This window comes from Pseudomonas sp. B7, assembly GCF_016735645.1.
Lineage (GTDB): Bacteria > Pseudomonadota > Gammaproteobacteria > Pseudomonadales > Pseudomonadaceae > Aquipseudomonas > Aquipseudomonas glycinae.
This window is the reverse complement of the sequence record NZ_JAERRE010000003.1, coordinates 1-57,671: the sequence shown is the minus strand read 5'-3', so window position 1 is coordinate 57,671 and position 57,671 is coordinate 1. Positions and strand designations below refer to the sequence as shown.

Sequence of the window (57,671 nt, the reverse complement as noted above, 5' to 3'; positions counted from 1 at the left end):
GCGGCTCGGGGATGCCGACCATCTCCAGCAACTCCAGCGTGCGCTTGGTCGCGACTTTGCCGGTCAGGCCCTTGTGGATACCCAGCACCTCGTTGATCTGCTTCTCGATCGAGTGCAGCGGGTTGAGCGAGGTCATCGGCTCCTGAAAGATCATCGCGATCCGGTTGCCGCGAATGTGACGGATGGTCTTTTCGCCCAGTTCCAGCAGGTTCTGCCCGGAATAATTGATGCTGCCGGCCGGATGCCGCGCCAGCGGGTAGGGCAGCAAGCGCAGGATCGAGTGCGCGGTCACCGATTTGCCCGAGCCGGATTCGCCGACCAACGCGAGGGTTTCACCGCGCTTGATGTCGAAACTCACGCCTTCCACGACCCGGTGCACACGCTCGCCGAAACCGAATTCGACGGCCAGGTCGCGGATTTCGATCAGATTGTCCTGATTCATGTCACTTCCTCGGGTCGAAGGCATCGCGAGCGGACTCGCCGATGAACACCAGCAGACTCAACATCAGCGCCAGCACCGCAAACGCACTCATGCCCAGCCACGGCGCCTGCAGGTTGGATTTGCCCTGGGCCACCAGTTCACCCAGCGACGGACTGCCGGCCGGCAAGCCGAAACCGAGGAAGTCCAGGGCGGTGAGGGTGCCGATGGCGCCGGTCAGGATGAACGGCATGAAGGTCATGGTCGAAACCATGGCGTTGGGCAGGATGTGGCGGAACATGATTGCGCCGTTCTGCATGCCCAGCGCCCGGGCCGCGCGCACGTATTCGAGGTTGCGCCCGCGCAGGAACTCGGCACGCACCACGTCCACCAGACTCATCCAGGAAAACAGCAGCATGATTCCCAGCAGCCACCAGAAGTTCGGCTGGACGAAACTGGCGAGGATGATCAGCAGGTACAGCACCGGCAAGCCCGACCAGATCTCCAGAAAACGCTGGCCGGCCAGATCGACCCAGCCGCCGTAGAAGCCCTGCAAGGCACCGGCGATCACGCCGATGATCGAGCTGAGCACGGTCAGGGTCAGGGCGAACAGCACCGACACCCGGAAGCCGTAGATGACCCGCGCCAGCACATCGCGGCCCTGATCGTCGGTGCCCAACAGGTTGTCCGCCGACGGCGGGGCGGGAGCCGGGACTTTCAGGTCGTAGTTGATGCTCTGGTAGCTGAACGGAATCGGCGCCCACAGTACCCATGCGTCCTTGGCCTTGAGCAGTTCGCGGATGTACGGGCTCTTGTAATTGGCTTCCAGCGGGAATTCGCCGCCGAAGGTGGTTTCCGGGTAGCGCTTGATCGCCGGGAAATACCAGTTGTTGTCGTAATGCACCACCAGCGGCTTGTCGTTGGCGATCAGCTCGGCACCGAGGCTCAGGCCGAACAGGATCAAAAACAGCCACAACGACCACCAGCCACGCTTGTTGGCCTTGAACAGTTCGAAGCGCCGGCGGTTGAGAGGGGACAGGTTCATCTCAATGCTCCCGGCTGGCAAAGTCGATGCGCGGATCGACCAGGGTATAGGTGAGGTCGCCGATCAGTTTCACCACCAGCCCCAGCAGGGTGAAGATGAACAGGGTGCCGAACACCACCGGGTAATCGCGGTTGATCGCCGCTTCGAAACTCATCAGGCCGAGGCCGTCGAGGGAGAAGATCACTTCCACCAGCAACGATCCGGTGAAGAAAATGCCGATAAACGCCGACGGGAAACCGGCGATCACCAGCAGCATCGCATTGCGGAACACATGGCCGTAGAGCACGCGGTGGCGGGTCAGGCCCTTGGCCTTGGCGGTGACCACGTACTGCTTGTTGATTTCGTCGAGGAAGCTGTTTTTGGTCAGCAGGGTCATGGTCGCGAAGTTGCCGATCACTAGAGCGGTTACCGGCAGCGCCAGGTGCCAGAAGTAATCGAGAACCTTGCCGCCCAGGCTCAGCTCATCGAAATTGTTCGACGTCAGTCCGCGTAAAGGAAACCAGTCCAGGTAACTGCCGCCGGCAAACACCACGATCAGCAGAATCGCAAACAGGAACGCCGGAATCGCATAACCGACGATGATCGCCGAACTGGTCCAGACGTCGAAATGACTGCCGTGCCGCGTGGCCTTGGCGATCCCCAGCGGGATCGACACCAGGTACATGATCAGCGTGCTCCACAGCCCGAGGGAAATCGACACCGGCATTTTCTCCTTGATCAGGTCGATGACCTTGGCGTCGCGGAAGAAACTGTCGCCGAAATCCAGCCGTGCATAGTTCTTGACCATGATCCACAGACGCTCCGGGGCCGACTTGTCGAACCCGTACATCTTCTCGATTTCCTTGATCAGCGCCGGGTCCAGGCCCTGCGCGCCGCGATAGGAGGAGCCGGCCACCGACACCTCGGCACCGCCGCCGGCGATGCGGCTGGTGGCGCCTTCGAAGCCTTCGAGCTTGGCGATCATCTGCTCCACCGGCCCGCCGGGCGCGGCCTGGATGATCACGAAGTTGATCAGCAGAATGCCGAACAGGGTCGGGATGATCAGTAGCAGTCGCCGAAAAATGTACGCCAGCATCTGATTACTCCGTGCCCACAGGGTCGGCTTGCAGTTGGGTTTCGACTTCTACCGCAGGTTTCGCATCGGGTTTGACCCACCAGGTGTTAATGCCGATGTCGTACTTGGGGGAGACTTTAGGGTGGCCGATGTGGTTCCAGTACGCCACGCGCCAGGTCTTGATGTGCCAGTTGGGGATCACGTAGTAGCCCCATTGCAACACACGGTCCAGAGCGCGGGCGTGGGCCACCAGGCTTTTGCGCGAATCGGCGTTGATCAGGTTTTCCACCAGATGGTCGACCACCGGGTCCTTGAGGCCCATTGAATTGCGGCTGCTGGACTTGTCGGCGGCGGCGCTCATCCAGAACTCACGCTGTTCGTTACCCGGCGAGTTGGACTGCGGGAAGCTGCCGACGATCATGTCGAAATCCCGCGAACGCACGCGATTGACGTATTGCGAGACGTCGACACGGCGGATCACCAGGTCGATGCCGAGGTCGCTGAGGTTGCGCTTGAACGGCAACAGCACGCGTTCGAATTCGGTCTGCGCCAGGAGGAATTCGATGACCACCGGTTTGCCGGTGGCGTCGACCATTTTGTCGTCGACGATTTTCCAGCCGGCCTCTTGCAGCAACTGATACGCCTCACGCTGTTGTGCGCGGATCATGCCACTGGCGTCGGTTTTCGGATTCTCGAAGGCTTCGCTGAACACCTGCGCCGGCAGCTGGCTGCGGAATGGATCGAGGATTGCTACCTGCTCTGCATCAGGCAGGCCGGTGGCGGCCATTTCCGAGTTTTCGAAGTAACTGCGGGTGCGCGCATAAGCGCCGTTGAACAATTGCTTGTTGGTCCATTCGAAGTCGAACAGCAGGCCGAGGGCCTGGCGTACCCGCACGTCCTGAAACACCGGCCGGCGCAAATTGAAGACGAAGCCCTGCATGCCGGTCGGGTTGCTGTTGGCAATCTGTTCCTTGATCAGCCGCCCTTCAGTCACTGCCGGCACGTTGTAGGCGTTGGCCCAGTTTTTCGCGGCCATTTCCAGCCAGTAATCGAATTGCCCGGCTTTCAACGCTTCCAGCGCGACGGTGTTGTCACGGTAATAGTCGGTGGTCATCACGTCGAAGTTGTAGAAGCCGCGATTGACCGGCAGGTCCTTGCCCCAGTAATCCTTGACCCGCTCATAACGTACCGAGCGTCCGGCCTTCACTTGGGTGACCTTGTACGGCCCGCTGCCCAAGGGGATTTCCAGGTTGCCCTTGTTGAAATCACGCTCGGCCCACCAGTGCTTCGGCAGCACCGGCAACTGACCGAGGATCAGCGGCAACTCGCGGTTGTTGGTGTGCTTGAACTTGAACAGCACCTTGAGCGGGTCTTCGGCGATCACTTCTTCAACGTCGGCGTAGTAGCCGCGATACATCGGTGAGCCTTCCTTGGTCAGCGTCTGGAAGCTGAATACCACATCGTCAGCGCGTACCGGGTGGCCGTCGTGAAACTTCGCTTCGGGACGCAGGTAAAAGCGTACCCAGCTGTTGTCCGGGGCTTTTTCGATCTTGCTGGCGATCAGGCCGTATTCGGTGAACGGCTCGTCCAGACCCTGTTTGGCCAGGGTGTCGTAGATCAGGCCGATATCGTCCGCCGGCACGCCTTTGCTGATGAACGGGTTGAGGCTGTCGAAACCGCCGAAGCCGGCCTGGCGGAAGATCCCGCCCTTGGGCGCGTCGGGGTTCACGTAATCGAAGTGCTTGAAGTCGGCGGGGTATTTCGGCGGCTCGTTGTACAGGGTCACGGCGTGTTGCGGGGCGGCACAGGCCAGCCCGGCGAACAGCAGACCGCTGGCCTGCACAAGCAGGGCGCGGATAGGCTTCATCGATCTTTCTCCGAAGATTTCAGCCACCACGCGCTCAGGCCCAGGGTGTAGGGCGGCGTAGTGACGAAGGCGAACCGGTTGCGGTACGCCAGACGGTGATAATTGAGGTACCAGTTGGGAATGCTGTAGTGCTGCCAGAGCAGCACGCGGTCGAGCGCCTTGCCGGCGGCGACCTGTTCATCGCGGGTGCGGGCGGCGAGCAGTTGCTCGAGCAGATGATCGACCACCGGGTTGGCGATGCCCGCGTAATTCTTGCTGCCCTTGACCCCGACCTGGCTGGAGTGGAAGTACTGCCACTGTTCCAGCCCCGGGCTGAGCGTCTGGTTGAGGGTCATCAGGATCATGTCGAAATCGAACTGGTCCAGACGCTGTTTGTATTGGGCGCGATCCACCGTGCGCAGGCGCGCGTCGATGCCGATGCTGTTGAGGTTTTCGATATACGGCTGGAGGATTCGCTCCAGGTTCGGATTGACCAGCAGCAATTCGAACCGCAGCGGCTGGCCGGCGGCGTTCTGCAGACGCTGGCCGTTGAGCTTCCAGCCAGCCTCGGCCAGCAGCGCCAGGGCCTTGCGCATGGCTTCCCGAGGAATGCCGCGACCGTCGGTCTGCGGCAGCGTGAACGGTTCGGTGAACAGGCGCGCCGGCAGTTGATCCTTGTACGGTTTGAGCATCAGCCATTCATGGCCGACCGGCAGGCCGACGGCGCTGAACTCGCTGTTGGGGTAGTAGCTGGTGGTGCGCTTGTAGGCGTCGCTGAACAGCGCGCGGTTAGTCCATTCGAAGTCGAACATCAGGCCCATGGCTTCGCGCACCTTGATGTCGGCGAAGGCCGGGCGTCGGGTGTTCATGAACAGCCCCTGGCTCTGGGTCGGGATCTGGTGCGGGATCTGCGCCTTGATCACGTCGCCGCGACGGATCGCCGGGAAGTTGTAGCCGTTGGCCCAGTTCTTGGCCTGATGCTCGATATAGATGTCGAACTCGCCGGCCTTGAACGCTTCGAAGGCCACATCGCTGTCGCGGTAGAACTCGACTTCCATGCGGTCGACGTTGTACTTGCCGCGATTGACCGGCAGGTCCTTGCCCCAGTAGTCCTTGACCCGCTCGAAAATCAACTGGCGGCCCGGTGTGACCGAGGTGATGCGGTACGGCCCGCTGCCCAGCGGCGGCTCGAAGGTGGTGGCCTTGAAGTCGCGGCCCTTCCAGTAATGCTGGGGCAGCACCGGCAATTCGCCGAGGCGCAGGATCAGCAACGGATTGCCGCTGCGCTTGAGTACGAAACGGATGCGCTGCGGATTGAGGATATCGACGCGGAGCACTTCCTGAAGGGCGGTGCGATACAGCGGGTGACCTTCCTTGAGCAGCAGGCGATAGGAAAACGCCACGTCGTACGCGGTGATCGGTGTGCCGTCGTGGAAATGCGCTTGCGGGCGCAGATTGAACACCACCCAACTGCGATCTTCGCTGTACTCCACCGATTGGGCGATCAAGCCGTAACTGGAGGCCGGTTCGTCCCCGGACGGCGCGTATTGCCCGGTGCCGACCATCAGTGGCTCGTTGAGCTCGTTGATGCCGTACTGCAGGAAATTGGGGGTGGTAACCGGGCTGGTGCCCTTGAAGGTGTAGGGGTTGAGCGTATCGAAGGTGCCAAACGCCATCACCCGCAAGGTGCCGCCCTTGGGCGCTTGCGGGTTGACCCAGTCGAAGTGGGTAAATCTGGCCGGGTACTTGAGCGTGCCGAACTGCGCATAACCGTGGCTTTCGGTGATCGTCGCGCTGACGGGGGAGCTCAAGGCCAGGCTGATCAGGAGCAGGAGGAGGGGACGCTTCAAGTCAGATCCGATCCAGGCGGCTTGGGCTTTGTGGGCCGTACAGTAACAGCTTGTATGGACAGGAAAAAGACAGGGGCTTAATGCGCGGTTAATTGTGGGAGCTGTCTGCGCCGATCTACGGAAATATCAAAAAATGACAGGCGAAAAAAAGCCCCTGAAATTCAGGGGCTCCTTGTCAGTGCGGCTGGTAGACCGTGAGCATCTGCCCAGGCTTGAGCGCCTTGCCGGCGCCCGGATTCCAGCGCTTGAGATGTTGCATCTCGACGTTGAAGCGCTTGGCCACCACGTACAGCGTGTCGCCACGTTTGACCTTGTACTGGGTCTGTTGCTTGCCGTCGTCATTGGCTTTGGTCTTGCTGCTGGTCTTGCTGTTGGCCGCGACAACCGTATTGATGCGTCCGCCACTGTTACGCGCCGGGGTGCGTCTGGTGGTGTCCTGCATGACCAGGGTCTGGCCGACCTTGAGGTTCTTGCCGGTCAGCTTGTTCCAGCGTTGCAGGTCTTTGACCTCGACCTTGTTGGCCTTGGCGATGGAACCAAGGTTGTCGCCACGCTTGACCCTATAGGCGCGCTTGGCCTGTGCAATTTCGCTTGGATCGGCGCCTTCGAACACCGGTTTCAGCGAACGCGGGCTGATCAGCTCTTCAGGGCGCATGGTCTGCAGGCTGGCGGTCAGCAGTTGCGCCTTCGAGGTCGGCACCAGCAGGTGCTGCGGGCCGTCGATGGTGGTGCGCTGCTTGAACGCCGGGTTGAGCTGGAACAACTCGTCTTCGTCGATGTTGGCCACCGCTGCGACCTTGGACAGGTCCATGCGCTGGTTGATTTCGACGACCTGGAAATACGGTTCGTTGGCGATCGGGTTGAGGTTCACGCCATAGGCTTCGGGCGTCAGCACCACTTGCGAGAGCGCCAGCAGTTTCGGCACGTAAGCCTGGGTTTCCGCCGGCAGTGGCAGGTTCCAGTAGTCGGTCGGCAGGCCGAGCTTTTCGTTGCGCTCGATGGCGCGGCTGACCGTGCCTTCACCGGCGTTGTACGCGGCCAGGGCCAGCAGCCAGTCGCCGTTGAACATGTCATGCAGGCGGGTCAGGTAGTCCATCGCTGCCGTGGTCGACGCGGTAATGTCGCGACGGCCATCGTAGAAACGGGTCTGGCGCAGGTTGAAGTAGCGCCCGGTGGACGGGATGAACTGCCAGAGGCCCACCGCGTCGGCCCGGGAATAGGCCATCGGGTTGTAGGCGCTTTCGATGACCGGCAGCAGTGCCAGTTCCAGCGGCATGTTGCGTTCTTCGAGGCGCTCGACGATGTAATGAATGTAGAGGCTGCCGCGTTCGCCGGCGTTCTCGAGAAAGGAAGGGTTACTGGCGAACCACAGGCGCTGTTGCTCGATGCGCGGGTTCACGCCCAGACCTTCCTGCAGCTGGAAACCACTGCGCATGCGCTCCCAGATGTCCTGAGGCACCTGCGGGCTGGGCTTTTCCGACAGCCAGATGGGCTTCTGCTTGGCTCGCGCAGCAATGTTCGGCGTATGCGTCGCTTCAGTCTGCGGAGCATGGCTGGAACAGCCCGCCAGCGTGGCGGACACAGCCACCGCGATGGCTTGCGCCAGGCGGGTCAATGCATCTGAATTGACGGACTTACGTATGGATGACGACATTGGCTGGAAGTAAGTTCCGGGCAAAAATGTCGGGCGATTCTAGAAAGCGCACCCCCTGCGGTCAACCATTCAGAATTTTTGTACCAGGCGGCGAGCCACTCAGAACGTATCTTTCCATGCCCGCAGAGCCGCAAAAACCTCACTCGGCGCCCGGTTCTGAGGGCCGTTCCGTTCGTCCACTTTTTGTGTAACTAATATTTCACCGGTGCGCAAAAACGGGTTTGTGAGTTTTTCCAGCGCAAGGGTCGAGGGCAGGGTCATGACACCGTTCTCACGTTGCCGGGTGACTTTTTCCAGACGGGCGGCGATGTCCCGGTTGTCCGGCTCCACGGCAGCAGCGAATTTCAGGTTGCTCAGGGTGTACTCGTGGGTGCAGTAGACCAGCGTGTCTTCCGGCAGCGCCGCCAGACGGCTCAACGACTGGTGCATTTGTTGCGGCGTGCCTTCGAACAGACGGCCGCAGCCGGCAGCGAACAGGGTGTCACCGCAAAACAGCAGGCCGTGATGGTAGTAGGCGATGTGTCCGAGGGTGTGGCCGGGAACGGCATAGACATCGAAGTCCCAGCCGAGCACGCGCACCGTGTCGTTGTCCTTGAGGGCCACGTCCCGCCCCGGAATGTTTTCGCTGGCCGGTCCATAGACCGTGGCACCGGTGGCCTTTTTCAGCGTCTCGACGCCGCCGACATGGTCGTGGTGATGGTGAGTGATGAGGATGTCGCCGAGCACCCAGCCCGGATGCGCGTCGAGCCACGCCTGCACCGGGGCGGCATCCCCCGGATCGACCACTGCACAACGCTGGGTGGCATGATCCTGTAACAACCAGATGTAGTTGTCGGTGAAGGCGGGCAGGGCACTGATCTGTATCATCGTCGAATTCGCCAAGCGGGTAACATTGGCGCATCTTAGAGGTTCCTGGCGTGTTGGAGAATGCAATGATCGATAAAGCGTTCGCTCAGGCCGATCCTGACTGGCTCGCGCTGATCGGTGCAGCCCGTGAATGGCTGTCCGGCCCCCTCGGGCAATTTCTGCTGGACGAAGAACGGCGCATGCTCGAAGACGAGCTGGGCCGGTTCTTCGGCGGCTATCTGGTGCACTACGGCCCGTCCGCCGAAACACCGCCGTCGGCGCCGCAGGTGCAGCGCAACGTGCGGCTCGGTGCGCCGTTGCCGGGCGTGGAAATCGTCTGCGAAGAACAAGCCTGGCCGTTGAGCGAGCACGCCGCCGATGTGGTGGTGTTGCAGCACGGCCTGGATTTCTGCCTGTCGCCCCACGGCTTGCTGCGCGAAGCGGCCAGCAGCGTGCGCCCCGGCGGGCATCTGCTGATCGTTGGCATCAACCCCTGGAGCACCTGGGGGCTGCGCCACGTGTTCGCCCATGACGCCTTGCATCAGGCGCGCTGCATCTCGCCATCGCGGGTGGCGGACTGGCTCAATCTGCTGGGCTTCGCGCTGGAGAAACGCCGCTTCGGGTGCTATCGTCCGCCGCTCGCTTCACCCAAGTGGCAGGCCCGTCTGGCCGGTTGGGAGCGCAAGGCCGGTGACTGGCAATTGTCCGGCGGCGGTTTCTATTTACTGGTCGCACGCAAGATTGTGGTCGGCCTGCGTCCGGTGCGTCAGGAACGCCGCGAGCCGATGGGCAAGCTGATTCCGCTGCCGATGGCCAAGGTCAACCGCCGACGCATCGAACCGTAAACCTTCTTTTATTCATGGCCGGGTATATCCCGGCCTTGGCCATCGTCGATCCGTGATCGGCGAGGCCACGCATTTTTTCTGGATAGACTGGCATGAGCGAAAGCGTCGATAGCGTAGAACTGTTCACTGACGGCGCCTGTAAAGGCAACCCCGGCCCCGGCGGCTGGGGCGCCTTGCTGGTGTGCAAGGGTGTTGAAAAGGAACTGTGGGGCGGCGAAGCCAACACCACCAACAACCGCATGGAACTGCTCGGCGCGATTCGCGGCCTGGAAGCCCTCAAGCGTCCGTGCGAAGTGCTGCTGGTGACTGACTCGCAATACGTGATGAAGGGCATCAACGAATGGATGGCCAACTGGAAGAAACGCGGCTGGAAAACCGCTGCCAAGGAGCCGGTGAAAAACGCCGATCTGTGGAAAGCGCTCGACGAGCAGGTCAACCGCCACAAAGTCACCTGGAAATGGGTCCGCGGCCACATCGGCCACCACGGCAACGAACGCGCCGACCAGTTGGCCAACCGTGGGGTGGATGAAGTTCGCGGTTACAAGCAGAGCTGAATCCTTCTCGCTGAAACACTCCCGGCGAGCGTGTTAACATCGCCGCTTTTGCACGATTGACCCCGTTGAGAGCTGAACACTGATGGCCACCAGATCCGTTGTACTCGATACCGAAACCACCGGCATGCCGGTGACCGACGGCCACCGGATTATCGAAATCGGTTGTGTCGAGTTGATCGGTCGACGTCTGACGGGCCGGCACTTTCACGTTTATCTGCAACCGGATCGCGAGAGTGACGAAGGCGCGATTGCCGTTCATGGCATCACCAACGAATTCCTGGTCGGCAAGCCGCGCTTCGCCGAAGTGGCCGACGAGTTCTTCGAGTTCATCAACGGCGCGCAACTGATCATCCATAACGCGGCGTTCGACGTTGGCTTCATCAACAACGAATTCGCCCTGATGGGCCAGCATGATCGCGCGGACATCACGCAGCACTGCACGATCCTCGACACCCTGATGATGGCCCGGGAACGTCACCCGGGTCAGCGCAACAGCCTCGATGCCCTGTGTAAACGCTACGGCGTCGACAACTCCGGTCGTGAGCTGCACGGCGCCTTGCTCGACTCGGAGATTCTCGCCGACGTCTACCTGACCATGACCGGTGGCCAGACCAGCCTGTCGCTGGCCGGCAACGCTTCCGACGGCAATGGCACGGGCGAGGGCGCGGACAACTCCGCCACCGAAATCCGCCGTCTGCCGGCAGATCGTCAGCCGGGGCGAATCATTCGCGCCACTGAAGCCGAGCTGGCCGAGCACCAGGTGCGCCTGGAAATCATCGCCAAGTCAGCTGGCGCCCCCGCGCTGTGGACTCAGTTGCTGGAAGCCGAAGCTCAGGCGTAAGGCAAAAAAGGATCGCCCGAACATCCAGGCCGTGTTCAGGCGATCCTTTGTTTTTGGCAGTACTGACAACTGGCCACCCTCGCCACATCGGCTCCGACCCTCTAACCTGAGGACATTGGCAGATCACTCTCCGCCGCCTCAGGACACTGAGCCTCATGTACAAAGATTTGAAGTTCCCGGTGTTGATCGTCCACCGCGACATCAAGGCCGACACGGTTGCCGGTGACCGCATCCGCGGCATTGCCCGAGAGCTGGAGCTGGAAGGTTTCAGTATCGTTTCGGCCACCGACTACACCGAAGGCCGGCTCGTGGCGTCGACCCACCATGGTCTGGCGTGCATGCTGATCGCCGCGGAAGACGCCAGCACCAACTCCCATCTGTTGCAGAACATGGCCGAACTGATCGGTCTGGCCCGGGTGCGGGCGCCGGATCTGCCGATCTTTGCACTCGGCGAGCAAGTAACCCTGGAAAACGCCCCGGCCGATGCGATGGCCGAACTCAACCAGTTACGCGGCATTCTCTACCTGTTCGAAGACACCGTGCCGTTTCTCGCCCGACAAGTGGCGCGGGCAGCGCGCAAATACCTGGACGGCCTGTTGCCGCCATTCTTCAAGGCGCTGGTCCAGCACACCGCCGATTCCAACTATTCCTGGCACACCCCCGGTCACGGCGGCGGGGTGGCCTATCACAAGAGTCCGGTGGGGCAGGCGTTTCATCAGTTCTTCGGGGAAAACACCCTGCGCTCCGATTTATCGGTCTCGGTGCCGGAGCTGGGTTCCTTGCTCGATCACACCGGGCCGCTGGCCGAGGCGGAAGCGCGGGCCGCGCGCAATTTCGGCGCGGATCACACCTTTTTCGTGATCAATGGCACCTCGACCGCCAACAAGATCGTCTGGCACTCGATGGTCGGGCGCGATGATCTGGTGCTGGTGGATCGCAACTGCCACAAGTCGGTGCTGCACGCGATCATCATGACCGGCGCGATTCCGCTGTACCTGTGCCCGGAGCGCAACGAGCTGGGGATCATCGGGCCGATCCCGCTCAGTGAATTCAGCCGCGAATCGATCCAGGCCAAGATCGACGCCAGCCCTTTGACCGAGGGCCGCGAGCCGAAAGTCAAACTGGCGGTGATCACCAACTCCACCTACGACGGCCTCTGCTACAACGCCGAACTGATCAAGCAGAGTCTGGGCAACAGCGTCGAAGTCCTGCATTTCGACGAAGCCTGGTACGCCTATGCGGCGTTTCACGAATTTTTTGCCGGCCGTTACGGCATGGCCACCTCGCGCAGCGAGGACAGTCCGCTGGTGTTCACCACCCATTCCACCCACAAACTGCTGGCGGCGTTCAGCCAGGCCTCGATGATTCATGTGCAGGACGGCGGCGCGCGGCAGCTGGATCGCGACCGGTTCAACGAAGCGTTCATGATGCACATCTCGACGTCGCCGCAGTACAGCATCATTGCTTCGCTGGACGTCGCCTCGGCGATGATGGAAGGCCCGGCCGGACGCTCGCTGCTGCAGGAAACCTTCGACGAAGCCCTGAGCTTTCGCCGGGCCTTGGCCAATCTGCGCCAGCACATTGCCGCCGACGACTGGTGGTTTTCGATCTGGCAGCCGCCGGGCGTCGAAGGCATCGACCGGGTGCAGACCGAGGACTGGCTGCTGCAACCCGATGCGGACTGGCACGGTTTCGGCGAGGTCAGCGACGACTACGTACTGCTCGACCCGATCAAGGTCACCCTGGTCATGCCGGGCCTGACCGCCGGCGGCGCTTTGAGCGACAAGGGCATCCCGGCGGCCGTGGTCAGCCGTTTCCTCTGGGAGCGCGGGCTGGTGGTGGAGAAAACCGGTCTGTATTCATTTCTGGTGCTGTTCTCCATGGGCATCACCAAGGGCAAGTGGAGCACGCTGCTGACCGAACTGCTGGAGTTCAAGCGCAGCTACGACGCCAACGTCAGTCTCGACACCTGCCTGAAGTGTGTGGCCCAGGAAGATCCTGTGCGCTATCGCGGCATGGGCCTGCGCGATTTGTGCGATCAGCTTCACGCCTGCTATCGCAGCAACGCCACCGCCAGACACCTCAAGCGCATGTACACGGTGCTGCCGGACATCGCGATGAAACCGGCCCACGCTTACGATCAATTGGTGCGCGGCGAAGTCGAGGCGGTGCCGATCGATGAGCTGGAAGGCCGGGTGGCGGCGGTGATGCTGGTGCCGTACCCGCCAGGCATTCCGCTGATCATGCCCGGCGAACGGTTTACCGAATCCACGCGCTCGATCATCGAATACCTCAGGTTTGCCCGCACGTTCGACACAACGTTTCCGGGGTTCGTGGTCGATGTGCACGGTCTGCAACACGAAGATGAGGGCAATGGGCGGCACTACACCGTCGATTGCGTCAAGGAATGAGGGCTTTTCCGAGTATGCAACCGGTCATGAATCCGAAATACCCAGGGCTGTCGGTGCGGGTCGCCGACGACGGTTTTGCCGCGTATATCTGGGGCAGCGATTTCAGCTTCGAGGTGGCCGCCTACGGCACGGCCGAAATCGGCAAACCCGTGGCGCAATGGGCCATGACGCCCATCGTGCCGTATCGCAAGTGCTACGGCATCGATCCGGAGGAATTCAGCAGCTTTCGCGATGCCGCCGACAGTGCGATTTTCATGGCGTATCTGGAAGATCAGCCGGTCGGGCATCTGGTGATCAGCACCAATTGGAACGGATTCGCTCATATCGATGAGCTGGCGGTGCACGCCCCGGCGCGGCGCCATGGTGTGGCCAAGGCCTTGCTCGACGTGGCGCAGTTCTGGAGCCGCAAGAAAAAACTGCCGGGGATCATGCTGGAAACCCAGAACAACAACCTCGGCGCCTGCCGCCTGTATGAGCGTTGCGGCTATGTGATCGGCGGCATCGACCATCTGCGTTATCGCGGCATCGATCCGAACACCGCCGAAGTGGCGTTGTTCTGGTATCGATTGTTCGATAACCCGCTGGAGCATCCGATCAGTTCGCCAGCATCGCCTCGGCTTGTTCCGTGACGATCCCGAGCAGTGTCTGAATCGCCGCTGACGGCGTGGCATGTCTGAAGGTCAGAGCATAGAGGCTGATCGGCACCGCCGGCGACAGTGGGCAGACATCGAGACCGCCCGCCCGTGCACCGAGGGCGGTGAACGGATCGACGATCGCCAGGCCTTCGCCGGCCTCGACCATGCTGCGCATCATCTGGTGGGTTTGCACGCGGGTCTGGATGGTCGGCACCGGGCGCAGGGCCTGGAGCTTGTTTTCCAGGGCCGGACTCAGCGGGTCCTGGCCTTCGAGGCCGACCATCGCCTGGCCGGCCAGATCCTGCAGAGAAATGTATTTCTGCTTCGGTTGCAGCCAGCCGTGGGGCGCAAGCAATTGCAGCTTGCCCTGGGCCAGTGGCTGGCAATGAATGTCGGGGTGTTGCGGATCATGCAGACTCAGGCCCAGATCACTGTCGCGCAGCAGCAAGTGGCGGACGATGTCGCGGGTCGGTTCGCTGAGCAGGGTGCAGGGCACGTCGGGCAAGCGACGGCGCAGGGCCGCGAGGCTTTGCGGCAGCAGTTGCTGGGCCAGCGGCGGGGTGCCGATGATTCGCAGGGGCGGGGCGAGGTATTGCTTGAGGCTGCTGGCCAGCCGTTGCACCGGTTCCAGCGCTTCATAGATGTGGCCGATCTCGACTTGCAGCGCCCGGGCCTCCGGGGTTGGCTGAAGTCGTCCGCGTACGCTGGCGAACAGCATGAAACCGAGCTGACTCTCGGCTTCGCGCAAACGCTCTTCGACCTCGGGCGCCGATAGTTGCAGCCATTCGGCGGCGGTGCCCACGTGACCGGTCTGCAAAAGCGCCTGAATCACTTCGATATGACGTAAACGCATGCGTGAAGTCCATGTCCGGCCGTTGGGGTCAGTGGCTGAATCCTACCCCAACTCGGCGCGGATGACTTCTGCTCATAACGATCGGTTATGAAGCGACCGATGGCTCGGGTTCGCGGATCAGGGTGATGCCCGACTGAACCAGCAGAAACTCGTTGTCGTCGATCTTGTTGACGCGGTCGCCAATCGCCAGTTTGTAGGTGGTAACGGGCTCCGTGCCGGTGAAACCGTCTGCCGACGGGTTGGATTCCTGGAACTCATGCACGGAATAAACGCGGCCTTCCGCATCTCTTGCATGGAACTGACCGACGAGTACTGCTGCCATCTGCTTAGAACCTCTGGAGATAAAACGCTTGATTTGCGGCTTGGTAGACCTTCATCGAGCTTGGTAAGTTTTCCTACAGGAAAAAAATATTCCAGACGCGGGAAATAACCTTCGACGTCTGGTGGAATCGTCATCGGATCATCTATAACTACTGGCTCCTCCCACGGACAGTCGAGAGTCTCCCAATGAGCAATGTCTATAACGTCGCAGTAGTGGTCGGCAGCCTGCGCAAGGCGTCCATCAACCGCAAAGTCGCCCTGGCGCTGGCGGAACTGGCACCGGCCAATCTCAAACTGAACATTGTCGAAATTGGCGATCTGCCACTCTACAACGAAGACATCGACGGCGATTCACCGCCGGCAGCCTACAGCACTTTCCGTCAGAAAGTGGCTTCATCCGACGCTCTGCTGTTTGTCACTCCGGAGTACAACCGCTCGGTGCCGGCGCCTTTGAAGAACGCGATCGACGTCGGTTCGCGGCCGTATGGCAAGAGCGCCTGGAGCGGCAAGCCGGGGGCGGTAATCAGCGTTTCGCCGGGTGCCATCGGCGGTTTTGGCGCCAACCAGCATCTGCGCCAGTCCTTTGTTTTCCTCAACGTGCCGTGCATGCAGCAGCCGGAAGCCTACCTGGGCGGCGCGGGCACGGCATTCGATGAGGCGGGCAAGCTGAACGAGTCGGTGAAACCGTTCCTGCAAAGTTTCATCAATGCGTTTGGTGAGTGGGTGGCGCAGCACAAGAAGTGATCTGGCAATATTTCTGACACGATAACGAACCTGTGGGGGCTGGCTTCCACAGGTTTTTTTTGTGTGGTCTGATTCTTTCCCTTTTATTGAAGGCTGTCGCGAATGCTCGCTGCGTCACTGATTTTCCTGCTGACCATTACCCTGGTGATCTGGCAACCCAAAGGCCTCGGGGTCGGCTGGAGTGCAACGTTCGGCGCCATCGTTGCGCTGATTTTCGGCGTGGTGCACCTGAGCGACATCCCGCTGGTGTGGCAAATCATCTGGAACGCCACCGGTACGTTTGTGGCGCTGATCATCATCAGTCTGTTGCTCGACGAGGCCGGGTTTTTCGCCTGGGCCGCCCTGCACGTAGCGCGTTGGGGGCGTGGCAGCGGGCGCAAGCTGTTTGCTTTCATGGTGCTGCTCGGTGCACTGGTGTCGGCGCTGTTCGCCAATGACGGCGCGGCGCTGATCCTCACGCCGATCGTGATTTCCATGCTGCTGGCCCTGCGTTTTTCCCCGGCGGCGACCCTGGCGTTCGTCATGGGCGCGGGCTTCATTGCCGACACCGCGAGCCTGCCGCTGGTGGTGTCGAACCTGGTGAATATCGTCTCGGCCGACTTCTTTCACATCGGATTCAACCGGTATGCGGCGGTGATGGTGCCGGTCAACTTTGTCAGCGTCGCGGCCACGCTGGGCATGTTGCTGTGGTTCTTCCGCCGCGACATTCCCAAGGCCTACGACCCGGAGCAACTTGAACACCCGGAAACCGCCATCCACGACAAAGCCACGTTCTACGCCGGTTGGGCGGTGCTGGTCATTCTGCTGATCGGCTGTTTCGCGCTGGAGCCGCTGGGAATCCCGATCAGTGCAATCTCGGCGGTGTGCGCGGCGCTGTTGCTGGCGATTGCCGCGCGCGGGCACAAGATCTCCACGCGCAAGGTGATGAAAGAGGCGCCGTGGCAGATCGTGATTTTCTCGCTGGGCATGTATTTGGTGGTCTACGGGCTACGCAATGCCGGGCTCACTGATTATCTGGCCGGGTGGCTCAATGTGTTCGCCGGTCACGGTGTGTGGGGCGCGGCGATGGGCACCGGGGTGCTGACGGCCTTGTTGTCGTCGATCATGAACAACCTGCCGACGGTGCTGGTCGGCCTGCTGTCGATCGATGCCAGCCAGGCTACGGGTGTGGTGAAGGAAGCGATGATCTACGCCAACGTGATCGGCAGCGACCTGGGCCCGAAAATCACCCCGATCGGCAGTCTGGCGACTCTGCTCTGGCTGCATGTGCTGGAGCGCAAGAACATCAAGATCGGCTGGGGGTATTACTTCAGGGTCGGGATCGTGCTGACCGTGCCGGTGTTGCTGGTGACGCTGGCCGCACTGGCTGTGCGGTTGAGCGTCTAACTCTGCCCGGGCACGTTCGGCCACAGGTCCGACACCAGAAACAGCCGCTCGGCTTCTTCCCACTCGCCCCGGGCGTTTTCGGTCAGGCGCACCATCAGTTGCGCCGGGGCCAACGGTTCAAGTTCATCGAGCCAGGCCTGCAAATGCCCGTTGCTCCAGGTCTGCTCCGCCGGGTAGTGCGCCGGCGCCAGCCAGGCGTGGCGGGGCAGGGGTTGCCAGCGTCCGGCCGGGCGCTGGGCGACGAACGCCGGCCAGTCTTTCTGATGCAGCCAGCTGCCACGCAAATGCTGAGAATGGGCGCCGCTGGGCGGCACGGACTGGCCGGGCCACGGATACAGCAGATACCCACCCAGCCACAGTTGCGCACTGAACGACCCGACATCCAGCGCCGCCAGCACTTCGCGGCTTTCCGGGCGCGCGGAGATCGGCAGCTGATGCTCGCTCAAATGCGCCAGTTTGCGATCCAGTCGATCATGACAGCCCGGCCCCAGCCACGACGCCGGATCATGACCGTCGCCGTTCTGCGGGCCGAGGTAGAGCTTGATGGCCAGTTCCAGGTGGTGCACGCCGTCGCGATCGCGCAGCAGCATGTCCAGCTCGCCGAGGGTGTGGCCTTCGCGGCGGATCGGCAGGTTGGCGGCAATCAGTTCGATGCCCGGCGCGTGTTTCACCGCAAATTGCCACAACCGTTCGTAATACAGGCCCAGGCGCCGGGTACGGGCCTGGGACAGCCAGTGCAGCAGGCCGTAACTGTCGCGGTCGAGCTGGCGCAGCCAGTGTTCCAGACGCTCGGGATCGCTGACCCAGTCGCTGCCCGCCAGCGGATGGCGCTGCGGCCACGGGGTGGCGGCGAGCATCGGCGGGGCGAGGATCACCCACGCCAGATCGCGCACCTCGGGGTGGCGTAACTGGTGGGGTAACTGAAGCAAATCGGGAAATAGGATCATCTTGCGAGCATAGCCTCAAACACCGGTGCATCCTCGGGGCTGAAAGGATTTTGTCTATCCGGCGCTTTCGCCCATAATCGTGCTTTTCGCCGTCTCAGTCCCCCGCAGGAGTCCCATGGAGCAATTTCGTAATATCGGCATCATCGGTCGCCTGGGCAGCTCCCAGGTGCTGGATACCGTCCGCCGACTGAAACGCTTCCTGCTCGATCGTCACCTGCATGTGATTCTCGAAGACACTATCGCCGAAGTCCTGCCGGGCCATGGCCTGCAAACTTCGTCACGCAAGATGCTCGGCGAAGTCTGCGACATGGTCATCGTGGTCGGCGGTGACGGCAGCCTGCTCGGCGCAGCGCGGGCACTGGCCAAACACAATATTCCGGTGCTCGGGATCAACCGTGGCAGCCTCGGTTTTCTCACCGACATCCGCCCCGACGAGCTGGAAATCAAGGTCGCCGAGGTACTCGACGGCCATTATCTGGTGGAAAACCGCTTCCTGCTGCAGGCCGAAGTTCGTCGCCACGCCGAGGCCATCGGCCAGGGCGATGCGCTGAACGACGTGGTGCTGCACCCCGGCAAATCGACGCGGATGATCGAGTTCGAGCTGTACATCGACGGCCAGTTCGTCTGCAGCCAGAAGGCCGACGGCCTGATCGTCGCCACCCCGACCGGTTCCACCGCTTACGCACTGTCCGCCGGTGGCCCGATCATGCATCCCAAGCTTGACGCTATTGTGATTGTGCCGATGTACCCCCATACCTTGTCGGGCAGACCGATCGTGGTCGATGGCAATAGTGAGCTGAAAATCGTCGTGTCCAAAGATATGCAGATCTACCCGCAGGTCTCCTGCGACGGGCAGAACCACTTCACCTGCGCGCCGGGCGACACCATCACCGTCAGCAAGAAAGCGCAGAAGCTGCGGCTGATTCATCCGCTCGACCACAACTACTACGAAGTCTGCCGGACCAAGCTCGGCTGGGGCAGCAAGTTGGGTGGTGGAGGCGACTGATGCTCGATCCCGCGCGCAGTTATGACCTGATTGGTGACGTGCACGGATGCGCCCTGACCCTGGAACACCTGCTGGACCGTCTCGGTTATCACAAGCAGGGCGGAGTCTGGCGGCATCCGTCGCGCATGGCCGTGTTTGTCGGCGACATCATCGACCGTGGCCCACGGATTCGCGAGGCGCTGCACATCGTTCACGACATGGTCGAAGCCGGTCAGGCGTTGTGCATCATGGGCAACCACGAATTCAACGCGCTCGGTTGGAGCACACCGGCGCCTCCGGGCAGCGGCAAGCAATTCGTCCGTGAACACACCCCGCGCCATGCCCGATTGCTGCACGAAACCCTGACCCAATTCGAAAACCATCCGCGCGACTGGCACGATTTCCAGCAGTGGTTCTATCAACTGCCGTTGTTCGTCGACGCCGGACGCTTCCGCGTGGTGCATGCCTGCTGGGATGCCGGCCTGATCGAGCCGTTGCGCGGGTTGTTCCCGGATGGCTGCATTGATGAACACTTCCTCCAGGCCTCGGCCGTGCCGGGCAGTTTCGCCTGCACCGTGTTCGATCGCCTGCTGCGCGGCACTGACATGCGCCTGCCGGATGGCCTGACCATGACCAGCGGCGACGGCCTGGTGCGTTCGTTCTTCCGCACCAAGTTCTGGGAAGACGATCCGCAAACCTACGGCGACATCGTGTTCCAGCCCGATGCACTGCCGGAACCAGTGGCGCAAAAGCCGCTGACCTCCAGCGAAAAGAATTCCCTGCTGCGCTACGGTATCGATGAGCCGTTGCTGTTCGTCGGCCACTACTGGCGCAGCGGCAAACCGGCGCCGATCCGCCCGAACCTCGCGTGCCTGGATTACAGCGCGGTGCTGTACGGCAAACTGGTTGCCTATCGTCTGGATCAGGAAACCCGCCTCGATCCGCATAAATTTGTCTGGGTCGACGTCGAGCGGCCGGAGGTGCTGCGATGAGTGCCATAGCCGTCTTGCGTGTGCCGTTGGCGGCGGACCTGAGTGGTTTCGTCAAACTGCTGCAACGCATGCAAGTGCCCCATCGTGTCAGCGAAGAGGCGGGCGAGCAGGTGTTGTGGGTGCCGTCGGAAATCAGCGATGACGTACGCTCGCTGTACGAGCGTTTCCCGGCGGGTGACCCGGATCAGCAGCTGGAAATTCCGGCGGCGCCGACGTTCAAGCGCCCGAGCTTCGCCGAGCAACTGAAACATGCCAAAGCCACCGGATTCATTCTGCTGCTGAGCCTGATCGTCGGCGGGTTGACCTTCCTTGGCGATAACCTCGACACCCTGCGTTGGCTGACCTTCCTCGATTTCCGCGTGGTCGGCGACTACATCCACTTCACACCACTGGCCGACAGCCTGGCAGCGGGGCAGTGGTGGCGCCTGTTTACGCCGATGCTGATCCACTTCGGCATCCTGCACCTGGCCATGAACGGCATGTGGTACTGGGAACTGGGGCGGCGCATCGAGTCGCGCCAGGGCAGCGTCAACCTGATCGGCCTGACGCTGCTGTTCGGCCTGGTTTCCAACTATGCGCAGTTCGCCTGGAGCGGCCCGAGCCTGTTCGGCGGCCTGTCCGGCGTACTTTACGGGCTGCTCGGTCACTGCTGGATCTTCCAGCTGCTGGCGCCGAACCCGGCCTATCGCCTGCCGCGCGGCGTGCTGGCGATGATGCTGGTGTGGTTGCTGGTGTGCATGTCGGGGCTGGTCTCGATGATCGGTTTCGGCGAAATCGCCAACGCCGCCCACGTCGGCGGGTTACTCATCGGATGCTTCACCGGTTTGTTGGGCGGTTTGTACAACCGCCGTAAACTGGCCGCCTGAATTTTTTGAATAAAGAGCACGGAGACCCTGATGTCCTCTTTTAACGATTTGATCAAGAACATCACCCCCGACATCTACCAGAGCCTGAAACTGGCCGTAGAGATCGGCAAATGGTCGGACGGTGGCAAGCTCACCGCCGAACAGCGTGAACTGTCGTTGCAGGCGATGATCGCTTGGGAAATGCAGAACCTGCCCGAAGAAGAGCGCACCGGTTACATGGGCCCGCAGGAATGTGCGTCGAAGTCGATCGAAGTGCCGAACATCCTGTTCAAGTCGGACGCCCTCCATTGATCGAGATCGGCCGCGGTGCAATCAGCAAAATGTCGGCGCGCCTGGACGGGCCGAACGTGCAGTACGCGTTTCGTCTGGATGACGTCGAGGTGCCGGCCAACCCGTTGATCGGCAGCACGGTGCGTCTGGAATACCTGGGGGCGATCCACTGCACCCATTGCGGGCGCAAGACCAAGACCAGTTTCAGTCAGGGTTACTGCTATCCGTGCATGACCAAACTCGCCCAGTGCGACATTTGCATCATGAGCCCGGAGCGCTGCCACTTCGAGGCCGGCACCTGCCGTGAGCCGGAGTGGGGCGAGAAGTTCTGCATGACCGACCACGTCGTCTACCTGGCCAATTCGTCGGGGATCAAGGTCGGCATCACCCGCGCCACCCAGTTGCCGACCCGCTGGCTCGATCAGGGCGCCAGTCAGGCGCTGCCGATCATGCGCGTTTCGACGCGGCAGCAGTCGGGCTTCGTCGAAGACCTGTTCCGCAGCCAGGTGGCGGACAAGACCAACTGGCGCGCCTTGCTCAAGGGCGATGCGGCGGCGGTGGATCTGGCGCAGGTGCGTGATCAGTTGTTCGAAAGCTGCGCCGAAGGCCTGCAAGGCTTGCAGGAGCGTTTCGGGCTCCAGGCCATTCAGACCATCGCCGATGTCGAGCCGCTGGAAATCCGTTACCCGGTCGAGCAGTACCCGGCCAAGATCGTCAGTTTCAACCTGGACAAGAACCCGATTGCCGAAGGCACGCTGCTGGGGATCAAGGGCCAGTACCTGATCTTCGACACCGGCGTGATCAACATTCGCAAGTACACGGCCTATCAGCTCGCCGTGCATCAATAAGGACTTCAGCATGCGCACCGAACAACCGAAGATGATTTACCTGAAGGACTATCAGGCGCCCGAGTACCTGATCGATGAAACACACCTGACCTTCGAGTTGTTCGAGGACCACAGTCTGGTCCACGCGCAACTGGTGATGCGCCGCAACCCGGCCCGTGGCCCGGGCCTGCCGCCGCTGGTGCTCGATGGCCAGCAGCTGGAATTGCTCTCGGTGACCCTGGCAGACCAGGAACTGAGCGCGAGCGATTACCAACTGACTGAAAACCACCTGACCCTGCAACCGGCCAGCGAAACCTTCACGGTCGACACCAGCGTCAGGATCCACCCGGAAACCAACACCGCACTGGAAGGCCTGTACAAGTCCGGCACGATGTTCTGCACCCAGTGCGAGGCTGAAGGCTTCCGCAAGATCACCTATTACCTCGACCGCCCGGACGTGATGAGCAAGTTCACCACCACCGTGGTCGCCGAGCAGCACAGCTATCCGGTGTTGCTGTCCAACGGCAACCCGATCGCCAGCGGCCCTGGCGAAGATGGCCGGCACTGGGCGACCTGGGAAGACCCGTTCATGAAACCGGCGTACCTGTTCGCGCTGGTGGCCGGGGACTTGTGGTGCGTTGAAGACAGCTTCACCACCATGACCAACCGCAACGTGGCGCTGCGCATCTATGTCGAGCCGGAAAACATCGACAAGTGTCAGCACGCCATGAACAGCCTGAAGAAGTCGATGCGCTGGGACGAAGAGGTCTACGGTCGCGAGTACGATCTGGACATCTTCATGATCGTCGCCGTGAACGACTTCAACATGGGCGCCATGGAGAACAAGGGCCTCAACATCTTCAACTCCAGCGCCGTGCTGGCCCGCGCCGAAACCGCCACCGACGCCGCACACCAGCGGGTCGAGGCGATCGTCGCCCACGAATACTTCCACAACTGGTCGGGCAACCGCGTAACCTGCCGCGACTGGTTCCAGCTGTCGCTCAAGGAAGGCTTCACGGTGTTCCGCGATGCCGGTTTTTCCTCTGACATGAACTCGGCCACGGTCAAGCGCATTCAGGACGTGGCGTACCTGCGTACCCACCAGTTCGCCGAAGACGCAGGTCCCATGGCCCACGCCGTGCGCCCGGACAGCTTTATCGAGATTTCCAACTTCTACACCCTGACCGTGTACGAAAAGGGCTCGGAAGTGGTCGGCATGATCCACACCCTGCTGGGCGCCGAAGGCTTCCGCAAGGGCAGCGATCTGTACTTTGAACGCCACGACGGCCAGGCCGTGACCTGCGATGACTTCATCAAGGCCATGGAAGATGCCAACGGCGTCGACCTGACCCAGTTCAAGCGCTGGTACAGCCAGGCCGGTACACCGCGTCTGGCGGTGAGCGAGTCTTACGACGCCGCCGCGAAAACCTACAGCCTGACCTTCCGCCAGAGCTGCCCGGAAACCCCGGACAAGGTTGAAAAGCTGCCGTTCGTGATTCCGGTGGAACTGGGCCTGCTCGACAGCCAGGGCAACGAGATCGCCCTGCGTCTGGCCGGCGAAGCCTCGGCTCAAGGCACCTCCCGGGTGATTTCGGTGACCGAAGCCGAGCAGACCTTCACCTTCGTCGACATCGCCGAACAACCGCTGCCGTCCTTGCTGCGTGGCTTCTCGGCGCCGGTGAAACTGAGCTTTCCGTACAACCGCGATCAGTTGATGTTCCTGATGCAGCACGACACCGACGGTTTCAACCGTTGGGATGCCGGCCAGCAACTGTCGGTGCAGGTGCTGCAAGAGTTGATCGGCCAGCAGCAAAAGGGCGAAAGCCTGGTGCTCGACCCGCGTCTGGTTTCCGCTTTGCGCACGGTGCTGTCGGACGAGACGCTGGATCAGGCGATGGTCGCGGAAATGCTCTCGCTGCCAAGCGAAGCGTACCTGACCGAAATCAGTGAAATCGCCGACGTGGACGCGATCCACACCGCCCGCGAATTTGCCCGTCAGCAACTGGCGGACAACCTGTTCGAACCACTGTGGCTGCGTTATCAGGCCAACCGCGACCTGTCGAAGCAAACCCCGTACGTGGCCGAGGCCGAGCACTTCGCCCGTCGCGCGCTGCAAAACATCGCGCTGTCGTACCTGATGCTCAGCGGCAAGCCGGAAGTCCTGGCGGCGACACTGGAACAGTTCGACAGCTGCGACAACATGACCGAACGCCTGACCGCGCTGGCGGTGCTGGTCAACTCGCCGTTCGACGAGCAGAAAGCCAAAGCCCTGGCCAGTTTCGCCGAGCACTTCAAGGACAATCCGCTGGTCATGGATCAGTGGTTCAGCGTGCAGGCCGGCAGCACCTTGCCGGGCGGTCTGGAGCGCGTGAAAGCGCTGATGCAGCACCCGGCGTTCAACATCAAGAACCCGAACAAGGTGCGTGCGCTGGTCGGTGCGTTTGCCGGGCAGAACCTGATCAACTTCCACGCGGCGGATGGCTCGGGCTATCGCTTCCTCGCGGATCTGGTGATCGAACTGAACGGCTTCAACCCGCAGATCGCCTCTCGCCAATTGGCGCCGCTGACGCGCTGGCGTAAATATGACAGCGCTCGTCAGGCGCTGATGAAGGCGGAGCTGGAGCGGATTCTGGCTTCGGGGCAGCTGTCCAGCGATGTGTATGAAGTGGTCAGCAAAAGCCTTGCCTGAAGTCTTTTCGGGGCAATAAAAAACGCCGCTCAATGAGCGGCGTTTTTGTGGGGCGATGAAAAGCCCTTATTGGCGCAGATCAAACCGATCCAGATCCATCACCTTCGCCCAGGCTGCAACGAAGTCCGTGACGAACTGTTCCTTCGCATCGGAACTGGCATACACCTCGGCCAGGGCCCGCAGCACCGAGTTGGAACCGAACACCAGATCGACCCGGGTCGCCGTCCACTTCACGCTGCCGGTTTTACGGTCGCGGCCTTCGAACTCGGTTTTGGACGTTGGTTTCCATTCCACACCCATGTCCAGCAGGTTGCGAAAGAAGTCGTTGGTCAAGGTGCCAGGTCTGTCGGTGAACACGCCGTGCTGGGTCTTGCCGACGTTGGTGTCCAGCACGCGCAGGCCGCCGATCAACACGGTCATTTCCGGCGCCGAAAGCGTCAGCAGTTGCGCCTTGTCGATCAGCAACGCTTCGGCCGGCACGCGATAAGTGCTGGCCGCGTAGTTGCGGAAGCCATCGGTGTGCGGTTCAAGGAAGCCGAACGACTCGACATCGGTCTGCTCCTGAGTCGCATCGGTGCGCCCCGGATTGAACGGCACGGTCACCGTGTGCCCGGCGTTTTGCGCCGCTTGTTCGACCCCGGCATTACCGGCCAGCACGATCAGGTCCGCCAGCGAGACTTGCTTGCCTGCCGCCCCGGCGTTGAACTCGTTCTGAATGCCTTCGAGGACTTTCAGCACCTTGTCCAGTTGCTCCGGCTGGTTGGCCTGCCAGAACTTTTGCGGTGCCAGACGCAGACGACCGCCATTGGCGCCGCCGCGTTTGTCCGAACCCCGGAAGGTCGATGCGGCCGCCCAGGCAGTGGAAACCAGTTCCGAAACGGACAGCCCCGACGCCAGTATTTTGCCTTTCAGCGACCTGATATCGCTGTCGTCCACCAGTGGATGCGTGGCCTCGGGAATCGGGTCTTGCCACAGCAGTTCTTCCTGGGGCAATTCCGGGCCGAGATAGCGTGACAGCGGGCCCATGTCGCGGTGGATCAACTTGTACCAGGCGCGGGCGAAGGCATCGGCCAGTTGATCGGGATTGGCCAGGAAGCGCCGCGAAATCTTCTCGTAGGCCGGGTCGAAACGCAGGGCCAGGTCGGAGGTGAGCATGGTCGGGTCGATGCGTTTGTTCGGGTCGTGGGCGTGCGGAATGGTACCGGCCCCGGCGCCGTTTTTCGGCTTCCACTGATGGGCGCCGGCGGGGCTCTTGGTCAATTCCCACTCGAAGCCGAACAGGTTTTCCAGATAGTTGTTGCTCCACTTGGTCGGGGTGGTGGTCCAGGTCACTTCCAGGCCGCTGGTGATGGTATCGGCGCCCTTGCCGGTGCCGAAGCTGTTTTTCCAGCCCAGGCCTTGTTCTTCGAGGCCGGCGGCTTCCGGTTCCGGGCCGACATTATCGGCGGGGCCTGCGCCGTGAGTCTTGCCGAAGGCGTGACCACCGGCGATCAGGGCGACGGTTTCCTCGTCGTTCATGGCCATGCGGCCGAAGGTTTCGCGGATGTCCTTGGCCGAAGCCACCGGGTCGGGATTGCCTTCCGGACCTTCCGGGTTCACGTAGATCAGGCCCATCTGCACCGCGGCGAGCGGGTTCTCGAGGTTGCGTTCGCCCTGGTTGGTGCGGCTCTCTTCATTGCCGTGCTCGGCTGGTTCGGCCACCAGCGTGCCTTCGCCCGGCGGCTGCATGGATTCCGGATCCTTGCCGTAACGGTTGTCGCCGCCCAGCCATTTGTTTTCCGAGCCCCAGTACACGTCTTCGTCCGGTTCCCACACATCCGCGCGACCACCGGAGAAACCGAAGGTCTTGAAGCCCATGGATTCCAGCGCGACGTTGCCGGTGAGAACGATCAGGTCGGCCCAGGAAATGTTGCGGCCGTATTTCTGTTTGATCGGCCACAGCAGGCGGCGGGCCTTGTCGAGGCTGACGTTGTCCGGCCAGCTGTTGAGCGGGGCGAAACGTTGCTGGCCGGAACCGGCACCGCCACGACCGTCAGCCGTGCGATAGGTGCCGGCGCTGTGCCAGGCCATGCGGATGAAGAGCGGGCCGTAGTGGCCGAAGTCCGCTGGCCACCACTCCTGGGAGTCGGTCATCAGCGCCGTCAGATCGCGTTTGAGGGCCTGGAAATCCAGGCTTTTGAAAGCCTTGGCGTAGTCGAAGTCCTTGCCCATCGGATCGGATGCGGGCGAGTGCTGACTCAGGATTTTCAGGTTCAGTTGATTCGGCCACCAATCGCGGTTCGTCGTGCCACCGCCGGCGGCGTGATTGAACGGGCATTTCGATTCATTTGCCATGTTCGGGTCCTTATCAGGTCTTCTGCGGCCGGCTCGTGCCGACTTCGGAGTAGTAAGGCTAGACCCGACTCGGCGAGTCAGCTAATAGGCGAAGTATTGGTATCTGATAGAGCTGCTCTCTCACAAACAACGATGAGTAATGATGATCGTGGTGCTTACTTCGAATAGTGATAAAAAACTGTCGTAAATGACAGTTGGGGCGTGCAGTCGTCAAGTGTAGGTTTGAGTTGTGAAAGATATAAAAGCCCCTCCATCCTTAAAGAAGGAAGTTTGTATGAGCCAAAATGTAAATAGACCCAGCAAAGGTACTTTCGAGGCCTCTCTCAATGGCGAGAAGTTTCTTACCAGCACCTTGGTTAAATTTCACGAGACAAACAATGGGGACATCATTCAAGGTTATGACAATAAAAATAGTTTCATAGTTTTTTTTATTGGTCTATTAGTGGGTGGGCCGCATGAAGTGATGTATGACCCGAACTCACCGGTCGCATGGACCGTCCAAATCGACAATGAAATTTATGCTATCGATTCCGGGCATGTGATCGTAACTATTGACCAAGATCACGAAAGCGTAAAGGGTACAGTCTATCTCGTTTTGCAGGATGATAAAGGGACGGTGGCCGGGGATTTTGATATCACTAACCTGGTTTAACCCAATAAGAAGCCGATTCAGGCAGACAATGCGGCGGCCGGTGCGCTTTACCATCCAGGAGCAGCCTTCGGGCCGCTCCTGCATTGTCCACGGCGATCAACTGGATTGCGCCGTCTCGTCAGCCGGCGTTTCATCCAGCATATCTTCCTGCCCCGGCAGTTCGGTGATCACGCTGAAGTCACTGACTTCCACCGCGCCCAGCCCATATCCCAACAAGTGAAACGAAAACGCCTTGCGTGGTTGCGGGTTGTCGAAGCTGAAATCCATCTCCAGCGGCTGATCCGCTGTGGCGACCATCTCGGTCGGCAGGCCCAGTTGCACGTCCTGTTCGAACTCCTTGGCTTTGAGCTGAATGTACGCCGCCTGCTGCGGATCGACCGAGCGCACGGTCAGGCGCACGCGGGTGTGGGAGCCCTTGGGCATTTCCAGGTATTGCGCGCCGATCAGGTTGTCGGCCCAGTCGTCCTTGATCTGCGCTTGCAGCGGGATGACGTTGGCGCTGCCGAACTGATAGCGCTGGTTGAGCGGGGTGCGCAGCAGCGACAGGTCCAGGGCCGAGGCGCGGGCGGCGATGTCCCGGGCATTCTGGCCGCTGGCGTTGCCCTTGAACGTGGCGCTTTCGGCGATGAATCCTTCACTGGCGTAATTGCGGCAACGACGCGGCATGTCGCATTCGGTCAGCAGGCCGCGACCGTCGTGATAACGCAGCTTGCCGTTGGTGAACGACATGATTTCGCGGCCCGAATCGTAATCGCGAAACAGTGAGCGACCGCTGAGGGCGGAAGGCACCGGAAAGTCGAAGTAATCCAGAATCGACGCACTCAGGTCGACGTGACCGTAGACCCCGGCGTTCAGGCGCGGCAGTTGCGCCTGTTCCGGCGCGAGGGTCAGGTTGAAGCCCCAGGACGACGCGAGACGGACGCCGTCGATGCCGTGGGACTCGTCCGAGGTGATGACCACCAGCGTGTCTTTCAGCACGCCCTGGCGTTCGAGGCCACTGAGAAACTGTTCCAGTGCATCGTCCAGATAACCGACGGCGGCTTGCTTGGGTGTGTCGTAGCGTTGCAGGTATTCCTCCGGCGCGGAGTAGGGCTGGTGGGTGCCGACGGTCAGCAGCGTGAGCATCCACGGTTGTTTCTGCTTTTTCAGGTCGCCGACGTATTTCAGCGCGCCTTCGAAGAACGCCTTGTCATCCTTGCCCCACGGGAATTCCAGGTAGTTGGCGTTGGTGAACCACTCCAGGCCATGGGTCGCGTCGAACCCGATGTGCGGCATGATCTTGTCTTTGGCCATGAACCGCAGCCCTGCGCCTTGCAGGTAGTGAGTGGCAAAACCGTGCTGACGCAACTGAGCCGGCAGACAGGCTTGATTGCGCTCGTGCTGGGTCAGCATTTCCACGCCTTTGGGCGTGCCGTTGTCGAGTTTGTCGTAATCGCCGCAGAGCATGGCGTACAGACCGCGAATGGTCTGGTGGGTGTGCAGCACGTAATCCGGGGTGTTCATGCCGCGCTCGGCCCAGCGGCTGAGGTTGGGCATCAGGTCTTCCTGATAATGGCTGCCGATGGCCTGGCGATTGGCGCCGATGTAGGCGCCGGGAATGCCTTCGAGCGCGACGATCAGCACATTGCGCGCTTGGCCCTTGGCCGCCAGCAGCGGATGACCGTTCAGATCGACATCGGTGAGGCCGGCCATCGGTGGGGGAGCAACCTGAGTGTCGCCGTCCAGCCATTCTTCGGCCTGCATCTGCACGTCGGCGACCTGCGCGGCGAGCAGTTGGTGCGGCAGGTTGTACAGACGCCATGGGTCGGCATCGCTCGGGTTCAGGTGCTGCGCGCCCCAGTACGCGCAGAACAGCAGCACCGGCGTCGCCCAGGCTGTGCGGGGCAGAGCGCGAACCGGTGTTGCACGTCGAGTCCAATGACTGAGCAGCCACAGGGCCAAGGCCACCAGCAGCGCAACCGCCACGCCGGGATGGGCGAAGCCGCCGCCGGTGGAGTTTTCCACGAACTGCGGGTCGATCAGGTAATGCAGATCCGCCACGGTCGGCAGGCGACCGACTGCGCTGACCAGTTCAGCGGTCGCCACCGCCAGCAATCCCCAGAACAGCAGCACCGGCAGCGCCAGCCACCAGGGACGGCGATGCAACAAAACCAACAGCAGACTGCCGATGGCCAGATCCGAGAGGTAACCGAACAAGCTCGACCAGCCGAGCGCCGCGCGCAGGCACACCGGCACGATCAGTACCAGGAAAACCAGAGAAAGAAGGCGGGCATCCAGGCGCCGCAGCCGTTGAAAAAGAGCGCTCACAAAAAAAGACCTTCCAGCCATTAAACCGTCATAAAAGTGTGGGCGATGATACCAAGGGTGGGCTGTCTGATCGCCTTTTTAAACGGCTGGGTGATCTGGTTCCGGAGGGCGCTGTTAGCCACCCGGATGAGCTGGGGCCTTGATTGGCGACCGTCATGGCGGTTTTCCGGCCTGATTGCGGCGGCGGTTTTATTGTTTCAGGCTGTTTAAGCGGCATTCACCTGCGTGTGACATTGTTCCCTCAAAGCGGTCAGCGTAGAGGCGTCGGCGAGCAACGGGTTGCAGCGGTGTTCGATGGCCAGGACGCGGACTTGCAAGCGTTTCTGCAAGGCAGACGTTCAGGTGATATCAATATGCGATAACGGTATTTAAATTTCGTTTTTTATAGCGATAGAGTCCCGCCTCACAGATTTCCCTGTATATCACTGCGAGGTTGTCATGACCCTACCGTTCAAACGTTCTGCACTGACGCTGCTGGCGGCCTCGCTGGCTGGCGCACTGCTCGGCAACACTGCGCAAGCCGAAGGCAAGATCAGCATCGCCCAGCAATTCGGCATCGGTTATCTGATTCTGGATGTGGTGCGCGATCAGCAATTGATCGAGAAACACGGCAAGGCTCAGGGTCTGGACATCAAGGTCGACTGGAACAGCATTTCCGGCGCCACCGCGATGAACGAAGCATTGCTCACCGGATCGCTGGACGTGGTCTCGGCGGGCGTGCCGCCGATGCTCACAGTATGGGATCGCACCAAGGGCAAGCAGAACGTCAAGGCCATCGCTTCGCTGGGTTCGATGCCCAACTACCTGCTGACCAATAACCCGAACGTGAAAACCCTCAAGGACTTCAGCGACAAGGATCGCATCGCCGTGCCGGCGGCGGGCGTGGGCTTCCAGTCACGCACGCTGCAGATCGAAACGGCCAAGGAATTCGGCAATGACCACTACAAGAAATTCGACGACATCTCCGTCAGCCTGCCGCACCCGGATGCCACGGCTGCACTGATCGCCGGCGGCTCGGAAATCAACGCGCATTTCTCCAGCCCGCCGTTCCAGTATCAGGCGTTGCAGAATCCCAACGTGCACAAAGTGCTGAGTTCCTACGACGTGCTCGGCGGCCAGGCCACGTTCAACGTGCTCTACACCACGGAAAAATTCCACGACGAAAACCCGAAAACCTACAAGGCTTTCTATGACGCCTTGGCCGAGGCCGAGAAGATCATCAAGGCCGACAAACCTGCGGCGGCTCAGGCCTACATTCGGGTTGAACAGTCAAAGCTGCCGCTGGCGCTGGTTGAGAAAATCGTCACCGACCCGGAAATCGATTTCACCGTGGTGCCGCAACGCACCTTTATCTATGCAGAGAAATTGCAGGAGCTGGGCGTGCTGAAGAACAAGGCGGACAGCTGGAAGGATTATTTCTTTGAAGAGGCGCATGGCGGGGCGGGAAGTTGAGCAGTCGTGATTGCTGAACCATCCGCCCATCCTCTTGCCGGGTGAGCGGTAAACCCGCGTCTATAGTGAGAGGGCTGTGTGAAACGGGTGGCGCACCTCAAGCTGCGACGGGAGGCGCCGAGTGAACAATCTTCTGTTTTTCATTCAGGAGATCGCCATGAGTCAGATCGAAAAAGTCCTCTACACCGCGAAAACCCACACCACCGGCGGACGTGACGGCGTATCGCGCAGTTCCGACGGGATCCTCGATGTAAAACTGTCGTCGCCCGGTTCCAGTGGCGGCGGGACCAATCCGGAGCAACTGTTCGCCGCAGGCTGGTCGGCGTGTTTCATCGGCGCGATGAAAGCGGTGGCGGGGCAGCAGAAAATCAGCCTGCCGGCGGACCTGGCGGTGGATGCCGAAGTGGACCTGGGCACTAATTCGGGAGGGTATCTGCTGCAGGCTCGACTGAATGTAAGCCTGCCGGGCATGGAGCGCGGCGCGGCGCAGCAGCTGGTGGATGCGGCGCATCAGGTGTGCCCGTACTCCAAGGCCACGCGCAACAATATCGAGGTCGAATTGAAACTGGTCTGACATTCAGATGCAAAAGGGGCGGCATGATCATCGATCATGCCGCCCCTTGTGTGTTTTGAAGCCGTGGATCTGTCAGTCAGCGATCAATGCATCTTGCTGTGATCGTGGCCTTCCATGGTCAGCGCCTTGACCGGCGCTTTCACTTCCACGGTTTCCTTTTCGCCCTTGGCGTTTTCGATAGTCAGGGTCAGCGGCACGCTGTCGCCTTCCTTCAACTGAGCGCTCAGGCCCATCAGCATCACATGGTAGCCATTCGGATCGAAGTTGATGGCTTTGCCCGCCGGCAGGTCGACCGATTTCACCGGGCCCATGCTCATCACGTCGTTCTTCATGGTCATCTCATGAATCTGCACGTCCTTGGCCGCCGGCGAAGCAACGCTGAGCAGCTTGCTGTCGCTGTCGGCGGTGACGGTCATGAATGCGCCGCTGGCCGACTGGTTCGGCACGGTCGCACGCACCCAGGCGTCGTCGACTTTGGTCTGCGCCGATACCTGGAAAGCCAGGCCCAGCAGGGACAGGCCCAGTGCGGCGCGTTTGATGTGGTTCAGAAAAGGGTTCATCAGCAGACCTCCATGACGGTAAGCAAATCTTCCGTGCACTCTTGTGCAGAAAGCGATTGAGACAGGCCCACACGCAATGTGCCCCGGGTGTCGTAGACATAACTGGTGGCGGTGTGGGAAAGGGTATAGGTGTCGCCGGCCGGGATTTTTTCGTAGAACACGTCGAATTCCTTGGCGGTGGCCTTGGTTTCTTCGAGGGTGCCGTACAGCGCGACGAAGCTTGGATCGAAGGTCTTGACGTAGGCGTCGAGGATTTCCGGGGTGTCGCGTTCCGGGTCGAGGGTGATGAACACCACCTGCAGGATGTCACCGTCCTTGCCCATCAGCTTCTTGATTTTCGCGGCGCGGGCCAGCGTCGTCGGGCAGATCGCCGGGCACTGGGTGAAACCGAAGAAGATCATCGGCATCAGGCCGCGAAAGCTCGACAGCGTCACGGTGTTGCCTTCGGTGTCCTTGAGCTTGAAGGTGCGTCCGAGGATCTTGTCGCTCAGATCCTTGCCGTACTTGTACGACAGTTCGCCGCGGGTGTCGCAGCCGGCGAGCAGGCCGAGACCGAGTACGCCCATTCCCGCAAGCACCTTGCGGCGAGTCAACAAAGCCGTCATTTCATACCGCCCTTTGGAGCCCGCCGGTCGGCAGGACAGGCGGGCGGGTTAACCGTAAAAGCGGCGCATGATACCAAAATGATCCGCTGCGCCGGTTTTCGATCGCTGGGCAATGTGGGATCTGGCGACAAAAGGTGTAAGAAAAAATGACTCAAGGTGCTGGCGGAAGCGGCTCGACCGGGCTCCAGCCACCGCCCAGCGCGGTGTACAGATTCACTTGCGCCACCAGCTGCGCCAACCTATCGGTAATCAGTCCTTGCTGGGAACTGAACAGCGAACGCTGGGCATCAAGGAACGTCAGGCTGCTGTCGACGCCGCTTCGATAGCGATGCTGCGCCATGTCGTAGTAATCCTGGGTCGCCTGCACCAGATCGCGTTGGGCCTGGAGTTGCTGTTCGTAGGTCTGGCGTGCCGCAAGGCCGTCGGACACTTCCTGGAATGCCGTCTGAATGGTCTTTTCGTACTCGGCGACGGTGATGTCTTTTTGCAGCTTCGCGTAATCCAGGCTGGCGCGCAGACTGCCGGCGTTGAAAATCGGCAAGTTGATCTGCGGCTGGAACGTCCAGGTCCCGGAGCCGCCCTTGAACAGCCTGGACAGATCGCGGCTGGATGTCCCGGCATTGGCGGTCAGGCTGACACTCGGGAAAAACGCCGCCCGCGCCGCGCCGATGTTGGCATTGGCGGCGCGCAGCTTGTATTCGGCCTGGAGAATGTCCGGTCGGCGTTGCAGCAGATCCGAGGGCAATCCGGCCGGCACGGTTGCCACAAGATCACTGTCCAGCGGACGCGCCGGCAGGTGCTCGGGCACCGGCGCGCCCACCAGCAGCGTCAGGCTGTTCAAGTCCTGGGCGACCTGGCGCTGATAACGGGCCAGGCTCGCGCGGGTGCTGTCGACACTGGTCTGCGCCTGAATCTGATCCAGCGCCGAGGACTTGCCGGCCTCGCGGTTGCGGGTGGTCAGGTGCAGGCTGCGCTCGTCGGCGGCCAGCGTCTCCTGAGCCAGTGCCAGCAACTCCTGATCGGCACGCCAGGTCAGGTAGGCATTGGCGACATTGGCCACCAGACTCAATTGCGCACTGCGCCGCGCCTCTTCGGTGGACAGCCAGGTCAGCAGCGCCTGCTCGCTGAGACTGCGCACCCGGCCGAAGAAGTCCAGTTCATAGGCGCTGATGCCCAGATTCACCGAGTAGGTCGAGGTGATCGCCGCCTTGGTGCGGGTCACGCTGGACGGCACCCGCTGGCGCAGTTCGTTGGCGTTGGCCGACACCGCCGGCAGCAGATCGGCGCGCTGGATCCGGTACTGCGCCTGAAACGCCTCGACATTCAGCGCAGCGACCCGCAGGTCACGGTTGTTGACCAGCGCGCTTTCAATCAATTGCTGCAACGCCGGGTCATTGAACAGCGCGCGCCAGTCTTCGACCCGGGGCGTGACAGGGGATTGCGCGGCATACGCCGGACCTTGCGGATACTGCGCCGCGCTCGGCGATGCCGGTCGCTGGTAATCGGGAATCAACGAGCAACCGCCCAGCAGCAGCGCGGCGGTCAGCAGGGAAATCGGCAACCTGGGCATCAAACAGCCTCGTTCACGAATGAGAGCGGACGCCGGGCGCCCGTGATGAGAAAAACGCCGGATCAGGCTCCGGCCATCCATTTCGCCAGACCGTGACGGCCGCTGACCCCAAGCTTGGCGGCCGCGCGCTTGAGGTAGGTCTCGATCGAGCTGTTCTTGACCCGCAACCGTTCGGCCATCTGCGGCACGGTGCCGCCGGTCAGCAGGCCCAGGCAGACCTCTTTCTCACGCACTGACAAGGTGATGTCGCCCAACGCCAGGCGTTCGTCGAACACCTGTTGCAGCGGCGTCTGTGGTTGATCGGCTTGTGGCGCGCGGGGTTGGCGGGCGATGGCTTGTCGACTGATGTGCGCGTGGCGCTCGATCAAGGGCAGCAGGGTGTCGGACAGGCGCTTGAGGAACGACAGCTCCGGCAGAGAGAACACCCGATGCGTGTGGGGACGGTAGAACGAGATAACGCAACGGCGGTTGGACGTGCGGGACACCAGATTGCATTGGTGGACACTGTGGTGCGGATGCCGATGCTGGAGCGAGGCTTTCAGTTGAATCAGTAGCGAGTCGTTCATCTCGATCATCTGTTGCAGCAGCGGATGGTCGTCCGGGTGCTGCAGCGGATCCGGGGGCGGGAAGGTGTCCGGCAACCCCGCGCTGCCCAACGCCTTGATCTCGACCACGCTGGACTCCCGTTCATCCAGGGTCCACTCACTGAGATGGACGCGATTGACCGGCACAAGGTTGTCGACCAGCTGGAACATGTTCGTGGCAAAACGCTCGTTGCCGGTGCTGGCGATCAACTCCCCCAACTGCCAATAAAAGTGCGGATTTTCCATGTTGCGAAGACTGCCGGTCAGATTCATATCCTTGTCATCCCTGATTTAGAGCCATTGCCGAATCGTCTGCCGTGCATGCACCCGTGAAACGCCCACCCAGCCTTTTCTCCTTGAAATCGTCTGGAGCGGGATTTAAGCCTATGCATTTGTCCTACGTCTGTAGGGGAAAACAGGGACACAAAGTGCCACCCTTTCCGAAAAAATGGCGTCACGTTTCTGTCAGATCAATGTGTCAGATCACGTAGGTCGTGACTGTACGGTCTAGTGCGAACCCCGTAATCCGGGGCTCGCGCCGACACGTCCTGCAATGACGGGGCACTAGTCGGTAGCAGCGTGTGGCGATTGTCCTACAGGATTTTCAGCCATTTCTTTCCGAACTATTAGGGGGATCGCTGACTTGTCCGACGCTGTTGGTTCACAGGGTTGTACGAAGAGAGGGAAGTTGTCCGGGTTTCACGTGTCATGCGGGTTTCAGGGCCGATGCTTGAATACGCGCCAAATCACGTGAGATGGATCTTATGAACCAATTTGCTGCCGACGCGGCGGACGGTCTGTCCGCGATTTCCGAGGCTTTCCCGCTGACCGCTGCCCAGCGCGATATCTGGCTCGATCAATTGCGTCAGGGAAATTCGCCGATGTACAACATCGGTGGCTATGTCGAACTGACCGGGCCGCTGGATCCGGCGCTGATGCAGACAGCTCTCGAGGGTCTCGTGGCCCGGCATGACGCCATGCGCACCAGCCTGCTGCCGGGGGCCGGCGAGCATGGGCTGCCATTGCAGCGTTTCGCGCGATCGATGCCGGTGCCGATGCCGGTGCACGATTTACGCAGCCATCCCGATCCATACGCCGCAGCGCGCCAACTGACGCAGGAAAACATCGAGCGGCTGTTTACGCTGGATGGCGGGCCGTTGTTTCGGTTTAGTCTGCTCTGGCTCGATGACGACCGTCATTGGCTCTCACTCCAGGCCCATCACTTGATCGTTGATGGCTGGGGGTTCGGCGAGATGCTCAAGTCCCTCGACGAGATCTACAACGCGCTCGCGCTCGGGCAACTGCCGCCCGATTCGGCGCCGTCCTATGTCGATTTCATCCGCGACGATGCGCGGTATTTTCAGTCCGCCCGTTATGCCCGCGACCGTGCGTATTGGCTGGACAAATACCAGCACCGTCCCGAGCCGCTGTTGTTGCCGCGTTACCAGGAGCGCTTTGCCGGCGCTGCGGCACCCACCCGGATTTTCTCGCAGGTGTTTCCGGCTCGCTTGCACGAGCGCATGAAGCAGGTGGCCCGAGAGTACGGTGCGTCGGCGTTTCACGTGTTGCTGGCAGCGATCCATGTGTACTTCAGCCGCAGCGCCCAGCGTGACGAATGGGTGGTGGGCGTGCCGCTGCTCAACCGTTCCGGCGCCCGGTTCAAATCGACCCTGGGGCTGTTCACCCAGGTCAGCGCGGTGCGCATGGGGTTTGGTCGCGAGTTGTCATTCAAGACGCTGGTCAAGGCGATTCACGACGAATTGAAAAAAGACTTCCGCCACCAGCGTTTTCCCTTGAGCGAGATGAACCGCGCCCTCGGTTTGCTGCGCGAGGATCGCTCGCAGCTGTTCGAAGTGACCGTGTCCTATGAGCGCGACGCCCATGAATATCGCTATGGCGAAGCACAGGGGCGGGTGGTCAAAGTGTCGAACCACGAAGAGGGTACGCCGCTGTCCGTGCACTTGCGCAGCAGCCGGGGCGACGACGAGGACAGTCTCTACATGGTGTACAACGAGGCCTACTTTGACGCCAACGAAGTCGCGGCGCTGAGCGGGCGCTTGCTGTGGGTGCTGGAGCAGGGGCTTGAAGAACCGGCGCTGGCAGTGGGCGACTTCAGCCTGAGCCTGCCGGCCGAATCGGCGTTGCTGCAGCAATGGAATGACACGCGCGTTGAATTCCCCCAAGACCTGACCATTCACCAGCGCATCGAAGCGCAATCGGCGGCGCGGCCGGACGCGGTAGCGGCTGAATCCCTGGGACAGCAGCTGACCTATGCCGAGCTGAACCGACAGGCCAACGCCCTGGCCCATCATTTGATCGGGCTCGGCGTGCGACCCGACGACCGTGTGGCGCTGGTCGCCCGACGAGGGCTGGACACGCTGGTCGCGCTGCTGGCGATTCTCAAATCCGGCGCCGGTTACGTGCCGGTCGATCCGGCCCATCCTGCGGAACGCCTGAGCTATTTATTGCGCGACAGTGCTCCGGCCGTGGTCCTGACCCAGCGCGATTTGCGCGAACGCTTGCCGGTGCTGGACGTGTCGCTGATCGAAATCGATTCGCGCGGCTGGCCGATCAACGATCTCAACCCCGACGTCTCGGGGCTGACCTCCGCGCACCTGGCCTACGTGATCTACACCTCCGGCTCCACCGGCCAGCCCAAGGGCGTGATGGTCGAACATCACACGTTATCGAATCTGGTCGACTGGCATTGCACAGCCTTCGATCTGTGGGCCGGTCGCCACGCTTCAAGCCTTGCCGGCTTCGGCTTCGACGCCATGGCCTGGGAAGTCTGGCCCGCCCTGTGTGTCGGCGCGACCCTGCACCTGGCGCCGTCTCGTGACGGTGGCGAAGACATCGACGCGCTGCTCGACTGGTGGCGCGCGCAACCGCTGGACGTGAGTTTCCTGCCGACCCCGATTGCCGAATACGCCTTCAGTCGCCACGTCGAACACCCGACCCTGCGCACGCTGCTGATCGGCGGTGATCGCCTGCGTCAGTTCAATCGCGAGCAGACGTTCGCGGTGATCAACAACTACGGCCCGACCGAAGCGACGGTGGTCGCTACCTCGGGCCGAATCGGGCCAGGCCGGACGCTGCACATCGGCAAACCCGTGAGCAATGCCACGGCCTATCTGCTGGATGACCGACAACGCCCGGTGCCGATTGGCGTGGCCGGTGAGCTGTACGTCGGCGGCGCCGGGGTGGCACGGGGTTACTTCAACCGGCCGGAGCTGACCGCCGAACGTTTCCTCGACGATCCATTCAGCCGCCAGCCCAACGCGCGGATGTACCGCACCGGCGACCTCGCACGCTGGCGCCCGGACGGCACTATCGAATACCTGGGCCGCAACGACGATCAGGTGAAAATCCGTGGGGTGCGCATCGAACCCGGCGAGATTGAAGCGGCGTTGAGCCGCCATGAATCCGTGCGCGATGCGGTGGTGCAGGTACGCGACGGGCAATTGCTGGCCTGGTTCACCGAACGCCAGCCGCTGGATATCACGCAGCTGCATGCTCACCTCAAGACCCGTCTGCCCAGCGCGATGCTGCCATCGGCTTACGTACGCTTGACGGCGTTGCCCCTGACGGCCAACGGCAAACTGGATCGCCAGGCGTTGCCGGCACCGGGGCCGGAGGCATTGATCCGCCGCGAGTACGAGGCCCCGCAAGGCGACGTCGAAATCCTCCTGGCGCAGATTTGGGCCGAGGTGCTGCAAGTCGAAAAGGTCGGGCGTCACGATCACTTCTTTGAACTCGGCGGGCACTCGTTGCTGGCGGTCAACCTGATCGAACGCATGCGCCAGCTCGGCATGAGCAGCGATGTGCGCGTGCTGTTCGGCCAGCCGACCCTGGCGGCACTGGCCGCGTCGGTGGGCACTGGCCGCGAGGTCGAAGTGCCGGCCAACCGCATTCCGCAAGGTTGCACGCGGATCACGCCGGACCTGTTGCCGTTGGTTGAACTGGATCAGGCCACCCTCGACCGGATCATCGCCACGGTGCCGGGCGGGGCGGCCAACGTGCAGGATATTTATCCGTTGGCGCCGTTGCAGGAAGGCATTCTTTATCACCACATCACTGCCGCGCAGGGCGATCCATACCTGCTGCAATCGCAACTGGCGTTCGCCAGCGTCGAGCGGGTCGAGGCCTATGCGGGCGCGTTGCGTCAGGTCATGGCGCGCCACGACATCCTGCGCACCGCCGTGGTCTGGGAAGGTTTGACCACTCCGGTGCAGGTGGTCTGGCGCGAAGCCGAACTGCCGGTGCAGGAAATTACCTTCGATCCGGCCGAGGGCGATGTCCTCGCGCAACTGCACGCGCGTTTCGATGCTCGTCGCTATCGCATCGACGTCAGTCAGGCGCCGCTGATCCGGTTGATGTATGCGCGCGATCCGGCCCACGGGCGGATCGTGGCGATTCTATTGTTCCATCACCTGGCGCTGGATCACATTGCGCTGGAAGTCCTGCGCCACGAAATGCGCGCCAACCTGTTGGGGCAGGGCGAACTGCTGTCGCCAGCGGTGCCGTATCGCAATTATGTAGCGCAGACCCGACTCGGTGTCAGCGAGCAGGAACATGAAGCGTTCTTCCGCGAGATGCTTGCCGATATCGACGAACCGACCCTGCCGTTCGGTTTGCAGGACGTGCAGGGCGACGGGCGTGGTATCGATGAAGCCGTACGCACGCTTGCGCCTGAACTGGACCGGCGATTGCGCCTTCAGGCGCGGCAGGCCGGCGTCAGCGTGGCCAGCCTGATTCACCTGGCCTGGGCGCAGGTGCTGGCGGCGACCTCGGGGCAGGAGCACGTGGTGTTCGGCAGTGTTTTTATGGGCCGTATGCAGGGCGGCGAGGGCGCGGACCGGGCGCTCGGGGTGTTCATCAATACTTTGCCATTGCGGGTGGACATGGACCGGAGCGCGCAGGAGGCGGTTCAGCTCACCCACGCCCGACTGACCGATCTGCTCGGGCACGAACATGCATCACTGGCGCTGGCCCAGCGTTGCAGCGGCGTTGCGTCACCGGCACCGCTGTTCAGTGCGTTGCTCAACTATCGGCACACCGACCTTGAGGCCCAGGAATCGGCGTCGGACCAAGCCTGGCAAGGCATCCAGACCCTGGACAACGAAGAGCGCACCAACTACCCGATGACCCTGAGCGTCGATGATCTGGGCAACGCCTTGCAGATCACCACGCGGACCCTGATCAGCATCGGTGCCCGGCGCATCGGCGACTACGTGCAGACCGCGTTGCAGGCACTGGTCGATACCCTTGAGCAGGCACCGCAACAGCCGCTGAATCGCTTGCCGATACTGCCGGCAGCAGAGCTTGAGCAATTGCTGGTCGAGTTCAATGCCAGCGAAGTCGATTGCCCGCTCGATCCGCCGCTTCAGGTGTTGTTCGAGCAACAAGTCCAGCGCAGGCCGGACGCCATCGCATTGCAGGCTGGCGAGCAACAACTGACCTATCGCCAATTGAACGAACAGGCCAACCGTCTGGCGCATCATCTACGCGAGCACGGCGTGCAACCCGATTCGCGGGTGGCGATCTGTGTCGAACGCAGCCTGGACCTGGTGGTCGGCCTGCTCGGCATTCTCAAGGCGGGCGGCGCGTACGTGCCGCTGGATCCCGACTATCCGCTGGAACGCCTGCATTACATGCTGCAGGACAGCGCCCCGGTGGCGGTGCTGGTCCATGACGTTACCCGCAATTTGTTGGGCGATCCGGGTGTGTCGGTCATCGATTTCGACCGTTGCACCTGGCAGCACGCGTCGACTGAAAACCTGCAAATACCGGGTCTGAGCGCTTCAAACCTGGCCTACATGATCTACACCTCGGGCTCCACCGGCACGCCGAAGGGCGTGATGATCGAACACCGAAGCGCCTGCAACATGGTGCACTGGGGCTCGCAGATCAGCCCGCCGACCGAGCACGGCGCGCTGTTGCAGAAGGCGCCGTTCAGCTTCGACAGTTCGGTGTGGGAGATTTTCTGGCCGCTGTGTTCCGGCCTGCGGCTGGTGCTGGCGCGTCCCGACGGCAACCGCGATTCGGCCTATGTGACCCAGGTGATTCGCGAACGGCAGATCACTGTGGTCAAGTTCGTGCCGGCGCTGCTGCAACAGTTCATCGAACAGGACGATGTCAGCCAGTGCACCAGCCTGACCGACGTGCTCAACGGTGGCGGCGAACTGACCGCCGCACTGGCCCGGCGTGTCCGCGAGCGCCTGCCATGGGTGCGCCTGCATAACGTCTACGGCCCGACCGAAACCACCGTCGACAGCACTGGCTGGACACTGGAACCGGACCAACCGGTGCCGGAGGCCGTGGTGCCAATCGGCAAGGCCCTGAGCAATACCCGGCTCTACGTGCTGGACGCCCACGATCAACCGGTGCCATTCGGCGTCAGCGGCCACCTGCACATCGGCGGGGTCGGGGTCGCGCGGGGGTATCTGGGCTTGTCGCAGATGCAGGCCGAGCGCTTCATCGACAGCCCGTTCGTGGCCGGTGATCGCCTGTACCGTACCGGCGATCTGGTGCGCTACCGGGCGGACGGCAACCTCGAATTCCTCGGCCGCAACGACTTCCAGATCAAGCTGCGCGGTCTGCGTCTGGAACCGGGGGAAATCGAGGCGCGACTGATCGAGCATCCCGCCGTGCGTGAAGCGGTGGTGCTGGTGCGGGACGAGCGGCTGGTGGCGTATTTCACCGGGCGCGAAGGCTTCGACGCGCCCCCCATCGAAACCTTGCGCGCCCATGTGCTGGAGCGTTTGCCGGAGTACATGGCACCGGGCGCTTACGTAAAACTCGACGCGTTGCCCCTGACTCCCAACGACAAGGTCGACCGCAAAGCCTTGCCGGCACCGGGAGCGGAGGCGGTACTCAGTCGCCGCTACGAGGCGCCCGAGGGCGAAGTCGAAATCCGGCTGGCACAGATCTGGGCCGAAGTGCTGCAACTGGAGCAGGTCGGGCGCAATGACCACTTCTTTGAGCTGGGCGGGCATTCGTTGCTGGCGGTCAGCCTGGTGGCCCGCATGCGTCAGGCCGGGCTGCACGTCGATGCGCGGACGCTGTTCAGCCAGCCGACTCTGGCCGCGCTGGCGGCGCAAACCTCGGACCAGGCAAAACAGCTGGAAGTGCCGCCAACCACCATACCGACGCTCAACCGCAAACGCCGGCTCTGAGCCGACACCGGCGCCGACTCGCGGTTCCCGCGGATCGGCGCCATGACTGATCGGTCACGGGGCTTGTCCCCGCTTCCCATGTCAGACACCCAAGCCCCGATGTTTTAGTTTTTCCAGGCTGCGCGCGGCCGCACGGACTCGCCGCTGCGCGCTCCTTTTTCCCGAATTTACAGCAGGTTACCCCCATGCAATTTCGCGAGCTGATGGCTGTTATTTCCACCCATGCGATCCGCCTTCAACAGGACGATGAAGACCTGGTCATTCTGGGCAACGACGACGCGCTCGACGATGCGTTGTGGGACAGCCTCGCCAAACACAAGGCGCAGTTGCTGGAGCTGGTGGCGAGCCACGGCGGCGACTGGTCGAGTCCGGCGCTGCGCATCACCCCGGACATGCTGCCGCTGGTGCAACTGGATCAGCCGGCCATCGACCGCATCGTCGCCACCGTGCCGGGCGGCGTGGCGAATGTGCAGGACATCTATCCGCTGGCGCCATTGCAGGAAGGCATGTTGTATCTGCACCTGGCGGCTGGCGAAGGCGATCTGTATGTGCAACAGGCGCAGTTCACCTTCGACAATCACCAGCGCCTCGATGCATTTGCCCAGGCACTGCAATGGGTGATCGACCGTCACGACATTCTGCGTACCTCGTTTGTCTGGGAGCGCCTGGACGAGCCGGTGCAAGTGGTCTGGCGCCAGGCGCCGCTGGTCTGCGAAGAGGTGGAAGCCGACACGTCCACCGATGTGTTCAGTCAGTTGCAGGCGCGCTACGACGCCCGTCATTTGCGCCTTGATCTGCAACAGGCACCGCTGCTGCGTCTGGTGTTCGCCCGGGATCCGGCGCAGGGCCGGATCGTGGCGCTGCTGCTGTTCCATCACATGATCATCGACCACGTTGCGCTGGACGTGGTACGCCGGGAAATCCAGGCCTGGCTGCAAGGGCAGACCGAACAGGTCGCGTCGGCGGTGCCGTTTCGCAATCACCTGGCGCGGGCGCGCATGGCGCTCGATGAGCAGGCCCACGAAGCGTTCTTCCGCGAGATGCTCGGCGATATCGACGAGCCGACGTTGCCGTGGGGCTTGCAGGATGTTCACGGCGGCGGACAGGACTTCGAAGACGCGCAACTGATGCTCGGCGACGCACTGAACCTGCGACTGCGCACGCAGGCGCGGCAACTCGGCGTGAGCGTGGCGAGCCTGATGCACCTGGCGCTGGCGCGGGTGTTGGGCCAGTTGTCCGGGCGCACCTCGGTGGTGTTCGGCACCGTGTTGCTCGGACGAATGGAGGCGGGCGACGGCGGTGAGCAGGCGTTGGGCATGTTCATCAACACCTTGCCGTTGCGGGTCGATGTCGGGGCGCAAAGCGTCCACGACGGCGTGCTCGCCACGCACCGTCGGCTGAGCGCCTTGCTCGCTCATGAACAGGCCTCGCTGGCATTGGCCCAGCGTTGCAGCGCGTTGAGTGCGCAGACGCCGTTGTTCAGCGCCATGCTCAATTACCGTCACAGTGCTGTCGGTGACGTTGCCGAGGTGATCGACCTGGCCCCCGGTGTCCAGGTGTTGAGTGGCAAGGAGCCGACCAACTATCCGCTGACCCTGAGCGTCGATGATCTGGGCAGTGGTTTCCGGTTGTCCGCCATCGCTCCGAGCGGCATTGGCGCCGAACGCGTTTGCGGATACGTGCAAACCGTTCTAGACGCCTTGCTCGATGCCCTGGAGCAATCGCCCGAGACGCCGATCAACCAGTTGCCCGTTTTGCCGGCACACGAGCGGCAGCAATTGCTGGTGGGCTTCAACGACAGTCACGTCGATCTCGATCTGGAACAGACCGTTCACCGTCTGTTCGAGGCGCAGGTCGAGCGTACGCCGCAGGCCGTCGCGTTGCAGTCCGGCGCGCAGTCACTGACGTACGTTGAACTCAATATGCGGGCCAATCGCCTGGCTCATCGGTTGCGCGAGTTGGGTGTCGGGCCGGATACGCCGGTGGCGATCTGTGTCGAGCGCGGACCTGAACTGGTGATCGGTCTGCTGGGCATTCTCAAGGCTGGCGGTGCTTACGTGCCGCTGGATCCGGCCTACCCGGCGGAACGCCTGAACTACATGCTCAAGGACAGCGCGCCAGTGGCGCTGCTGGCGCACGGCGCGACCCGAGCGCTGTTCGAGGCGGGCGGCGTGCCGTTGCTCGATTTCGATCAGGATCACTGGCAGGACTATCCCGAGCACAATCCTCAGGTGCCGGGCCTGAACGCTTCGAACCTGGCCTACGTGATCTACACCTCCGGCTCCACCGGCACGCCGAAAGGCGTGATGGTCGAGCACCGTGGCCTGGGCAATCTGCTTCATTGGAGCTCGCAGGTTTGCCCGCCGGTGGCGGACGGCGCCCTTTTGCAGAAAACCCCTTACAGTTTCGACGCCTCGGTCTGGGAGCTGTTCTGGCCGCTGACGGCCGGCCTGCGTCTGGTGCTGGCGCGTCCCGATGCGCACTTCGAACCGGCGTACCTGACGCAAGTGGTGCAGGAGCAGCGCATCAGCGTGATCCAGTTCGTCCCGGCGTTGTTGCAACAGTTCCTCGACGTGGAAAACGTCAGCCAATGCACCAGCCTTACGGATGTTTTCTGTGGCGGCGGCGAGCTGACGCCAGAGCTGGGCCGCCAGGTGCGCGAGCGTCTGCCGCAGGTTCGCTTGCATAACGTCTACGGCCCGACCGAAACCACTGTCGACAGCAGCGTGTGGACGCTGGAGCCATCGATGCCGGTGCCAGAGGCGCTGTTGCCTATCGGTCGGCCAGTCAGCAATACCCGTTTGTACATTCTCGATGAACAACTGCAACCGCTGCCGTTGGGCGTGGCCGGTGAGTTGTACATCGGCGGCGTGCAAGTGGCGCGGGGTTACTTGAACCTTGCGTCGCTCACCGCCGAGCGCTTCCTCGACGATCCGTTCAGCGATCAGCCGAACGCGCGGCTGTACCGCACGGGTGACCTGTGCCGCTACCGGGCCGACGGTAACCTTGAATACCTCGGTCGCAATGACGATCAGGTAAAGGTTCGCGGCCTGCGTATCGAACTCGGGGAAATTCAGACGCGCCTGACTCAACTCGCTACCGTGCTTGCGGCCGAAGTGCTGGTGCGCGAAGACGTGGCTGGCGATCCTCGGCTGGTGGCGTACTACACCGGCGGGCCGCTGGAGATCGGCGAACTGCGCAGCCATCTGCTGGAGCAGTTGCCGGATTACATGGTGCCGACGGCGTTCGTTCATCTCGCCGCCATGCCCCTGAGCCCCAACGGCAAACTCGACCGCAAAGCCTTGCCGGCACCGGATCAAAGCAGTCAGATATTGCGCGGATATGAGGCGCCGGTCGGTGATGTGGAATGCCGCATCGCCGAAATCTGGCAAGCCTTGCTGAACGTCGAGCGGGTCGGTCGTCATGACAATTTCTTCGAGCTGGGCGGCCATTCCTTGCTGGCCGTGAAGCTGGTCGAGCGCATGCGCCAGCAGGAATTGAGCTGCGACGTGCGCGTCCTGTTCGGTCGGCCAACCGTGGCGGGGCTGGCGGCCACCCTGGGCGCGTCGTCCAGCGTTCAAGTGCCGGTCAATCGCATCACCCCTGACTGCCAACACATCACGCCAGACATGTTGCCCCTGGCCTCACTGGATCAGGCCGGCATCGACCGGGTAGTGGAAAGCGTCCCTGGCGGGGTCGCCAATGTGCAGGACATCTATGCGCTGGCGCCGTTGCAGGCGGGGATTCTGTATCACCACATGGCGGCGACTGCGGGCGATCCATACGTTTTGCAGGCGCAGTTCGTGTTTGACGGGATCAAGTCGATCAAGGCATTCGTGCGAGCCGTCAATGTGGTGATCGCGCGCCACGACATCCTGCGTTCCAGCGTGGTCTGGGAAGGCCTCGAAGAACCGGTGCAAGTGGTCTGGCGTGCGGCGCCACTGGCGCTTGAACGAGCAGATCACGAGGCACTGGAAGGCGACGTGCTGCAACAGATGCAGGCACGTTTCGACCCGCGGCACTATCGTCTGAATCTGGGCCGCGCACCGATGATGCGCTTCGCCTACACCGAGGATCCGCAGCAACAACGTTGGGTCGGCATCCTGCTGATGCACCACTTGATGCTCGATCACACCGCGCTGGAAGTGCTGGTGAGCGAGATGAACAGCGTGCTGCACGGTCACGCCGCCGAACTGGCGACCCCGGTGCAATACCGCAACTACGTCGCGCAGGCTCGGCTTGGCGCGAATGCCGAGGCGCACGAAGAGTTTTTCCGCCACATGCTCGGCGACATCGACGAGCCGACCCTGGCGTTCGGCGTGCAGGACGTGCACGGCGACGGCAGCGCCGTGGTCGACAGCCAGCTCACGCTGGACACCGCACTGGCCTTGCGTCTGCGCGAGCAGGCGCGGCGGCTCGGCATCAGTGTGGCGAGTCTGGCGCACCAGGCCTGGGCACAGGTCCTGGCGCAGATCAGCGGTCGGGACGAGGTGGTGTTCGGTACGGTGCTGCTGGGCCGGATGCAGGGTGGCGAGGGTGCCGACCGGGCGTTGGGCCTGTTCATCAACACCTTGCCGCTGCGAGTCAGCGTGACCGCCACAGCGGTGCGCGAAAGTGTGCTTGCCACCCATGAACGGCTGGCGCAATTGCTCGCGCATGAGCAAGCGTCACTGGCGCTGGCCCAGCGTTGCAGCGGGGTTTCCGGCTCGCTGCCGCTGTTCGGCACGTTGCTCAACTATCGCCATAGCGCGCCGCAGGCTGCGGGGCTGACGCTGGGTGGCATTGAATTGCTCAGCTCCCGCGAGCGCAGCAACTATCCGCTGGTGGTCAGCGTCGATGACCTTGGCGAAGGTTTGCGTCTGAGCGTGCAAGCGGTGCCGGGCATCGACGGTGCGCGGGTCTGCGAGTACATCAATGTTGCCTTCGACAGTCTGGTGCAGGCGCTGGAGCAGACGCCGCAACGGGGCGTCGATCAGTTGTCGATTTTGCCGCCGGATGAGCGTCGGGAGTTGTTGGTCGGGTTCAATGCTACCCAGCGGGAATATCCGTCGGGGTCGACGGTTCATGGTCTGTTCGAACTGCAAGTGAAACTGCATCCGCAAGCCGTGGCGGCGGTGCATGGCAACGCGGCGTTGACCTATGACGAGCTGAATCAACGGGCCAACCGACTGGCCCACTTTCTGATCGGGCAGGGCGTGCAACCGGGCGACCCTGTGGCGATTCTGCTGCCGCGTTCGCTGGATCTGCTGGCTGCGCAACTGGCCATCGGCAAGTGCGCGGCGGCTTATGTGCCGCTGGATATCAACGCTCCGGGCGAGCGTCAGGCGTTCATGGTTGAGGACAGCTCGGCGAAAGTGCTGTTGACCTTGAGCACTGAAACGGTTGATTACGCGGTGCGCCGTATCGATCTGGATTCGCTGCCGCTGGACGCGCAACCGGTCCACAACCCGGGCTTGCCGCAGTCCTCCGAATCCGTGGCCTACATCATGTACACCTCCGGCTCCACCGGCACGCCGAAGGGTGTGATGGTGCCGCACCGGGCCATCGGGCGACTGGTGATCAACAACGGCTATGCCGATTTCAATCCGCAGGATCGCGTGGCATTTGCCTCCAACCCGGCGTTCGATGCCAGCACGATGGACGTCTGGGGCCCGTTGCTCAACGGTGGGCGAGTAGTGGTGATCGATCACGCGACCTTGCTTGATCCGCAAGCCTTCGGACGTGAACTGGCGAACACCGGCGCGACGATCCTGTTCGTCACCACCGCGCTGTTCAACCAGTACGTTCAATTGATCCCCGAGGCACTGAAGGGCCTGCGCATTGTGCTCTGCGGCGGTGAACGCGCCGACCCGGCGGCCTTCCGCCGTTTGCTCGCCGAGGCGCCGGACCTGCGCATCATCCACTGCTATGGCCCAACCGAAACCACCACCTACGCCACGACGTTTGAAGTGCGCGAAGTGTCGGAAACCGCCGATAGCGTGCCAATCGGCGGCCCGATCTCCAACACCCAGGTCTACGTGCTTGACGCCCGTCAGCAACCCGTACCGATGGGCGTGACCGGCGAGCTGTACATCGGCGGGCAAGGCGTGGCGCTGGGCTATCTGAATCGCCCGGATCTGACTGCCGAGAAATTCCTGCAAGACCCATTCAGCGAGCAACCGGGCGCGCTGCTGTATCGCACCGGCGACCTCGCACGCTGGCTCGCGCCGGGCCAACTGGAATGCATCGGCCGTAACGACGATCAGGTGAAGATCCGCGGCTTCCGCATCGAACTCGGGGAAATCGAAAATCGCCTGCTGAACTGCGAGGGGGTCAAGGAAGCCATTGTGCTGGCCCGTCAGGACGGTCAGGAACCGCTGCGCCTCGTGGCGTATTTCACCGCCGAAAAGGGCGTGGACAGCGCCAGTTTGCGCGAACAATTGCAAGCGCGCCTGCCGGAATACATGGTGCCCTCGGCCTGGGTGCAGCTCGATGCGTTGCCGTTGAACAACAACGGCAAGGTCGACCGCAAGGCCTTGCCGCTGCCGGACCCGAGCGCCTGGCTCAGCCAGGCATACGAAGCCCCGCAAGGCCCGGTGGAAACCGCGCTGGCGCAGATCTGGGTGGATGTCCTGAAGCTGGAAAAAGTCGGTCGCCACGACAACTTCTTCGAACTGGGCGGCCATTCATTGCTGGCGGTGAGCCTGATCGAGCGCCTGCGCCGGATCGGCCTGAGCACCGACGTGCGCGTGCTGTTCAGTCAACCCACTCTGGCTGCACTGGCTGCGGCGGTGGGCAGCGGTCGCGAAATCGAAGTGCCGGCGAACCGCATTCCGGCTGATTGCACTCACATCACCTCGGACCTGCTGAGCCTCACCGATCTGGATCAGGCCAGTATTGACCGGATCGTCGCCCGCGTGCCGGGCGGTGCTGCCAACGTGCAGGAAATCTACCCGCTGGCGCCGTTGCAGGAAGGCATCCTTTATCACCACTTGAGCGCGGAGCAGGGCGACCCGTACCTGCTGCAATCGCGGCTGGCCTTCGACAGCGTCGAGCGTCTGCGCACCTTCACCGACACCTTGCAGCAGGTCATCGCTCGCCACGACATCCTGCGCACCAGCGTTGTCCACGAAGGTCTCGCCACCCCTCATCAAGTGGTGTGGCGCCACGCCGAACTGGTGGTTCAGCACGTGACGCTGGACCCGGCGCAGAGCGACATCCTCAAGCAGTTGCACGAGCGTTTCGACGCCCGTCACTACCGCCTCGACATCAGCCAGGCGCCGCTGCTGCGCATGGTCTATGCCGAAGATCCGAAACAGCAACGCGTGGTGGCGATCCTGCTGTCCCATCACCTGATCCTCGATCACACGGCGCTGGAAGTGATCGTCGAGGAAATGCGCGGTGTGATGTTCGGTGAGGTCGATCACCTTTCGGCGCCGATTCCCTATCGCAATTACGTAGCTCAGGCACGCCTGGGGCTCAGCGAGCTGGAACACGAAACGTTCTTCCGCGAAATGCTCGGCGACATCGATGAGCCGACCCTGCCACTCGGTCTGCGGGACGTGCAGGGCGACGGTCACGGCGTCGAGGAAGCGCTGCAACCGGTGGCTGCCGAACTCAATCTGCGCTTGCGTGAACAGGCGCGACAACTGGGCGTGAGCGCGGCCAGCCTGATGCACTTGGCCTGGGCGCAGGTGCTGGGCGTGCTGTCGAACCGTCGCGATGTGGTGTTCGGCACGGTGATGATGGGGCGGATGCAGGGTGGTGATGGTGCCGACCGGGCGCTGGGGGTGTTCATCAACACCTTGCCGCTGCGCATCGATATCGGCGCCGGCGCGCGGGAAGGAGTCAAAGCGACCCACGCACGGCTGACGGCATTGCTCGGGCATGAACATGCTTCGCTGGCGCTGGCCCAGCGTTGCAGTGGTGTCGCGGCGTCGTCGCCGTTGTTCAGCGCCTTGTTCAACTACCGTCACAGCGCCCCTGCGCAGCCGTCACAAAACGGGCAGGGCATCTGGGAGGGCGTGCAAAAACTCGGTGGTGAGGAGCGCACCAACTATCCGCTGACCCTGAGCGTGGACGATCTGGGCGAAGGCTTTGCCTTGTCAGTGCTGGCGGTCAGCCAGATCGGCGCGCAGCGGATTTGCAGTTACATGCACACCGCGCTGGAGCAACTGGTGCAGGCGCTGGAACAGACGCCGCAAAAACCGTTGAACCGCTTGCCGATCCTTTCGACTGCGGAGCTGGAACGTCTGGTCGACGGCTTCAATCCACCGGTCACGGCCTATCCCCGTGGCGCGACGATTCACGCAATGGTCGAGGTGCAGGCCGAGCGCAACCCGCATGCCCTCGCCGTGATTCAAGGTGCGCAACAGCTGACCTACGGGCAGCTCAACCAGCGTGCCAACCGACTGGCCCATCATTTGATCGGTCTAGGCGTGCAACCGGACGACCGCGTCGCGCTCTGCGTGCGTCGTGGCCCGCAGATGCTGGTCGGCCTGCTGGCGATTCTCAAGGCCGGCGCCGGTTATGTGCCGGTGGATCCTGCGCATCCGGCGGAACGCATTGCCTACCTGTTGCAGGACAGCGATCCGGTGGCCGTGCTCGCACAGGCTTCGACCCGGGAGCTGCTGGGCATGATGCCGGTGATCGATCTGGACAGCGACGCCTGGCAACACCTGCCCGACAGCAACCCGCAACTGCCGTACCTGACTCCGGCAAATCTTGCGTACGTGATCTACACCTCGGGCTCCACCGGCCAGCCGAAAGGCGTGATGGTCGAACACGCGACCCTGGAAAACCTTGTGCACTGGCACGCCGAAGCTTTCGACCTGCACGCCGGCAGCCACACCGCCAGCGTGGCCGGGTTCGGCTTCGATGCGATGGCCTGGGAAGTCTGGCCGGCGTTGTGCGTCGGCGCGACGTTGCACCTGCCGCCGGAAACGGTGAGCAACGAGCACCTGGACGAGTTGCTCGACTGGTGGCGCGCGCAGCCGTTGCAGGTCAGCTTCCTGCCGACGCCGGTAGCCGAATACGCCTTCAGCCGCGAGCTGCAACACCCGACCTTGCGTACCTTGCTGATCGGTGGCGACAAGCTGCGTCAGTTCAACCGTGCACAAACCTTCGCAGTGATCAACAACTACGGCCCGACTGAGGCCACCGTGGTCGCCACGTCCGGCCTGGTGGAAGTCGGCCAGCCGCTGCACATCGGCCGGCCTATGGCGAACGCCCGCATCTATCTGCTCGATGACCAGCAACGTCCGGTGCCAGTAGGTGTCACGGGCGAGATGTACGTCGCCGGCGCTGGCGTGGCGCGGGGTTATCTGAACCGTCCCGATCTGACTGCCGAACGCTTCCTTACTGATCCGTTCAGCGATCAGCCGCAGGCGCGGATGTACCGCACCGGAGACCTTGCACGCTGGCTGGCGGACGGCAATATCGAGTATCTGGGTCGCAACGACGATCAGGTCAAACTGCGCGGCGTGCGGGTTGAACTGGGGGAAATCGAAGCGGCGCTGGCCAGCCATCCGGCGGTGCAGGACGCGGTGGCGCTGGTGCGCGACGGGCAGTTGCTGGTGTGGTTCACCGAGCGTGCGCCGGCCGATATCGAAGCCCTGCGCAATCATCTGCAAACCCGTTTGCCGCAAGCGCTGATCCCGGCGGCTTACGTGCGACTCGACGCCTTGCCGCTGACAGCCAACGGCAAACTCGACCGCAAGGTCTTGCCGGAACCGGATCAGAACGCCTGGCTCAGCCGTGAATACGCAGCCCCGCAAGGCCCGATGGAAACCGCGCTGGCGCAGATCTGGGCCGATGTCCTGAAACTGGAAAAAGTCGGACGCCACGACAACTTTTTCGAACTGGGCGGCCACTCGCTGCTGGCCGTGAGCCTGATCGAACGCCTGCGTCAGATCGGCCTGAATACCGACGTGCGTGTGCTGTTCAGCCAGCCAACGCTGGCTGCACTGGCCGCGGCGGTGGGCAGCGGTCGCGAAATCGAAGTGCCGGCCAACCGCATTCCCGATGGCTGCACCCATATCACCCCGGGCCTGCTGAGCCTGGCGGAACTGGATCAGCCGAGCATCGACCGGATCGTCGCCACGGTGCCCGGCGGCGCCGCCAACGTGCAGGACATTTATCCGCTGGCGCCGTTGCAGGAGGGCATCCTCTATCACCACTTGAGCGCAGAGCAGGGCGACCCGTACCTGCTGCAATCGCGGCTGGCCTTCGACAGCGTCGAACGTGTGGAAGCGTTCGCGGCCGCGCTACGCCAGATTGTTGCCCGTCACGACATCCTGCGCACGGCGGTGATCTGGCAAGAACTGGCCGAGCCGATGCAAGTGGTGTGGCGTCAAGTCGAGCTGCCGGTGCAGGAGATCGTGCTTGATCCGGCGGATGGCGACATCCTCGAGCAGTTGCACGGGCGTTTCGATGCCCGGCACTACCGCCTCGACATCAGCCAGGCACCGCTGCTGCGTCTGGTGTATGCCCGTGATCCGGCCCACGATCGGGTGGTTGCGATGTTGCTGTTCCACCATGTGGTGATGGATCACACCGCGCTGGACGTGGTGCAGCACGAAATGCTCGCCTGCCTGCAAGGGCGCGAAGCCTCGCTGGGCGCGGCCGTGCCTTACCGCAACTACGTGGCGCAGGCGCGGTTGGGTGTCAGCGAGCAGGAGCACGAAGCGTTCTTCCGCGACATGCTCGGCGACATCGACGAGCCGAGCCTGCCGTTCGGCTTGCAGGATGTGCAAGGTGACGGTAGCGACATTGAGGAAACGCGACAGGCCCTGACCACTGCAACCGGCCAGCGTCTACGCAGCCTCGCGCGGCAACTGGGCATCAGCGTGGCCAGCCTGTTCCACCTCGCGTGGGGGCAGGTGCTGGCGGCGACGTCCGGGCAGGAGCGGGTGGTATTCGGCACGGTGCTGATGGGCCGGATGCAGGGCGGCGAGGGGGCCGACCGGGCGCTGGGGATGTTCATCAACACCTTGCCGCTGCGGGTCGATCTCGGAGATACGCCAGTGCGCGAAGGGGCTCGGGCGACGCATGCGCGGCTCAGTGCGCTGCTCGGCCATGAACACGCGTCACTGGCGCTGGCCCAGCGTTGCAGCGGCGTGGCCGCGTCTTCGCCGCTGTTCAGTTCGATGCTCAACTACCGGCACAGCGCCGACGAGGCGCAACAGCAAAACCTGCGTCAGGCCTGGCAAGGCATCGAGACCCTGAGCAGCGAAGAACGCACCAACTATCCGCTGAGTCTGGGTGTCGATGATCTGGGCAGCGGTTTTGTGCTCACCGCCATGACCCCGGCGAGCATTGGTTCGCAGCGCATCTGCGACTACATGCAGACCGCGCTGGAGACACTGGCGGATGCTCTTGAGCAGGCACCGGATCAGCCGCTGAACCGCTTGCCGATCCTTGACGGCGCAGAGCGTCAGCATGTCGTTTACGACCTCAACGTCACCGGGACCGCAGACAATCTGGAGCACACCGTTCATGGGCTGTTCGAGGCGCAAGTGCAGCGCACGCCTCAAGCCATCGCGTTGCAGGCCGGTGAACAGCGGCTGACCTACGCCGAACTCAACGCACAGGCCAATCGACTGGCCCATCATCTGCGCGAACTGGGCGTGGGGCCGGATTCGCGGGTGGCGATCAGCGTCGAGCGCGGGCTGGAGCTGATGGTCGGTCTGCTCGGCATCCTCAAGGCGGGCGGTGCCTATGTGCCGCTGGATCCGGCGTACCCGGCAGAGCGTCTGGATTACATGCTCAAGGACAGCGCGCCGGTAGCGGTGCTGGTGCACGGTGCGACGCGTGAGTTGCTGGATGAGAGCACCGCGCTGGTGATCGATCTGGATCAGGCTCATTGGACATTCAACCCGGATGACAACCCGCAAGTGCTGGGCCTGAGCGCTTCGAACCTGGCCTACGTGATCTACACCTCCGGTTCCACCGGGGCGCCGAAAGGCGTGATGGTCGAGCATCGCGGCGTGGGCAATCTGCTGCACTGGAGTTCGCAGCTGTGTCCCGCCGTGACGGACGGCGCCCTGTTGCAGAAAACCCCATTCAGTTTCGATGCCTCGGTCTGGGAGCTGTTCTGGCCATTGAGCGCCGGTTTGCGGCTGGTACTGGCGCGTCCCGACGGGCACCGCGAACCGGCGTATCTGGCGCAGGTGATTCGCGAGCAGCGGGTCAGCGTGATCCAGTTCGTGCCGGTGCTGTTGCAACAGTTCCTCGAGCAGGACGACGTCAGCCAGTGCAGCAGCCTCACCGATGTGTTCTGTGGCGGCGGCGACCTGACGCCGGCGCTGGCTCGCCTTGTGCGCGAGCGTTTGCCGCAAGTGCGTTTGCACAACGTTTACGGCCCGACTGAAGCCACGGTCGACAGCACGGTGTGGACGCTGGAGCCGTCAATGGCGGTACCGGACAGCGCGTTGCCGATCGGACGGCCGATCAACAACACCCGTCTCTACGTACTCGACGCTGCCAAACGGCCGGTGCCTATGGGCGTCATCGGTCAGTTGTTCATTGGTGGTGCCGGGGTTGCGCGGGGCTATCTGGGCCTGCCGCAATTGATGGCCGAACGGTTCACCCCGAGCCCGTTCGTGGCTGGCGATCGGCTGTACGCCACGGGCGACCTGGTGCGTTACCGCGCCGATGGCCAGCTCGAATTCATCGGGCGCAACGACTTCCAGGTCAAGCTGCGTGGCCTGCGCCTGGAACCGGGTGAAATCGAAGCGCAACTGCTCAGCCATCCGGCCCTGCGTGAAGCCGTGGTGCTGGTGCGTGAGGAACGTCTGGTGGCGTACTTCACCTGGCACGCCGAGGCCGGGCAACCTGAGATCGAGGCGTTGCGCGAACACTTGCTCGCACGCTTGCCGGATTACATGGTGCCGTCGGCATTCGTCGCGCTCGACAGCCTGCCGCTGAGCCCCAACGGCAAGGTGGATCGCAAGGCGCTGCCGGCCCCCGGTGCCGAGTCGGTGCTGGTGCGTGAATACGAGCCGCCGGTCGGCGAGACCGAAATCGCCCTGGCCCGGTTGTGGGCTGAGGTGCTGAAGGTCGAGCGGGTCGGGCGTCACGATCACTTCTTTGAACTGGGCGGGCACTCGCTGCTGGCGGTGAGCCTGATCGAACGCATGCGTCAGATCGGCCTGAGCACCGACGTGCGTGTGCTGTTCAGTCAGCCGACCCTGGCCGCACTGGCCGCCGCCGTGGGCAGCGGGCGGGAAATCGAAGTGCCGGCCAATCGCATCGCGGCCAATTGCACCCACATCACCCCGGACATGCTGACGCTGGTGTCGCTGGATCAAGCCGCCATCGACCGTGTGGTGTCCAGCGTGCCGGGTGGCGCTGCCAACGTGCAGGATATCTATCCGCTGGCGCCGTTGCAGGAAGGCATTCTTTATCACCACTTGAGTGCGGGAGAAGGCGATCCCTACCTGCTGCAATCGCGGTTGGCGTTCGACAGCCTTGAGCGTCTGCAGCGTTTCAGCGCGGCATTGCAACACGTCATTGACCGCCATGATGTTCTGCGTACGGGCGTGGTGTGGGAAGGCTTGAGCGTGCCGGTGCAGGCCGTGTGGCGTCAGGCTGAGCTCGTGGTGCAGGAGGTTTCGCTCGATCCTGCGGCCGGCGACATTCTTGAACAACTGCACGCCCGGTTCGATGCGCGGCATTACCGCCTCGACATTGCTCAGGCGCCGTTGCTGCGCCTGGTGTTCGCCCGTGATCCGGCCCATGGCCGGGTGGTGGCGATGCTGCTGTTCCATCACATCGTGCTCGACCACACCGCGCTGGAAGTGGTGCGCCACGAAATGCAGGCGTACCTGCGCGGGGCCGACGAGCCGTTGCCGGCGGCGGTGCCGTACCGCAATTACGTGGCGCAGGCGCGGTTGGGCGTCACGGAGCAGGAACATGAAGCATTCTTCCGCGACATGCTCGGCGACATCGCCGAGCCGACTTTGCCGTTCAACCTGCGCGATGTGCGTGGCGACGGACGCGGCATCGAGGAAGTGCAGCAAGAACTCGACAACGGCCTGAACCTGCGCCTGCGCAGTCAGGCGCGGCAGTTGGGCATCAGCGTGGCCAGCCTGTTCCACCTCGCGTGGGCCCAGGTATTGGCGGCGACCTCCGGGCAAGACAATGTGGTGTTCGGCACCGTGCTGATGGGCCGGATGCAGGGTGGCCAGGGCGCTGACCGTGCGCTGGGCATGTTCATCAACACCTTGCCGTTGCGGGTCGATCTGGGGGAGACCCCGGTGCGCGAAGCGGTCAAGGCGACGCATCAGCGTCTCACCGCACTGTTGGGGCATGAGCATGCTTCGCTGGCATTGACCCAGCGTTGCAGCGGGATTGCGGCGACGTCGCCGTTGTTCAGCGCGATGCTCAACTACCGGCACAGCCATGGTTCAGAGCATTCGGACAGCGTGATTCAGGCCTGGCAAGGCATCGAGACCCTGAGCAGTGAAGAACGTACCAACTATCCACTGAGCCTGAATGTCGATGACCTGGGCAACGGTTTCTCGTTGATTGCCATGGTGCCGACGGACATCGGTGCGCAGCGGATTTGCGATTACATGCAATCGGCGTTGGTGGGATTGGTTGAGGCGCTGGAACAGGCACCGACGCAGGCGATGAATCGCTTGCCGGTTCTTGAGGGGGCTGAGCGGCAGCGGCTGTTGTTCGACTTCAACGCGACCGACGTTGGCTATGACCTTCAGCAAAGCATCCACGGTTTGTTCGAGGCGCAGGTCTTGCGCACGCCGCAGGCTGTGGCGGTGCTTTCCGGTGAACAGCGACTGAGTTATGCCGAGCTGAATGCTCGGGCCAACCGTCTGGCCCATCACCTGCGCGGTTTGGGCGTGGGCCCGGATGCGCGGGTGGCGATCTGTGTCGAGCGTGGGCTGGACATGGTGGTCGGGCTGCTGGCGATCCTGAAGGCCGGCGGCGGTTATGTGCCGCTGGATCCGGCGTATCCGCTGGAGCGTCTGGCTTACATGC

The 57,671-nt window shown here is 62.4% G+C and carries 34 protein-coding genes (1 of these 34 running past the window's edge); 18 read left to right on the top strand and 16 right to left on the bottom strand.

The genetic code is table 11. The features are described from left to right. The 7 genes from JKA62_RS08845 to gloB form a co-directional block, all read right to left on the bottom strand. Positions 1–442: the 5' end (the start) of an ABC transporter ATP-binding protein gene (locus JKA62_RS08845; RefSeq protein WP_011333609.1), read on the bottom strand. The gene continues 1,169 nt to the left of window position 1, outside the view; the window shows 442 of its 1,611 coding nt (coding positions 1–442); the start codon lies at positions 440–442; its stop codon lies off the left edge, out of view. Between the two features lies 1 nt (position 443). Then, positions 444–1,463 (bottom strand): ABC transporter permease, encoded by a 1,020-nt coding sequence (locus JKA62_RS08840; RefSeq protein WP_007956945.1) that lies wholly within the window; start codon positions 1,461–1,463, stop codon positions 444–446. Between the two features lies 1 nt (position 1,464). Continuing rightward, entirely contained in the window at positions 1,465–2,538 is a 1,074-nt protein-coding gene (locus JKA62_RS08835) for a microcin C ABC transporter permease YejB (RefSeq protein WP_007956943.1), read from the bottom strand. 4 nt (positions 2,539–2,542) lie between these two features. Continuing rightward, complete coding sequence (locus JKA62_RS08830) at positions 2,543–4,384, bottom strand: extracellular solute-binding protein (RefSeq protein WP_011333610.1); 1,842 nt, start codon at positions 4,382–4,384, stop codon at positions 2,543–2,545. Continuing rightward, on the bottom strand, positions 4,381–6,213 hold the full coding sequence (locus JKA62_RS08825; protein WP_201817422.1) for an extracellular solute-binding protein: 1,833 nt from the start codon (positions 6,211–6,213) through the stop codon (positions 4,381–4,383). Before JKA62_RS08825 ends, JKA62_RS08830 begins: the two co-directional genes overlap by 4 nt. Before the next feature lie 175 nt (positions 6,214–6,388). Then, complete coding sequence (locus JKA62_RS08820; RefSeq protein WP_011333612.1) at positions 6,389–7,867, bottom strand: transglycosylase SLT domain-containing protein; 1,479 nt, start codon at positions 7,865–7,867, stop codon at positions 6,389–6,391. Between the two features lie 99 nt (positions 7,868–7,966). Next, a complete protein-coding gene (gene gloB / locus JKA62_RS08815; RefSeq protein ID WP_011333613.1) occupies positions 7,967–8,734 on the bottom strand; it encodes a hydroxyacylglutathione hydrolase in 768 nt (255 codons plus the stop codon). Positions 8,735–8,799: 65 nt separating this feature from the next. Between gloB and JKA62_RS08810 the strand changes: the two genes are divergently transcribed. The 5 genes from JKA62_RS08810 (at position 8,800) to JKA62_RS08790 (ending at position 13,993) form a co-directional block, all read left to right on the top strand. Beyond that, positions 8,800–9,558 carry a methyltransferase domain-containing protein gene (locus JKA62_RS08810; RefSeq protein ID WP_011333614.1) on the top strand — a complete coding sequence of 253 codons (759 nt, stop codon included), beginning with the start codon at positions 8,800–8,802 and terminating at the stop codon, positions 9,556–9,558. Positions 9,559–9,650: 92 nt separating this feature from the next. Beyond that, positions 9,651–10,112, top strand: coding sequence for a ribonuclease HI (rnhA, locus tag JKA62_RS08805; RefSeq protein WP_011333615.1), 462 nt, complete (start codon positions 9,651–9,653; stop codon positions 10,110–10,112). Positions 10,113–10,194: 82 nt separating this feature from the next. Beyond that, complete coding sequence (gene dnaQ / locus JKA62_RS08800; RefSeq protein WP_011333616.1) at positions 10,195–10,953, top strand: DNA polymerase III subunit epsilon; 759 nt, start codon at positions 10,195–10,197, stop codon at positions 10,951–10,953. Between the two features lie 155 nt (positions 10,954–11,108). Beyond that, positions 11,109–13,364: an Orn/Lys/Arg decarboxylase N-terminal domain-containing protein gene (locus JKA62_RS08795; RefSeq protein WP_201817420.1), complete on the top strand. Its 2,256-nt coding sequence runs from the start codon at positions 11,109–11,111 to the stop codon at positions 13,362–13,364. A gap of 14 nt (positions 13,365–13,378) precedes the next feature. Beyond that, positions 13,379–13,993: a GNAT family N-acetyltransferase gene (locus JKA62_RS08790; RefSeq protein ID WP_201817418.1), complete on the top strand. Its 615-nt coding sequence runs from the start codon at positions 13,379–13,381 to the stop codon at positions 13,991–13,993. On the opposite strand, the gene JKA62_RS08785 is transcribed toward JKA62_RS08790, so the two are convergent. Both JKA62_RS08785 and JKA62_RS08780 read right to left on the bottom strand, forming a co-directional pair. Next, positions 13,959–14,852: a LysR family transcriptional regulator gene (locus JKA62_RS08785; protein WP_201817416.1), complete on the bottom strand. Its 894-nt coding sequence runs from the start codon at positions 14,850–14,852 to the stop codon at positions 13,959–13,961. The two genes, JKA62_RS08790 and JKA62_RS08785, sit on opposite strands and share 35 nt — an antisense overlap. 85 nt (positions 14,853–14,937) lie before the next feature. Then, the gene (locus JKA62_RS08780; RefSeq protein ID WP_007956926.1) at positions 14,938–15,174 is read right to left on the bottom strand and encodes a hypothetical protein; all 237 of its coding nucleotides are present in this window, start codon (positions 15,172–15,174) and stop codon (positions 14,938–14,940) included. Positions 15,175–15,359: 185 nt separating this feature from the next. On the opposite strand from JKA62_RS08780, the gene JKA62_RS08775 reads away from it, so the two are divergent. Continuing rightward, entirely contained in the window at positions 15,360–15,917 is a 558-nt protein-coding gene (locus tag JKA62_RS08775; protein ID WP_011333620.1) for an NADPH-dependent FMN reductase, read from the top strand. Between the two features lie 102 nt (positions 15,918–16,019). Next, on the top strand, positions 16,020–17,303 hold the full coding sequence (locus tag JKA62_RS08770) for an arsenic transporter (protein WP_201817413.1): 1,284 nt from the start codon (positions 16,020–16,022) through the stop codon (positions 17,301–17,303). Here JKA62_RS08770 and JKA62_RS08765 read toward each other — a convergent pair. Next, on the bottom strand, positions 17,300–18,250 hold the full coding sequence (locus tag JKA62_RS08765) for a DUF1853 family protein (RefSeq protein WP_201817411.1): 951 nt from the start codon (positions 18,248–18,250) through the stop codon (positions 17,300–17,302). The two genes, JKA62_RS08770 and JKA62_RS08765, sit on opposite strands and share 4 nt — an antisense overlap. Positions 18,251–18,365: 115 nt before the next feature. Here JKA62_RS08765 and JKA62_RS08760 point away from each other — a divergent pair, with 115 nt between their 5' ends. From JKA62_RS08760 to pepN, 6 genes are read left to right on the top strand one after another with little or no spacing between them, the layout of a single operon-like run. Further along, positions 18,366–19,256: an NAD(+) kinase gene (locus JKA62_RS08760; RefSeq protein ID WP_011333623.1), complete on the top strand. Its 891-nt coding sequence runs from the start codon at positions 18,366–18,368 to the stop codon at positions 19,254–19,256. Continuing rightward, positions 19,253–20,227: a metallophosphoesterase gene (locus JKA62_RS08755; RefSeq protein ID WP_170929009.1), complete on the top strand. Its 975-nt coding sequence runs from the start codon at positions 19,253–19,255 to the stop codon at positions 20,225–20,227. The genes JKA62_RS08760 and JKA62_RS08755 overlap by 4 nt, the downstream gene beginning before the upstream one ends. Then, on the top strand, positions 20,224–21,093 hold the full coding sequence (locus tag JKA62_RS08750) for a rhomboid family intramembrane serine protease (protein WP_201817409.1): 870 nt from the start codon (positions 20,224–20,226) through the stop codon (positions 21,091–21,093). The genes JKA62_RS08755 and JKA62_RS08750 overlap by 4 nt, the downstream gene beginning before the upstream one ends. A 30-nt stretch (positions 21,094–21,123) precedes the next feature. Further along, on the top strand, positions 21,124–21,384 hold the full coding sequence (locus JKA62_RS08745; RefSeq protein WP_011333626.1) for a YeaC family protein: 261 nt from the start codon (positions 21,124–21,126) through the stop codon (positions 21,382–21,384). Further along, positions 21,381–22,211, top strand: a complete 831-nt coding sequence (locus tag JKA62_RS08740; RefSeq protein WP_201817404.1) for a DUF2797 domain-containing protein — start codon at positions 21,381–21,383, stop codon at positions 22,209–22,211. Before JKA62_RS08745 ends, JKA62_RS08740 begins: the two co-directional genes overlap by 4 nt. Positions 22,212–22,221: 10 nt before the next feature. Further along, positions 22,222–24,879: an aminopeptidase N gene (pepN, locus tag JKA62_RS08735; RefSeq protein ID WP_201817402.1), complete on the top strand. Its 2,658-nt coding sequence runs from the start codon at positions 22,222–22,224 to the stop codon at positions 24,877–24,879. Between the two features lie 66 nt (positions 24,880–24,945). Here the strand turns inward: pepN and katG are convergent, their stop codons facing one another. Beyond that, a complete protein-coding gene (katG, locus tag JKA62_RS08730; protein WP_201817400.1) occupies positions 24,946–27,213 on the bottom strand; it encodes a catalase/peroxidase HPI in 2,268 nt (755 codons plus the stop codon). Between the two features lie 274 nt (positions 27,214–27,487). Here katG and JKA62_RS08725 point away from each other — a divergent pair, with 274 nt between their 5' ends. After that, on the top strand, positions 27,488–27,865 hold the full coding sequence (locus tag JKA62_RS08725; RefSeq protein WP_041475214.1) for a hypothetical protein: 378 nt from the start codon (positions 27,488–27,490) through the stop codon (positions 27,863–27,865). A gap of 96 nt (positions 27,866–27,961) precedes the next feature. Here the strand turns inward: JKA62_RS08725 and JKA62_RS08720 are convergent, their stop codons facing one another. Then, entirely contained in the window at positions 27,962–30,172 is a 2,211-nt protein-coding gene (locus JKA62_RS08720; RefSeq protein WP_201817395.1) for an LTA synthase family protein, read from the bottom strand. 438 nt (positions 30,173–30,610) lie between these two features. On the opposite strand from JKA62_RS08720, the gene JKA62_RS08715 reads away from it, so the two are divergent. Next, positions 30,611–31,624 carry an ABC transporter substrate-binding protein gene (locus JKA62_RS08715; protein WP_011333633.1) on the top strand — a complete coding sequence of 338 codons (1,014 nt, stop codon included), beginning with the start codon at positions 30,611–30,613 and terminating at the stop codon, positions 31,622–31,624. Between the two features lie 157 nt (positions 31,625–31,781). Beyond that, a complete protein-coding gene (locus JKA62_RS08710) occupies positions 31,782–32,198 on the top strand; it encodes an organic hydroperoxide resistance protein (protein ID WP_041475529.1) in 417 nt (138 codons plus the stop codon). An 83-nt stretch (positions 32,199–32,281) separates the two neighbouring features. Here JKA62_RS08710 and JKA62_RS08705 read toward each other — a convergent pair whose 3' ends face one another. The 4 genes from JKA62_RS08705 to JKA62_RS08690 all read right to left on the bottom strand — a co-directional run bounded on the left by JKA62_RS08705 (position 32,282) and on the right by JKA62_RS08690 (position 35,790). After that, on the bottom strand, positions 32,282–32,758 hold the full coding sequence (locus JKA62_RS08705) for a copper chaperone PCu(A)C (RefSeq protein ID WP_011333635.1): 477 nt from the start codon (positions 32,756–32,758) through the stop codon (positions 32,282–32,284). Next, complete coding sequence (locus JKA62_RS08700; RefSeq protein WP_201817392.1) at positions 32,758–33,363, bottom strand: SCO family protein; 606 nt, start codon at positions 33,361–33,363, stop codon at positions 32,758–32,760. Before JKA62_RS08700 ends, JKA62_RS08705 begins: the two co-directional genes overlap by 1 nt. 151 nt (positions 33,364–33,514) lie before the next feature. Next, positions 33,515–34,933, bottom strand: a complete 1,419-nt coding sequence (gene adeC / locus JKA62_RS08695; protein ID WP_011333637.1) for an AdeC/AdeK/OprM family multidrug efflux complex outer membrane factor — start codon at positions 34,931–34,933, stop codon at positions 33,515–33,517. A 62-nt stretch (positions 34,934–34,995) separates the two neighbouring features. Continuing rightward, positions 34,996–35,790 (bottom strand): helix-turn-helix transcriptional regulator, encoded by a 795-nt coding sequence (locus JKA62_RS08690; protein WP_011333638.1) that lies wholly within the window; start codon positions 35,788–35,790, stop codon positions 34,996–34,998. 491 nt (positions 35,791–36,281) lie between these two features. Here JKA62_RS08690 and JKA62_RS08685 point away from each other — a divergent pair, with 491 nt between their 5' ends. After that, complete coding sequence (locus JKA62_RS08685) at positions 36,282–42,692, top strand: non-ribosomal peptide synthetase (RefSeq protein ID WP_201817389.1); 6,411 nt, start codon at positions 36,282–36,284, stop codon at positions 42,690–42,692. Between the two features lie 185 nt (positions 42,693–42,877). After that, the coding region (locus JKA62_RS08680) for an amino acid adenylation domain-containing protein (RefSeq protein WP_201817386.1) at positions 42,878–57,671 on the top strand (14,794 nt) is incomplete at its 3' end.

Coding starts and splice junctions, on each gene's coding strand:
- pepN (WP_201817402.1), top strand. CDS start 22,222: ATGCGCACCGAACAACCGAAGATGATTTACCTGAAGGACTATCAGGCG.
- JKA62_RS08760 (WP_011333623.1), top strand. CDS start 18,366: ATGGAGCAATTTCGTAATATCGGCATCATCGGTCGCCTGGGCAGCTCC.
- JKA62_RS08790 (WP_201817418.1), top strand. CDS start 13,379: ATGCAACCGGTCATGAATCCGAAATACCCAGGGCTGTCGGTGCGGGTC.
- JKA62_RS08705 (WP_011333635.1), bottom strand. CDS start 32,758: ATGAACCCTTTTCTGAACCACATCAAACGCGCCGCACTGGGCCTGTCC.
- katG (WP_201817400.1), bottom strand. CDS start 27,213: ATGGCAAATGAATCGAAATGCCCGTTCAATCACGCCGCCGGCGGTGGC.
- JKA62_RS08830 (WP_011333610.1), bottom strand. CDS start 4,384: ATGAAGCCTATCCGCGCCCTGCTTGTGCAGGCCAGCGGTCTGCTGTTC.
- JKA62_RS08715 (WP_011333633.1), top strand. CDS start 30,611: ATGACCCTACCGTTCAAACGTTCTGCACTGACGCTGCTGGCGGCCTCG.
- JKA62_RS08750 (WP_201817409.1), top strand. CDS start 20,224: ATGAGTGCCATAGCCGTCTTGCGTGTGCCGTTGGCGGCGGACCTGAGT.
- JKA62_RS08685 (WP_201817389.1), top strand. CDS start 36,282: ATGAACCAATTTGCTGCCGACGCGGCGGACGGTCTGTCCGCGATTTCC.
- JKA62_RS08835 (WP_007956943.1), bottom strand. CDS start 2,538: ATGCTGGCGTACATTTTTCGGCGACTGCTACTGATCATCCCGACCCTG.
- JKA62_RS08810 (WP_011333614.1), top strand. CDS start 8,800: ATGATCGATAAAGCGTTCGCTCAGGCCGATCCTGACTGGCTCGCGCTG.
- JKA62_RS08785 (WP_201817416.1), bottom strand. CDS start 14,852: ATGCGTTTACGTCATATCGAAGTGATTCAGGCGCTTTTGCAGACCGGT.
- JKA62_RS08745 (WP_011333626.1), top strand. CDS start 21,124: ATGTCCTCTTTTAACGATTTGATCAAGAACATCACCCCCGACATCTAC.
- JKA62_RS08700 (WP_201817392.1), bottom strand. CDS start 33,363: ATGACGGCTTTGTTGACTCGCCGCAAGGTGCTTGCGGGAATGGGCGTA.
- JKA62_RS08725 (WP_041475214.1), top strand. CDS start 27,488: ATGAGCCAAAATGTAAATAGACCCAGCAAAGGTACTTTCGAGGCCTCT.
- JKA62_RS08775 (WP_011333620.1), top strand. CDS start 15,360: ATGAGCAATGTCTATAACGTCGCAGTAGTGGTCGGCAGCCTGCGCAAG.
- JKA62_RS08710 (WP_041475529.1), top strand. CDS start 31,782: ATGAGTCAGATCGAAAAAGTCCTCTACACCGCGAAAACCCACACCACC.
- JKA62_RS08780 (WP_007956926.1), bottom strand. CDS start 15,174: ATGGCAGCAGTACTCGTCGGTCAGTTCCATGCAAGAGATGCGGAAGGC.
- JKA62_RS08765 (WP_201817411.1), bottom strand. CDS start 18,250: ATGATCCTATTTCCCGATTTGCTTCAGTTACCCCACCAGTTACGCCAC.
- adeC (WP_011333637.1), bottom strand. CDS start 34,933: ATGCCCAGGTTGCCGATTTCCCTGCTGACCGCCGCGCTGCTGCTGGGC.
- dnaQ (WP_011333616.1), top strand. CDS start 10,195: ATGGCCACCAGATCCGTTGTACTCGATACCGAAACCACCGGCATGCCG.
- JKA62_RS08770 (WP_201817413.1), top strand. CDS start 16,020: ATGCTCGCTGCGTCACTGATTTTCCTGCTGACCATTACCCTGGTGATC.
- JKA62_RS08820 (WP_011333612.1), bottom strand. CDS start 7,867: ATGTCGTCATCCATACGTAAGTCCGTCAATTCAGATGCATTGACCCGC.
- gloB (WP_011333613.1), bottom strand. CDS start 8,734: ATGATACAGATCAGTGCCCTGCCCGCCTTCACCGACAACTACATCTGG.
- rnhA (WP_011333615.1), top strand. CDS start 9,651: ATGAGCGAAAGCGTCGATAGCGTAGAACTGTTCACTGACGGCGCCTGT.
- JKA62_RS08840 (WP_007956945.1), bottom strand. CDS start 1,463: ATGAACCTGTCCCCTCTCAACCGCCGGCGCTTCGAACTGTTCAAGGCC.
- JKA62_RS08690 (WP_011333638.1), bottom strand. CDS start 35,790: ATGAATCTGACCGGCAGTCTTCGCAACATGGAAAATCCGCACTTTTAT.
- JKA62_RS08795 (WP_201817420.1), top strand. CDS start 11,109: ATGTACAAAGATTTGAAGTTCCCGGTGTTGATCGTCCACCGCGACATC.